The sequence below is a fragment of the Vibrio sp. CUB2 genome (assembly GCF_001557945.1).
GTDB classification, from domain to species: domain Bacteria; phylum Pseudomonadota; class Gammaproteobacteria; order Enterobacterales; family Vibrionaceae; genus Vibrio; species Vibrio owensii.
This window is the reverse complement of record NZ_LNRB01000003.1, coordinates 1-57,671: the sequence shown is the minus strand read 5'-3', so window position 1 is coordinate 57,671 and position 57,671 is coordinate 1. Positions and strand designations below refer to the sequence as shown.

55 protein-coding genes and 8 pseudogenes (1 of these 63 running past the window's edge) are annotated in these 57,671 nt (G+C 42.1%); 13 read left to right on the top strand and 50 right to left on the bottom strand.

Annotated features, from left to right (window positions below; genetic code table 11):
• The 3 genes and pseudogenes from ATB78_RS28230 to ATB78_RS05080 form a co-directional block, all read right to left on the bottom strand.
• Positions 1-47 (bottom strand): annotated as a pseudogene (locus ATB78_RS28230) (transposase); its annotated part reaches 190 nt to the left of the window's first position; the annotation flags it as partial.
• A gap of 1,111 nt (positions 48-1,158) precedes the next feature.
• Positions 1,159-1,281 (bottom strand): annotated as a pseudogene (locus ATB78_RS30060) (IS630 family transposase); the annotation flags it as partial.
• Between the two features lie 307 nt (positions 1,282-1,588).
• Positions 1,589-2,770, bottom strand: coding sequence for a hypothetical protein (locus tag ATB78_RS05080; RefSeq protein WP_061007979.1), 1,182 nt, complete (start codon positions 2,768-2,770; stop codon positions 1,589-1,591).
• A 705-nt stretch (positions 2,771-3,475) separates the two neighbouring features.
• Between ATB78_RS05080 and ATB78_RS05075 the strand changes: the two genes are divergently transcribed.
• Together ATB78_RS05075 and ATB78_RS05070 are read left to right on the top strand one after the other, a co-directional pair.
• A complete protein-coding gene (locus ATB78_RS05075; RefSeq protein ID WP_240537364.1) occupies positions 3,476-4,927 on the top strand; it encodes a hypothetical protein in 1,452 nt (483 codons plus the stop codon).
• An 878-nt stretch (positions 4,928-5,805) separates the two neighbouring features.
• Positions 5,806-7,102: pseudogene (locus ATB78_RS05070) on the top strand (IS1634 family transposase).
• A 175-nt stretch (positions 7,103-7,277) separates the two neighbouring features.
• Here the strand turns inward: ATB78_RS05070 and ATB78_RS05065 are convergent.
• Positions 7,278-8,483, bottom strand: coding sequence for an ADP-ribosyltransferase domain-containing protein (locus ATB78_RS05065; protein WP_061007978.1), 1,206 nt, complete (start codon positions 8,481-8,483; stop codon positions 7,278-7,280).
• A gap of 1,149 nt (positions 8,484-9,632) precedes the next feature.
• On the opposite strand from ATB78_RS05065, the gene ATB78_RS30260 reads away from it, so the two are divergent.
• Positions 9,633-9,833, top strand: coding sequence for a transposase (locus tag ATB78_RS30260; RefSeq protein ID WP_276277954.1), 201 nt, complete (start codon positions 9,633-9,635; stop codon positions 9,831-9,833).
• Positions 9,830-10,219, top strand: a complete 390-nt coding sequence (locus tag ATB78_RS30055; RefSeq protein ID WP_276277952.1) for a transposase — start codon at positions 9,830-9,832, stop codon at positions 10,217-10,219. The genes ATB78_RS30260 and ATB78_RS30055 overlap by 4 nt, the downstream gene beginning before the upstream one ends.
• A gap of 156 nt (positions 10,220-10,375) precedes the next feature.
• Here the strand turns inward: ATB78_RS30055 and ATB78_RS05055 are convergent, their stop codons facing one another.
• The 36 genes and pseudogenes from ATB78_RS05055 to ATB78_RS04875 all read right to left on the bottom strand — a co-directional run bounded on the left by ATB78_RS05055 (position 10,376) and on the right by ATB78_RS04875 (position 39,411).
• On the bottom strand, positions 10,376-10,855 hold the full coding sequence (locus ATB78_RS05055; RefSeq protein ID WP_061007977.1) for a tetratricopeptide repeat protein: 480 nt from the start codon (positions 10,853-10,855) through the stop codon (positions 10,376-10,378).
• The gene (locus ATB78_RS05050; RefSeq protein ID WP_061007976.1) at positions 10,852-11,805 is read right to left on the bottom strand and encodes a hypothetical protein; all 954 of its coding nucleotides are present in this window, start codon (positions 11,803-11,805) and stop codon (positions 10,852-10,854) included. The genes ATB78_RS05055 and ATB78_RS05050 overlap by 4 nt, the downstream gene beginning before the upstream one ends.
• Before the next feature lie 604 nt (positions 11,806-12,409).
• The gene (locus ATB78_RS05045) at positions 12,410-13,288 is read right to left on the bottom strand and encodes a dual specificity protein phosphatase family protein (protein ID WP_179946994.1); all 879 of its coding nucleotides are present in this window, start codon (positions 13,286-13,288) and stop codon (positions 12,410-12,412) included.
• A 429-nt stretch (positions 13,289-13,717) separates the two neighbouring features.
• A complete protein-coding gene (locus ATB78_RS05040) occupies positions 13,718-14,782 on the bottom strand; it encodes a hypothetical protein (protein WP_061007974.1) in 1,065 nt (354 codons plus the stop codon).
• 119 nt (positions 14,783-14,901) lie between these two features.
• Positions 14,902-15,282, bottom strand: coding sequence for a hypothetical protein (locus ATB78_RS05035; protein ID WP_050913643.1), 381 nt, complete (start codon positions 15,280-15,282; stop codon positions 14,902-14,904).
• 36 nt (positions 15,283-15,318) lie between these two features.
• Positions 15,319-15,552, bottom strand: coding sequence for a flagellar biosynthetic protein FliQ (locus ATB78_RS05030; RefSeq protein WP_024703355.1), 234 nt, complete (start codon positions 15,550-15,552; stop codon positions 15,319-15,321).
• On the bottom strand, positions 15,539-16,165 hold the full coding sequence (locus ATB78_RS05025; protein WP_061007973.1) for a hypothetical protein: 627 nt from the start codon (positions 16,163-16,165) through the stop codon (positions 15,539-15,541). Before ATB78_RS05025 ends, ATB78_RS05030 begins: the two co-directional genes overlap by 14 nt.
• Positions 16,165-16,566 (bottom strand): hypothetical protein, encoded by a 402-nt coding sequence (locus ATB78_RS05020; RefSeq protein WP_061007972.1) that lies wholly within the window; start codon positions 16,564-16,566, stop codon positions 16,165-16,167. The genes ATB78_RS05025 and ATB78_RS05020 overlap by 1 nt, the downstream gene beginning before the upstream one ends.
• The gene (gene vscN2, locus ATB78_RS05015; protein ID WP_061007971.1) at positions 16,520-17,782 is read right to left on the bottom strand and encodes a type III secretion system ATPase VscN2; all 1,263 of its coding nucleotides are present in this window, start codon (positions 17,780-17,782) and stop codon (positions 16,520-16,522) included. The genes ATB78_RS05020 and vscN2 overlap by 47 nt, the downstream gene beginning before the upstream one ends.
• Entirely contained in the window at positions 17,782-19,254 is a 1,473-nt protein-coding gene (locus tag ATB78_RS05010; protein ID WP_061007970.1) for a secretin N-terminal domain-containing protein, read from the bottom strand. Before ATB78_RS05010 ends, vscN2 begins: the two co-directional genes overlap by 1 nt.
• Complete coding sequence (locus ATB78_RS05005; RefSeq protein WP_061007969.1) at positions 19,244-19,498, bottom strand: hypothetical protein; 255 nt, start codon at positions 19,496-19,498, stop codon at positions 19,244-19,246. The genes ATB78_RS05010 and ATB78_RS05005 overlap by 11 nt, the downstream gene beginning before the upstream one ends.
• Entirely contained in the window at positions 19,491-20,174 is a 684-nt protein-coding gene (locus ATB78_RS05000; protein WP_061007968.1) for a hypothetical protein, read from the bottom strand. The genes ATB78_RS05005 and ATB78_RS05000 overlap by 8 nt, the downstream gene beginning before the upstream one ends.
• 1 nt (position 20,175) lies before the next feature.
• Positions 20,176-20,865, bottom strand: coding sequence for a flagellar type III secretion system pore protein FliP (locus ATB78_RS04995; RefSeq protein WP_061007967.1), 690 nt, complete (start codon positions 20,863-20,865; stop codon positions 20,176-20,178).
• A gap of 41 nt (positions 20,866-20,906) precedes the next feature.
• A pseudogene (locus ATB78_RS04990) lies at positions 20,907-21,182 on the bottom strand (hypothetical protein).
• Positions 21,183-21,207: 25 nt separating this feature from the next.
• On the bottom strand, positions 21,208-21,486 hold the full coding sequence (locus ATB78_RS04985; RefSeq protein ID WP_061007966.1) for a hypothetical protein: 279 nt from the start codon (positions 21,484-21,486) through the stop codon (positions 21,208-21,210).
• A 640-nt stretch (positions 21,487-22,126) separates the two neighbouring features.
• Positions 22,127-22,675: a winged helix-turn-helix domain-containing protein gene (locus ATB78_RS04980; protein WP_061007965.1), complete on the bottom strand. Its 549-nt coding sequence runs from the start codon at positions 22,673-22,675 to the stop codon at positions 22,127-22,129.
• A gap of 272 nt (positions 22,676-22,947) precedes the next feature.
• Positions 22,948-23,166, bottom strand: a complete 219-nt coding sequence (locus ATB78_RS04975; protein WP_045373078.1) for a FliM/FliN family flagellar motor C-terminal domain-containing protein — start codon at positions 23,164-23,166, stop codon at positions 22,948-22,950.
• Positions 23,167-23,169: 3 nt separating this feature from the next.
• Positions 23,170-23,829 (bottom strand): hypothetical protein, encoded by a 660-nt coding sequence (locus ATB78_RS04970; RefSeq protein ID WP_155647760.1) that lies wholly within the window; start codon positions 23,827-23,829, stop codon positions 23,170-23,172.
• 10 nt (positions 23,830-23,839) lie between these two features.
• Positions 23,840-24,847 (bottom strand): hypothetical protein, encoded by a 1,008-nt coding sequence (locus tag ATB78_RS04965; protein WP_061007964.1) that lies wholly within the window; start codon positions 24,845-24,847, stop codon positions 23,840-23,842.
• On the bottom strand, positions 24,838-25,164 hold the full coding sequence (locus ATB78_RS04960) for a hypothetical protein (RefSeq protein ID WP_155647759.1): 327 nt from the start codon (positions 25,162-25,164) through the stop codon (positions 24,838-24,840). Before ATB78_RS04960 ends, ATB78_RS04965 begins: the two co-directional genes overlap by 10 nt.
• Positions 25,165-25,223: 59 nt before the next feature.
• Positions 25,224-25,988 carry an OmpA family protein gene (locus ATB78_RS04955; protein ID WP_240537363.1) on the bottom strand — a complete coding sequence of 255 codons (765 nt, stop codon included), beginning with the start codon at positions 25,986-25,988 and terminating at the stop codon, positions 25,224-25,226.
• Positions 25,969-27,006: an EscU/YscU/HrcU family type III secretion system export apparatus switch protein gene (locus tag ATB78_RS04950; protein WP_061007961.1), complete on the bottom strand. Its 1,038-nt coding sequence runs from the start codon at positions 27,004-27,006 to the stop codon at positions 25,969-25,971. The genes ATB78_RS04955 and ATB78_RS04950 overlap by 20 nt, the downstream gene beginning before the upstream one ends.
• Positions 27,007-27,014: 8 nt before the next feature.
• On the bottom strand, positions 27,015-28,904 hold the full coding sequence (locus ATB78_RS04945) for an FHIPEP family type III secretion protein (RefSeq protein ID WP_061007960.1): 1,890 nt from the start codon (positions 28,902-28,904) through the stop codon (positions 27,015-27,017).
• Complete coding sequence (locus ATB78_RS04940) at positions 28,901-29,434, bottom strand: hypothetical protein (protein ID WP_155647758.1); 534 nt, start codon at positions 29,432-29,434, stop codon at positions 28,901-28,903. Before ATB78_RS04940 ends, ATB78_RS04945 begins: the two co-directional genes overlap by 4 nt.
• Positions 29,435-29,623: 189 nt before the next feature.
• A complete protein-coding gene (locus tag ATB78_RS04935) occupies positions 29,624-31,249 on the bottom strand; it encodes a hypothetical protein (protein WP_155647757.1) in 1,626 nt (541 codons plus the stop codon).
• Positions 31,250-31,787: 538 nt separating this feature from the next.
• Positions 31,788-32,357 carry a hypothetical protein gene (locus ATB78_RS04925; protein ID WP_061007956.1) on the bottom strand — a complete coding sequence of 190 codons (570 nt, stop codon included), beginning with the start codon at positions 32,355-32,357 and terminating at the stop codon, positions 31,788-31,790.
• A 6-nt stretch (positions 32,358-32,363) separates the two neighbouring features.
• The gene (locus ATB78_RS04920) at positions 32,364-32,771 is read right to left on the bottom strand and encodes a hypothetical protein (protein WP_061007955.1); all 408 of its coding nucleotides are present in this window, start codon (positions 32,769-32,771) and stop codon (positions 32,364-32,366) included.
• A complete protein-coding gene (locus ATB78_RS04915) occupies positions 32,764-33,273 on the bottom strand; it encodes a hypothetical protein (RefSeq protein ID WP_346393698.1) in 510 nt (169 codons plus the stop codon). The genes ATB78_RS04920 and ATB78_RS04915 overlap by 8 nt, the downstream gene beginning before the upstream one ends.
• A 78-nt stretch (positions 33,274-33,351) precedes the next feature.
• Positions 33,352-34,251 (bottom strand): type III secretion system protein, encoded by a 900-nt coding sequence (locus ATB78_RS04910; RefSeq protein WP_208990572.1) that lies wholly within the window; start codon positions 34,249-34,251, stop codon positions 33,352-33,354.
• Between the two features lie 16 nt (positions 34,252-34,267).
• Positions 34,268-35,365, bottom strand: a complete 1,098-nt coding sequence (sctE, locus tag ATB78_RS04905; protein ID WP_061007953.1) for a type III secretion system translocon subunit SctE — start codon at positions 35,363-35,365, stop codon at positions 34,268-34,270.
• A 130-nt stretch (positions 35,366-35,495) separates the two neighbouring features.
• Positions 35,496-36,677: a hypothetical protein gene (locus ATB78_RS04900; protein WP_155647756.1), complete on the bottom strand. Its 1,182-nt coding sequence runs from the start codon at positions 36,675-36,677 to the stop codon at positions 35,496-35,498.
• Between the two features lie 75 nt (positions 36,678-36,752).
• The gene (locus ATB78_RS04895; protein WP_061007951.1) at positions 36,753-37,241 is read right to left on the bottom strand and encodes a hypothetical protein; all 489 of its coding nucleotides are present in this window, start codon (positions 37,239-37,241) and stop codon (positions 36,753-36,755) included.
• A gap of 37 nt (positions 37,242-37,278) precedes the next feature.
• Positions 37,279-37,743 (bottom strand): hypothetical protein, encoded by a 465-nt coding sequence (locus tag ATB78_RS04890; RefSeq protein WP_061007950.1) that lies wholly within the window; start codon positions 37,741-37,743, stop codon positions 37,279-37,281.
• Positions 37,730-38,290 carry a type III secretion protein gene (locus tag ATB78_RS04885; protein ID WP_061007949.1) on the bottom strand — a complete coding sequence of 187 codons (561 nt, stop codon included), beginning with the start codon at positions 38,288-38,290 and terminating at the stop codon, positions 37,730-37,732. Before ATB78_RS04885 ends, ATB78_RS04890 begins: the two co-directional genes overlap by 14 nt.
• Complete coding sequence (locus ATB78_RS04880) at positions 38,290-38,535, bottom strand: hypothetical protein (RefSeq protein WP_061007948.1); 246 nt, start codon at positions 38,533-38,535, stop codon at positions 38,290-38,292. The genes ATB78_RS04885 and ATB78_RS04880 overlap by 1 nt, the downstream gene beginning before the upstream one ends.
• A gap of 177 nt (positions 38,536-38,712) precedes the next feature.
• Positions 38,713-39,411, bottom strand: coding sequence for an EAL domain-containing protein (locus ATB78_RS04875; protein WP_061007947.1), 699 nt, complete (start codon positions 39,409-39,411; stop codon positions 38,713-38,715).
• 1,283 nt (positions 39,412-40,694) lie between these two features.
• Between ATB78_RS04875 and ATB78_RS04870 the strand changes: the two genes are divergently transcribed.
• Positions 40,695-41,603: a hypothetical protein gene (locus tag ATB78_RS04870; protein WP_061007946.1), complete on the top strand. Its 909-nt coding sequence runs from the start codon at positions 40,695-40,697 to the stop codon at positions 41,601-41,603.
• A gap of 366 nt (positions 41,604-41,969) precedes the next feature.
• On the opposite strand, the gene ATB78_RS04865 is transcribed toward ATB78_RS04870, so the two are convergent.
• The 3 genes from ATB78_RS04865 to ATB78_RS04855 all read right to left on the bottom strand — a co-directional run bounded on the left by ATB78_RS04865 (position 41,970) and on the right by ATB78_RS04855 (position 44,360).
• Positions 41,970-42,158: a hypothetical protein gene (locus ATB78_RS04865; RefSeq protein ID WP_061007945.1), complete on the bottom strand. Its 189-nt coding sequence runs from the start codon at positions 42,156-42,158 to the stop codon at positions 41,970-41,972.
• Between the two features lie 14 nt (positions 42,159-42,172).
• Entirely contained in the window at positions 42,173-42,544 is a 372-nt protein-coding gene (locus ATB78_RS04860; protein ID WP_061007944.1) for a glycosyltransferase, read from the bottom strand.
• Between the two features lie 1,291 nt (positions 42,545-43,835).
• A complete protein-coding gene (locus tag ATB78_RS04855) occupies positions 43,836-44,360 on the bottom strand; it encodes a winged helix-turn-helix domain-containing protein (RefSeq protein ID WP_155647770.1) in 525 nt (174 codons plus the stop codon).
• 244 nt (positions 44,361-44,604) lie between these two features.
• Here ATB78_RS04855 and ATB78_RS04845 point away from each other — a divergent pair.
• Positions 44,605-45,722 (top strand): annotated as a pseudogene (locus ATB78_RS04845) (IS3 family transposase).
• 5 nt (positions 45,723-45,727) lie between these two features.
• Positions 45,728-46,181, top strand: a pseudogene (locus tag ATB78_RS28215) (DDE-type integrase/transposase/recombinase); the annotation flags it as partial.
• 257 nt (positions 46,182-46,438) lie between these two features.
• On the opposite strand, the gene ATB78_RS04835 reads toward ATB78_RS28215, so the two are convergent.
• Positions 46,439-47,623 carry an IS256 family transposase gene (locus tag ATB78_RS04835; protein ID WP_061007941.1) on the bottom strand — a complete coding sequence of 395 codons (1,185 nt, stop codon included), beginning with the start codon at positions 47,621-47,623 and terminating at the stop codon, positions 46,439-46,441.
• Positions 47,624-48,197: 574 nt separating this feature from the next.
• Here ATB78_RS04835 and ATB78_RS30255 point away from each other — a divergent pair.
• From ATB78_RS30255 to ATB78_RS04825, 3 genes are all read left to right on the top strand, one after another.
• Positions 48,198-48,329, top strand: a complete 132-nt coding sequence (locus ATB78_RS30255; RefSeq protein WP_266098663.1) for a hypothetical protein — start codon at positions 48,198-48,200, stop codon at positions 48,327-48,329.
• A gap of 243 nt (positions 48,330-48,572) precedes the next feature.
• Positions 48,573-49,838, top strand: a complete 1,266-nt coding sequence (locus ATB78_RS04830) for a site-specific integrase (protein ID WP_061007940.1) — start codon at positions 48,573-48,575, stop codon at positions 49,836-49,838.
• A gap of 42 nt (positions 49,839-49,880) precedes the next feature.
• The gene (locus tag ATB78_RS04825) at positions 49,881-50,261 is read left to right on the top strand and encodes an AlpA family phage regulatory protein (RefSeq protein ID WP_061007939.1); all 381 of its coding nucleotides are present in this window, start codon (positions 49,881-49,883) and stop codon (positions 50,259-50,261) included.
• 102 nt (positions 50,262-50,363) lie between these two features.
• Here ATB78_RS04825 and ATB78_RS04820 read toward each other — a convergent pair.
• Positions 50,364-50,549 (bottom strand): annotated as a pseudogene (locus ATB78_RS04820) (recombinase family protein); the annotation flags it as partial.
• 157 nt (positions 50,550-50,706) lie between these two features.
• On the opposite strand from ATB78_RS04820, the gene ATB78_RS30050 reads away from it, so the two are divergent.
• Positions 50,707-50,814: a DUF4158 domain-containing protein gene (locus tag ATB78_RS30050; RefSeq protein WP_240537362.1), complete on the top strand. Its 108-nt coding sequence runs from the start codon at positions 50,707-50,709 to the stop codon at positions 50,812-50,814.
• Positions 50,815-51,150: 336 nt separating this feature from the next.
• The gene (locus ATB78_RS29320; protein ID WP_155647754.1) at positions 51,151-51,996 is read left to right on the top strand and encodes a phosphodiester glycosidase family protein; all 846 of its coding nucleotides are present in this window, start codon (positions 51,151-51,153) and stop codon (positions 51,994-51,996) included.
• 14 nt (positions 51,997-52,010) lie between these two features.
• On the opposite strand, the pseudogene ribB reads toward ATB78_RS29320, so the two are convergent.
• From ribB to ATB78_RS04795, 5 genes and pseudogenes are all read right to left on the bottom strand, one after another.
• A pseudogene (ribB, locus tag ATB78_RS04815) lies at positions 52,011-52,658 on the bottom strand (3,4-dihydroxy-2-butanone-4-phosphate synthase); the annotation flags it as partial.
• Positions 52,655-53,089 carry a hypothetical protein gene (locus ATB78_RS04810; protein WP_276278259.1) on the bottom strand — a complete coding sequence of 145 codons (435 nt, stop codon included), beginning with the start codon at positions 53,087-53,089 and terminating at the stop codon, positions 52,655-52,657. The pseudogene ribB and the gene ATB78_RS04810, both read right to left, overlap by 4 nt.
• Positions 53,090-54,109: 1,020 nt before the next feature.
• A complete protein-coding gene (locus tag ATB78_RS04805; RefSeq protein ID WP_061007938.1) occupies positions 54,110-54,388 on the bottom strand; it encodes a hypothetical protein in 279 nt (92 codons plus the stop codon).
• 377 nt (positions 54,389-54,765) lie between these two features.
• Positions 54,766-55,665, bottom strand: a complete 900-nt coding sequence (locus tag ATB78_RS04800) for a hypothetical protein (RefSeq protein ID WP_061007937.1) — start codon at positions 55,663-55,665, stop codon at positions 54,766-54,768.
• A 552-nt stretch (positions 55,666-56,217) separates the two neighbouring features.
• On the bottom strand, positions 56,218-57,252 hold the full coding sequence (locus tag ATB78_RS04795) for an IS110 family transposase (RefSeq protein ID WP_061008210.1): 1,035 nt from the start codon (positions 57,250-57,252) through the stop codon (positions 56,218-56,220).
• Positions 57,253-57,364: 112 nt separating this feature from the next.
• Here ATB78_RS04795 and ATB78_RS04790 point away from each other — a divergent pair.
• Positions 57,365-57,671 (top strand): transposase (locus ATB78_RS04790; RefSeq protein WP_179946992.1); only part of this gene is annotated, 307 nt, incomplete at its 3' end.

The following is a 57,671-nucleotide window of genomic DNA, read 5'->3' as shown; positions in this document are numbered from 1 at the left end:
AGATTTGGACTGTAAGGCGGGGCGGTCGATTCATGGATACGAAGATTGAGCAAACATGATCTAACCCCAACCTTCAGAAACAAGCAAACTGCTTTAATACGAGCCCGTACTAGACGTCACGAGTCAAATCGTGCGTTTGTTCGAGTTGTATTTTCTATTGTGGAGTCAGTATAGTTTTTATGGTGCGTATCATGATCCTGATTCTTTTAGGTTATTCACTGCAAAAATTTTTTGAGCATGAGGTGTTTTTTGAACTATGCCGTATTGCATAAGCGATGGGGCTACTTTACCAGTTGTTATTTTCATTAATGAAATCCTCTAGATTAATTTAAAAAACAAACGATTATATATTAAATAACCGCTTATCAACGGTCTCATTCTGCTATTAATAATTTCGATCAATTCATATCTGTGATAAACCATAGCTAGAATAACAATGTAGCTTATTTTCAACCAATGAAAATTTGCGAATTATTAAGAACAAAACACCTAACCACCAACGTGCCATGACATTTCAGAATAACTCCACAAATGACCGCAGGGGGTAAGCAATAGAGCTGGTTCATGCTGTAATCATGAATCACCTAAACAACACACAAGAAATTTGATAGTCAGACCGATGACAAAAGTTCAACTAACCACCCCTAATATCCTGACTCGGTCAGAGGGTTGCACCAGTCCTATACCACATAAGATCCACCTACTATGGTTCACGGCTTCACCCGAAGCGATAGAACGCGACCGAATTGTCGCGTGGGCAAATAAAAAACCTACAGCCACGATCTATTTGTGGGTCGACTCTAAACACTTTGTTACTGAACACTAAAGTGAGAATCGGTCCAAGAAGAATGATAGTGCAATGAAGAAACATAAGCGTATTGTCAAAAGAGCGCCGAACCCAATGAATACGCTCATGGCATCAGAGAACCAACGAAAGCGAATGTACGTTGATACAGTTCTAGATCACTTTCCGCCCCAAATTGCAGTGCAAGGTTACTATCGCTCTGGAGGCGTCATCAGTGATTTAAAACGTTTCAATGAGTTGGCTAGCAATTTTTAATCATTGGGAAATGTAGAGGTGAAGGATGTGTCAAGTTGTCAAGATATACAGATGATAAATTTGGATGCTATCAATATCATGAGAGATGGGTACTGCTAGGTAATATAGCCAATCAAAACATTGCTAGAAATGGGAGAAAGCTTGCTTTGACTTCCGTCATTCTCGGGCTTGAGTTTTTCAGAAAAAACGTAGTCTCTAAGGTGACGTGCAACGGACACTTCACTTTAGCTCATTGCTACAGGCTAAAAAGTGGGCACCCAGGCAATATAGTGCCCACTTACCTATTCGTTTACAAATTAGAAGGTAAAAGCTAAATCTCAGCGTAGAAACTTTGAGTATAAAATCTATTCCATAACTAGAGCTAAACACACAAACAGAAACGAGATTAATCGACCTCAAACAGAACACTAACCGAGTAATGTAAACCCAAATACAGACCTATTTAGAATGATTGCGATCTTAATCTGGTTTATATTCTGTTTGTTGGGTTACTTTGTATAGATTAATAGATTTCGAACACAAAAGAGTTCAGACTGAAGCTTGTTTCTTGCCAGCCATAATTTGGTACTCCCTTGCATCGAGGATACGGCTAATTTCATTTAGTGATTGCCCACATTCAGTTATGAACGCTTTTTGTTGCTTGGGAGACGAGAACTCAAGAGCAGCGAGAACGATGTCGTCTCTTAGCTTTTTTTCAAAATTCGTATATGACCTAAAACGTGAAGGCAAGTTGTTTGCAATATAGCTACTCCCACTAGGATTTCGAGTCTCTCCCTTCTCCTTATTCTTGTAGCATAACTCTTTGCTTTCAATTCGGTTTGTTGCAGGGTTAAAAACGGAACACTCTTTTTTCTTCCAATCTGCCTCCTGTGGATACCAATACACATCTTTTTCTGCTAACGGGCTTCCCGCTATTAGCCTAAACTCCTTTTCAAGAGTGGATAAAGCTTCCTTGTCAAGAGCGGATAAGACACCCTTATCATCAGGCCATTTAAGCTTATTCATTGCATCCCAAATCCGTTCTGCAATCTTCGAAACTTCTACAAGTTGAGGGTCACATCCCTTCGATTTAAACAGGTCGAGTACCTGACCATTACACATATCATCAGAACGATACTTATTACTCGGCCCCATAACTATATTCCATTTAGGCCACAGCAATTTTCCAACGGCTGATTCGATTTGCTTCTGCTCCGCTGGCAAGTCTACTTGACTCAGCATGTCACTGAGTGCTTCTGGGTTAACAGTGTTTTTAGACAACATATCAGATTCAATAAGACGATCTCGTATGTGCTTCTCTGTTATACCAACAGCCTTCAAATAATCATCGGCGACTTGTTTACCTCGCTCACTTTGAACAGCTTTACTCAAAAACTGGGTTAACATTGATTTACCAATAATATGATGGCCCGACATTGGAATTTCCTTCAGCCCATGTTCACCTTTGTATTCTTTAAGCTTTGGGTACATCTTTTTGATGGTGTCGGAGTCTTTGTCTATCCAAGGACGCCTTGTTTTTTGGGGAGTTGCATAGACACTATCTACCACTTTTTTTAATTGCCCCAAGGCGTCGAGCGTCTTTTTATCATTGCCCGGTTCATTAGTAATTCGTTTTATACTGAGTATCATAGCGTTGCGTTGAGATTCCGCACCACCAAATTGGTATGTTGGATACTGGATGCATTTCATCGTGTCGTGAACGGATTTCATAGTGAAATTACCTTTTGTGTTAATAAACAAGACCAACAGGATAGGTAAAGCAAGCGAAAACAACAGTGAACATTATTGATAAGTTATTACATTGTTAAACCAATGGGAGAAAATGGCTGTCGATTTAGCTCTGATAGTTTAGCTTGTCTTTTTTCTTCTATGTCGTACTGATTTCGTCACTGACGACAAAACTTCATTTACGCACGAGACGATCTAGCTTCACGACTGTCTACTTGGTCTTTTGTTCTCTAGGCGAAAGCGCTAGGTGATAAAACCTGTGTACAGACAGGCCTTCGCATTGAAACTATTTGGATGTTTTAGAGATTAAATTGCAATCACACCAGATGTAAAATAACTCCAACTCTGACAGTTGCTGATGACACTCGGTTTAGTTTGATAATTTGGAGTTACCAGTATTTTTCCACTTACAGAGAAATGTCTTCTATGGCGATATTATCACAAGCTTAAAGTGTCGTCGTGTAAGGTCATTGTTAACCTTGGTATTGGGCCCTCCCACTCCATCAGGTTCACCGTGACTGTCAAATTGTTAATAAGTTTATCAAAGAGTAGGTTTTGCACGATAGTCCAGTATACATTTAGGTTGTAATTCCAATTTTCTCAAAACTAGTAATCTCTTATCGCTACAGATCTTAGAGTGCTTGCCTTGAGGTAGCTGCAAATAGAACTCTACTTGAAGACCTAACCATGACTATGCTAAGCGTTCAACGACCCCATACAAACATATCTGCATTTAAAGATACAGATACCAATCGCGTACTAAGCTCAGCTAAAGGGGTTTCCCTTTCAGATGCAAAGCAACAAGTTTTAACAAGTGCAAAAATGTTTGAGGCGGGAGTTAGTATGAATATACTTAATCAGCCATCTTCTATCGGAATACAAATTGATAACCATGCAAAGAGTTTGTCCGATGTTTTAAAAAAATATCTAGCGACGGAACTAACCATACTGTTGTGTTTAATAACAAAGAAATGCCCCTTACTGAGCTGTTTGAAAAGCAAATTTTCCCCTATGAGCAGCAACTCAGACCAAATTGGTCATCACCCCCAAAATTCTAAAGAGCTGCTTCAAAATTGGCTAATCCGCGAATTGAATATCCCATCAGGTGAAAAAAATCACGCTGGCATGCTTACCAAGATAAAAGCCATAAGTACGTTTGGCACCACTGTTTGGCAGTTACTGAATCCGCCGGAAGGCAATGATCATAAAGACTTTACCAAAAATCAGATAAAAAATTCCGAGGCTCTCAGTTCAATCCTAGGTAAAGATGTATTTCCTTTATTCAAAGAGTTTTCTCAAAAAACGAGAACAAAGGTATTTGATGACGCTTTAACCAGAGCCAGATCGGAACGAATGCCAATGATAAAAGATGAGAACGGCGTATTAAAAGCTGTGGATGGAAAGTACGAAGATGCCGCAAAATATTGCTTGGGATTCGGTCAAGTTATTCAAAAAGTAAACAATGAAAACTCATTAGAGCAAAAGAAGCTGTCAGACGCGCTCAACGGCAACAAGAATATAAATGGTATCCCACGTGAGAACGCTCCTATACAAGACTTAACCAGACCATACATGATGTCTGAAAGCGAGATGGCATCAATGCAACAAAGTTATAAAAACCTAGGGCTTAGTGATGGTATGACACGTCATAAGCTCCATCATGGTACGGGAATCAACCGCTGGCAGGCATATGGTATGCATGCACTTGAAAGCTCTTATAAAGGTAAACCTTATGCTGGTGCACAATCAGGTGGAACCTATGACATACTATTAGCAGCAACCGTATTGTCTGGCAAATCCATGCACGGAGAAAAAGATAAAGTGATGCCACTTACTCTCGGAGCTGCAGCATTCATGAATTATGGTGGGTATCATACATTCAATGAAGTAATACCAATTGGTGAGGCAATGAGCCACGGAAAACCCTTTGTACCTTCGAACAAAACCGCTCTCCAAAAGTCAGATTTATACGACCGCGTCCAAACCCATACAAAGAAATACCTTAAATCTATGACATTCAAAGAGATCTCATCTTACAAAGAGGTACATAACTACGTCGTCGATAAGCTTAAGCAAGAACACAAATCACTATCTTTAGATATCAATGACTTAAACGATACTATCTATTATACTAAATAGAGCAACACTTAATAACAATAACTTGTCCTAATAGTGGTCATGTTGTTATTACATATATCCAGAGCCTTTTCAGGTTTATATTTCTAACAGGCCCTTTAGATTGAGGTCATTTGGGCATACCTTCGTTCTCAGTGAGGTGCGTGTATTTCATGTTTTTTACTTCTTGGCGGGAACAAAGTTCATGATTATCGCATCTCACTGTTTTTATGTTCAGAGACGTAGCACTTCGTACTTGAATCCAAGAGTGACAACAATCCAGAAGGGGGGATTTATAATACGTCTAATGGAGTAAGGAGTGAGTAATACAGGTGAAAAGTTAATTTCAGCGATAGAGAACAATTCAAAACTTTAGCCATATGTAGTGAAAGTTACACGTACGGTTCTTTCGCAAAATGAGCCTTCTTAAGCAATAACAAAAGTTGGGGTGCATGGTGCTTCGTCAGCATTTAAAGGGAATGAGCCCTTTACTTTGAGCGTTTAACTAGTGAAAACAATTAATTAAGTAGTGATGTACTCCCCACCTCTTATTGCGATTAATAACACCATGAATAAGTCGATATTATTCACTTTATTTGTCGATAGAATCTACTAAGATGCGATATAAACCTTTACCCTTTAGTTCGGAGTCCAAACAAGAGACTACAGCAGAAAGGGCAGAGCACCAGCGCTGAAAGTACGGAGCCGAATTAACCTATACCGAGACAGATTACGCGCGTTGGGCTGAAAATAGAGATCGCGTTTTTGCAGTCGTCATTCCGCAGGCAATTTCAGAATTAAAACTATTTGTTCCAGTGATCGTTTACAGCTGTTAGTGCGACAGACCTCTTGACTGCACTCCCCAGTTTTGATCTATTACTACTATTTAACGGCCACTTATTATGTCTACTGCTCAACCTGCAATTAAACGCCTAGACCACTTAATGCTAATCGTTGCTTTCTGTCATGAAATCGATTTATCAGGCATTATTGAGCGCATCATTCCCAAGTACTCGGATCACAGCGTCTCACATCGTGATGCAGTCTTATGGCCTTGGCTTTCACAGTAGAACGCCGCATATGTTCTCTGACTTCTTCCAGGCGAAGCCTGTTGCCAAGTTGCTCGCTAAAGACATTGAAGCACACCATTTAACTGACGATGTAATCGGGCGTACGTTAGATGCTTTATATGAAGCAGATATGTCCGCACTTTATCAAGCGATTGCAGAGCATGTCATTGATAAGCTCGGACTTAAAACAGACTCTTTCAACCTTGATATCATTAACTTTCATGTCGATGGTGAATATGCCCAAGACAAAGATCTTAATGCTATCAAACAGGGAGTAGAGACCACCGTCCAGAGCTAAATCAAGTGGTCCTTGAGCTGATTTGTGAAAATCAAGCAAGCCTACCTGTTTACATGCAAGCTCTCAGTGGCAACACCAATGATGCTAAGGCATTTTCAGAGGTCACTAAACTGTATATTCATTACCTAAAGGCTGCTCAAAACAGTTGCTACATCATCGCCGATGCCGCTCTATACACCTAAGAAGGCATTCGTTCACTGGGTGAGAACAACAGAAGTTAATTATGCCCGTTAAAGCACCATTGAGCCTTGAGCCGTATCGGCAATGGCTACTCGGGTTGCTGGGTTGACGCTGACTATGGCTCGGCATCTCAGAAATGGTTCTTGATTCATAGTGAACAAGCAACCAAGCGAGAAGAAGAAACATTCTATAAGAACTTAGACAAAAATATCACCAAAGAACTGAAAGTGCTGGGACAACTAATGAAAAAGCAGTTTGCTTGCGTAGTGGATGCCGAGCAAGCAATGAGCGACTTCGCCGGCCAATGTCATTTACTTGGCTATACGCAACCAACCATCGTTAAAGAGCCAAGCTTAAAGTAGGTATGTTTATTGTCGCAACCAAGGATACTGACCACGCCGCTTAACCTATTCGTTTACGCAAGTTCAGAGCACAAAATCCGAGAGAGTCTGACTAAAACCGAGGAATTCTTTCCTAGTATGGGTAAAGCACAAGACGACAACCAAACCAACGGCACGCTGGGTATTCTTAAAATTAAAAGGTATGTACACACTCGAATTTGGCGGTCAAAACCTTATCATGGCTGTTCAAAATAATCAGACTCGTCGGCTAAAGCTTCTTGGCACGCTGTATGAAGCGGTTTATTCCTAAAATGGCTATGGAATCTCGGATAAACAGTTTGTCGTGTCACTGAAAATAATTCTGCAAGATCACTGATTGTATACTTCCCTACCCCATGCATTCTACATAATTCTTCTATTGAAGAATGAGGGCAGGGAAGTTTTAAGGTCAGTTAACTGACTCTGATCTTTTTGATACTACCCATTTAATGCGGAAAGACTTCTGCGTTGTCAGCTTTTTTGACTTCTTGCAAAACGAAACGATATTCATCCCCTGACTGTGAAGCATGTGTCACGACAAAGTGAGCAAGTGGAGAATAGAGCTTTTCGTGTTCATTATCACCAAATTTTAAGTAGTTCTTAACTATTACTGGGTTGCTACTGTTACCCTTAACTGTAAACAATACTTTGGCTTTATCATCACCTGAATTAGCTTCAGCAAACTGGTTAGCAATGTCTTTATTACTAGTAGTAGAGAAAAACTGGGGAAGTCTGTATATCGTTTTATTATCCTTTCCCTTGATTAAGTCAGCAATCCCTTTTTCTGTCATCCCACAACCTCGCATAGTGGTAATATCATTTTTTGATGGAGTGTAATAAGCTTCGGCACTACTTTTCACTAAATCAGGTATATTGCTACTTAAATGCTTAATCTTCTGTTTTATATCATCATTACTTTTTCCGAATATATTATCACCAAAAGCTTTTTTATATTCATCAAGGATTCCACTTGCTTTAGTAGAGTTTAAACCTGAAGAATTACCATATACTTTCCTAGCCTGATTATTAATCGCGGCACAACCGGCATTAGATTGATAGATTAGAGAAAAATCTCTTCGTGTTGTTACTTTATCCCCCCCCCCTTTTTCATTCTCTTTTGAGTTGGATGAGTATGATACTAAGGATGATTGTTCTGTAAGTTTGTCAAAGAGCATGCCCAATTTTTTAGATTCATTCTCCGCGTTTTCTTTTTTATCATTGAGATCTTTAAGACTCTGTTCTGCGTTTTCCAAGTTCATGGATAAGATTTGTTGTCCTTTACTTGCGGTTACATGACCAGAGCTAATACCAATATATTTAGCAGCTGAATTACGCTCTGCTTCATATCGACTACCATTAAGTAGTTTTTTCATCAAATTGTCAGGGTTCCCAGATTTAAACTTACCACCTTTTAAACGTATAATGCTGTCAGCACCGTGTTTTTCGGATATACTATTAATGTTGCCAATTAATTTAGTCTGGCTTGCTATTGTATTTTTAATATTATTTATTTTACTTTTAAATTCATTTATACTTGAAGATTCTGCTTCTTTTAGGTTATACGTTCTCACAATTCTTTTAGCATGAGTTTTTTCTTGATCTATGCCGTATTCTTTGAGCAAAGGGGCTACTTGAGCATCTGTTATTTTCATTTATGAAATCCTATATATTAATTTAAAAAAACCATCATTAACCTTGATCACAATAACAATATAACGCACCTTTAACCAATGAAAAATTGTGAATTATTAAAATTACCAACACTAATGTTATTTTAGATAAACGCCTCTATGAAAATTGAGACTGAAAAATCTGACTATCTAGCCGCAAAGATGTTGCGATATTTCAGAATAATTCCGCAAATAACCCTTGGAGTAAGCAAGAGAGCTAGGTCGTGCTGTAATGTGTAATTACCTAAACAGCACACTAGAAATTTGATAGTCAGACCGATGACAAAAGTTCAACTAACCTTCCCCAATACCCTGACTAAGTCAGAGAATTGCACTATTCCTATACCACATAAGATCCACCTACTATGGTTCGCGGCTTCACCCGAAGCGATAGAACGCAACCGAATTGTCGAGTGGGCAAATAAAAAGGTTCATCGCGGATAAGCGGGAACTAAAAACAAAAACGGTAGTATGTGATAGAGTTTTATTGCCAAACCTACACAAACTACCGTTTTCATGTCGAATCATACTTTCCTATATTCATTCTGGTAAGGCTTTCATATAGTAGAATCTCACCAGACTGCGTCATTAATAAAGCTCACTCTCAAACCTAATTCTATCGCTAAGTGTCCGTGCGGGCTAAAAGTTCAAGCCATACATGAGTATCAATGGCGTAACGTGAAGGAAGCTGCACTATTTGGAGCTCCCGTTGAACTGTCCATTCAAACCCGACACATCAAGTGCAGTCACTGCGGCATTAAAACAGAACGTCTATCTTGAAAAACGCCGCTTGGTTGGAACCTTATGCTCGTCTCACTAACCGTCTACGAAGCTATATAGAACAGTTGTTGCCTCTGCTACCAATTAAAAATATAAAGTGACAGGCATTCATTGGCACACAATTAAAGAGATAGATAAGCGTCTGCTTCAACAAGTAGTGTCGCAAGTTAAATGGGGTGAATTAAGGCAATTCGTCATGGACGAGTTCGCAATTTTTAAAGAGCACCGCTATGCGACGGTCATTGCTGATACAAAAAATCATCAGGTTACCTGGATAGGACTAGGTCGTAGCCACAAGGTATTCAACCGTTCTTTGAACAGCTAGGTGAGCATGGTAAAAGTATCGAAGCTATGGCGATAGACATGAATACGGCTTTTGACCTCGAAGTCCAAGAGCATTGCCCAAATGCTCGTATCGTTTACGACTTGTTCCACGTTGTTGCTAAGTTTGGTCGTGAAGTGATGGATAGAGTCAGAGTCGACCAAGCCAATAAGCTAAAGGAGGATAAAAAGCAAGGCGATGGGCCAAACGTTCGTGCTGGATGCTATTGAAAAATTTGGATAATTTAACTACACAACAGGAAAGCTATCTCACAAAAAAATTGAATATGAATCAGGACTTAATGACAGCCTACTTACTGGGTGCGCAATCTAAGGAACTGTGGCGTTGCAGCTCTGAACTTCAGGCTAAAAACTTATGGCAGGAATGGTGGGAGCAAATGAATGAGAGTGGAATTAAGCCGTTAAAAGAGTTTGCTCAAAAGCTCCGTCCATACCTTCATGGGATCACTGCTTCAGCAAGCCACCCGCTGAATACCTGTACGCTTGAAGGGATAAATAACAAGATAAAGTTAATCAGGCGGATGGGATACGGCTATCGAGACACTGATTACTTCTTCTTAAAGATAAAAGCGGCTTTCCCCGGAAAGCCGCGATGAAACTTAATTATATGGTTCACATGATTATACCAAACTCCTACAAATAAAGTCTTCGCTTAGAGTGAAGTGAACCATATACCACCTTAGATATCGACTAAGGTTTGTACCGCTTCCATACTATTGAAAATAATTATTTTTGTAGCAATATAGCTTAAACTATCCCAAGGAATGAGCTCGCTGCTGGAGTTTGATATGTACAAGCAGTTGCTGGGATAGCGCCAATATTTCTTTATGTTCACGATCAGTTTTTGAAAGTCTAATCGCCGTTTCTGTTGATTCAATAGCATCGTCATATTTATTTAATGTTAAGTAACATTGTCCTAAACGAAAGCAAGGTGCTGGATTTGTCGCTTCAAAGACCCATGCAAGATTATAGAAACTAATCGCTTCATTCTCATCATGTAATGCATGATAAGTCATTGCTAACGCGAATAAATAAGTTGCATTAAACGGCAACTGCATTACCGAAGCAGTAAAAAAATCTAATGCACCCTCATAATTCTTCAGAGTAAATGCTCGTACACCTTGTTGATAAGTTAAATTTGCAATATGTAGATCTTCATCCTGCTGCAACTCAGGCGAGGATTTCAAACCATGTTTAACTTTGACTAATGCTTCATGCAGGTTCACCATCATAGTTTCGTCGACTCCAATATCTCATTACTAAAACGCATATCCTCTGAGCACCCACTAACATTATGTTTTGACTCAGACTTATGAAGTTCAACTTTATTTATACATGCTTCCCCTATCACGCTTATCCCTTCAGCAGTATGCGTCCATTCGGGAGCTAGCGCTGCAGTAGAGCTAGCTACGGCTGCCGTGGAACTAACTGTAAAACATATAAGTGAACCTGCAAATAAACCTATACGAAAACCAGAAGAAATTCCATTTGCTATCTTTCTGTGCCTGTCACTACCGACTTTATTGATAAGATATCCTAGGCAGTCCTTAGAAAACGGTTCTTTGCGATGTCGAGTCTGATAGGCGCGTAAAGCATCACCTGCTGCGATAAAAGCTGATATACCTGCGATCACAGTCGCTGCGACAAAAGGGGCAGCCCCCCCGGTTGCAACACATGCAGCAGCTCCAGCAATGAACCCCGCGCTCGCGAGTGTAGAGCCTATGATGCTAGGCAAAACTCCGCTCGGTAAACGATTATATGCCTTCTTAATTGCTTCCCTAACGTTCCCTTTTAAAAGCTTATGCAAAAAGGTGGCACACACATGAGTTGACTTATCTGGTCGGACACTGCAATTTTCAGCTGCCTCAAAGTGATTTAAAGCCTGTTCGATACTGTGAACTGAGGCTGTTTTATCTTTGGAACGTAATGGGGTAATGTCTTTAGTAGATTCGAAACTACTCACATCTGTGATTTTGTTGTAGTTAGGACTGAAGAAATTCTTGCTTTTGGAAATTTTTTGATCGGTAACTCTTATAGCTTGAGGTGGGGATTGAAGGCTATTTCGCCCAGCTACATTTACTCTTGTAACAAGAGGCCTTATTGATGGCTGAGTTTCGGCCTCTGAACAGCCATCATTAAAATTTAACGTTTTATAACTTAATGGATAAATATCTGCGTTCATGATTGTTCAAACCTCTGGTTGAGCGGCGTTAATAATGAAAGCTAAGTGTAAACATACCTACCTTAGCTGGGCTTACTAGCGACATAACTGATGAAAGTTTCGAAGAGGCCTTTACTTACCCTATCCTTAACTTCATTGAGCAGGTAATACCCTTTGCCTCATTAACCAGGGCCTTGACAGCCGTTTTTCAAAACCCTGCTTAATTAAAAATGGGGACTGTGGGTATACCAATTATGGGAAAATAGTACCTTCGTTCAGCCATGCTGCGTTTATCACGTGACCACTTATTTTTTGAGCATTGTTCTAAATTGGTGGTTAAATATTAAATCATCAATTACTGAGGGTCATTAGAATTAAGATGAAAAGAAATGAAACTAACCACCTCGAATTTTATTCGTATAAAATTTAACAAGTAACTTGGAAAAATCAGTATAACGATCAGCTTAGATTCCTACCATTTAGGTAAACAAATTAGATTTCACTAAATTTAAAACAAATTAAAAACCAACTGAAAATACTCCATATTTATACCCCTTAGTAACAGCATAACTTAAAAGAAAAACCTTTTATTAATATTAAAAGATTAATAATGAAACAATTGGCCTCATAGGCGCCAGACATCAAGTCTTTCAATGCTTTTTGATATCGCTTGTTTTTTATCTATATCCATTAACATGACTAGTTGTTCTTCTTTTTCAACAGTAGATGTTCTTAAAGTTCCCTTGTTATTTAATATTTGCCAAGCAGACACTAACGTTCCTGTCCTTCCTGCACCATAACCGCAATATACATAAGTATTCTTCCCTTTCATGGACGCTACCGCTTGTAATAATTGCTCTCTATTTGGGGCTGAAAAATCATCTGTTTTTATGTGAATATATTCTATCCCTGACTTTGCCAAAGCACTCCTTTCTGCGTTACTGAGTTCAATCGAATTAAGACTTATAACTTGATTAAAACCTTGCCCCTTCAGAAAATTAATCGCGTCAGCTGACATTTTTTGGGAACTGTCGACTTTATTATAATGAGGAGCGGATCCTCTAGCTAAAACTCCAGGCTCTACTGACACGAAGTTTCTAAAGATCTTCTGTCTATTGAAATTGAAGTCACCCTTAAAACCTTTTACGGCGGTGAGTTTTGGAAGGTCAGCTAAGTTTGGTTGCTTTAACTTTATCGCCTCTTCAATTAATGGAAGATCTTCCATCCATTTTGCAACACGTCTCCCTGTAGACTTAGACAATACACCAACCTCCTCGACCGAAGTTAAATGAGCAATTTTATGATCAGGACATGTTGAAGGTAAAGTGCGCGGTGTAAGCAAGTCAATATTACTTTTTAGAAGAAAGGTAACTTTTTCTCTAGCTTGTTTGCCTTGTATCGTCTTGGCAACATCAAAAGCAGATTTTAGGGCTGCAAGTTTTTCTTGTGGGTCAGATACATTAGCTATTTTTTTAACCATTTTTTTTATGGTTTTTTCAGACACCGTTCTATTACTTAATTTGCATATCACAGCTTCATCTAATGAATGATGACTCGTAATTCTATTCGAGATACCCATTTAGTATTAATGCCCAACTTAGAGCATCCTCCGTTACAGTGAGTAAATTAAGGTTCAAATTTTTCGCTCATGAATAACAGGATAAAAAGCATATCAATATAGGTCTACAAAGCTTTTTACAGCACATAAACTTATATTTCTTTCACTCCCGCCAGATTAATAGTTATTAAAGTGTGGTGATACTCTCAGCATACTCGTTCAAGCTTGGCCTAAAAATTATCTACCAAGTGATTGAGAAACGGTTTCTCTTAACTGTTTCAAAAACATTCCCTCACAACTCGTTGTTGCTGTGCATATCGCCAAATTTACTATTCCCGACACAGGGTATTAAATTATAAAAATTGAGTGTCTCCCTTATTTATTTTTACTCTCGAATAGTTTTCTTAATTCATCATTAATGCTATCCATTTCTTTCGTTTTATGTTCGTCGATATATTTCTTTGCAGATACCACATGATTTTTTTTGTTTCCTGATGGCGTTTCTCCAACATCAACTGGTGCCCAAACATTTTTTGTCCACACTTTATTCGGGCCTGACAGAAGACCTAGCGGCGGCGGCGGCGGCGGCGGGATCACACCAGGTTTCAACGGCACTTGGAGTGTAGTTGGTGACGGCGCATCAGGTACACTCGTCTTAGGGGGCGATGTTTTCTTATTTCGTGTTTCCTTTTGTTGTTTAATCAACGCCTCTGCAGGAGTCTTTGGACCGTTCTTCAGTTTACGTTCTACAAGTTTTTGTTTTTCCTTAAAGGACAAAGATAAACCTTCAATATTGGCTTCTTTTGACACGACACTTGTTTCGATTAACGGTTGGCTTGAAGAAACCTGACTATTTTCTAGCGATGCGTTAGCCTTACATTTGGTCTCGTTAGTCTGAACCTCTGCGGGCTCATCTGGCGACACTTTGTGATGTACATTTTTCTCAACGTCAAATCCAAACTGACGCATCAAATTTGACGTTTTAGTAGCCGAATGGCTTATAGGTGATGGCATGGTGTTGTTCTCAACACGCCCAGAGCTCTCAGGTGATAAATGAGCTATTGTGTTTTTCTTGGATAAAACTTTCGAGGGCAAATGTTCTGCTATAGCTGACGCTGATGACCGCTGCAACTGTACAACACCAGAAGACTCTTTCATGCTTTCTTGACGCGGTTTGCTGTTACGCTCTGACGGCACTCGGACTATTTCACTGCTATTGCATTTATTTATTGAAGAGTAGTTTACGTTAGTAGCCACTGACACCTTATTAAGTTTACTGGAGGCCTTTTTTTCAGAACGCAGCCCAATAAAATTTAAGGTAGCTTTGACTTTCTGTTTCGCTTTGGTTGACCATCGTATCGTTTTAACGTCAAAACTTAGTTGGGTGCTGGGGCGATGGTCACGAATCGGTTTAGTGTCTATGGGGTGATTAATTCTCAAAATAGGTACCTTTGTTTAATCATTACGATGTGCGTGATCCATTATTGGCAAGCCCTCTCTGCCCTACGAATAACTGGGTTAAACCTTACTCGTATCAGCGGAAAGACTCACCAATAAATCTACATTCTCAACTGATGCGCTAACTTATTGAATGTATCTAGTTTCTCAGACAATCGACGCTCAAGGTGCATCATGTCTTCGCCTAATTCAGCAAAGACAACGACCTTATCTTGCTGAACATTCATAAATAGCTGCTCATCATTTGTCAGTGCTTCCATGAATTTTGAGGCCTTCAGAGGAAGGACCCTGCGGTCTTTCAAGGGCATCTCAATATAGGTCTGTAACGTTTTTTCCTGAAAATACACATAAATATCGTCTCCCCCTTCCAGTTCGATGACGATGGGATCATTGCCTTGAACCCGAGACAGTAACGCAGGCTCTACTCCTAAATTGTCTACCAGTGATTTAAAGACGATCTCTCTTAACTGTTTCAAAAACATTTCCTCTCTACTTCCAAACGCACATTGTTCCAACATTCACAACTGCCGGAACAACATATGAAATTGTTCATAGATGTTGCCTCCCATCTGAGTCAACAACACCATGAATACCACCAGTTTTGATGCCATCGGTAAACCGGGGTCCTGCACACTGAACACCGTTTGCAACATCCCGACCAGCACCCCTGTCACCACAAAACTGAGTGAAAAAATAATGATCGCGTCTTTCACAATATCTAAACAAGCAGCGGTTACATCAAGCACGGTCATGATCGACCTCACAATACTCTTTCATCTCTTCCCCTTCAAATTCAAACAGGTAATACTTACCTTGATGTAACACGCGATAACTTTTGAGCTTCTGGTCCTGATGAAACAGCCGAGCACTTAATGTAAAATGTGGCATCACTGGAAGATAGCTAGTGGCCTGCTGTACTTCAACTCGCCACGTCTGCATACGTTCCATTAAGGTCACAGTTGGCGGTTTCATTCCTGTGGTGGCTATTGGGCTAGTCTCCTTGGCGACCGCGTCGACATCGACCATCCCCGACATGAGTGTCTGTATGAAGGCAAGGTTGTAAACCGAGGACGGGTTGTGTCGCTCGCCCGCATCAGTTTGACATCGAAGAGGTTTCGTGGCTTCAAGCTTGCGTGGCGACTGCAGCGAGATGCGCTTCTTCTGCTGATGGCGGTCAAACGTTTGTGCTCTTGCAACTTCTTTGACTAGGCGCTGTCTTTCCACTAGTCGGTTGACCTTATCGTCATCGCGGCATGGCTCTTCGGTCTCGCCATCTGTGGAGTCAGTTATCTCATCTATTTCTGCTTCAAAGTCATCACGTTCGGCGAACGTGTTCAGCGGCAAATTTGCTTGTATAACTTCCATTATGGCTCCTCATCTCTGATCAGCTCACGCAGCTCTCCTAGTGCATCTTTTCGCTTCTCCAGCAGCTTTTTCTTCGCCTCGGTGGTTTCTATTTCCAGCGTTAATGTTTCGACTTTTTGTTGCTTTATCGAAACATCAAAAAAGAACGACTCAATGTGAGACTTACAATCTTCTCGACGTAAGAACAGGCGTTGCAATGCGTTATTTTCATCTCGTAAACCAAGGGTCTTCAGTACGATTTGCTCTTGCTCAATCTTATCCCACAGCGTTTGGATTTGAGCCACTAGCGCTTGTTTTTCTTTTTTTAGTTTGACGAGCTTGCGCTGCTGCTTGCCTATACGAATATCAATAATATCAATGAGCTGACCAAATTCGACCCATTGCTTCGAGGGTTTCTTCATATTCCACTCCGTCAAATCCCTGCTTCAGAAATTCAATGATGTGGGGATATCGTTCAATCGCCTCATCGGTTTCTAAATCATTTCCCTTTTCGTACTCCCCTACCCGAATCAAGAGCTCAACATTAAAATACCGATATACCATGTCTTTGATGGCTTCTGACATGCGAACATACTCATTGTCCTGGACTTTGTTTTGCAAACGACTTTTGCTTTTCAATACATCAATTGCCGGATAACGGCCTGTTGACGCTATGGTTGTTGAATAAACCAAGTGTCCATCAATCAATGACTTCACTTCATGGGCAATCGGATCATTATCAATTTCCTTTTCAATCAAAACGGTGAAAATACCGGTTACGGAGCCTCGCATGGAGTTACCACAGCTCTCAACTAAACGCGACAAGGCTAAAGACACCCCAATAGGAATACCGCCTTCAATCGGCGTTCCATCGAGCATTGCCTGCGCTCGAGCAAAACGTGTCAATGAGTCAAAGTACAGGACAACTTTTTTCCCTTGCTCCATGAAATGTCGCGCGATCGAGACCGCTACCAGTCCGGAGCGAACTTTTTCTAGCGGGTTTGCCTCAGATGTCGAGACAATAGTGATGGATTTTTGAATCACCTCTGGCCCTATTTCCCCTTCAAGAAACTCCACGACTTCACGAGCCCGTTCGCCAATCATTGCAAAGATAACCACATCAGCGTCCATATTGTTGGCCATGATGGACACTGTGGTTGTTTTCCCCGCACCTGCAGGGGCGAATAGTCCCAGGCGCTGGCCTTCACCGATAGTGAACAGGCCATCTATGATCTTCAGTTTTGTTGGGAATACATCCTCTATTGGTGCTCGCATCGCCAATGGGATAGGCTCAACGGCAATTGGTAAGTCCAGATAGTTTCCCGGTTGGTCTAGATAATCTTCACCATAAAGCGTTTGTCCATAACAGTTGATCACTTTGCCGACCAACGCTTGCTCGTTGAGTGGGAAACAAAATCGGTTTGGCGTGATCTCAATTTTGCCGCCCCGTTGTATAGCGCCCGGCTGTAGGAGCTTAATTTCCACTCGACTTCCGACTACCTTGACGACTTCCCCGCGAACACGTTGTCCGTCGACTGTATGTATGAAACATTCTTGACCGACAAAGGTATTGATCGCGGCTTGGCAGGTCACCGTATCTTGGCAAGACTCTTTGACTTTAAAGTAATACTGGAACATCACTCAATCACCTGAAAAGAAATGGAGATGTATCGCTTATACTTCCGCTTGGTTTCATGAGTGTTCTTGAACAGCAAGCCCAACAAAGGAATGCTAGATAAAACGGGGACACCCACTTCAGTAGACTGTGTCACTGTATTATCAAACCCGCCTAAAATTACCGTTTGATCGGGTTGAATGTAGACTTCCGACTCTAAGGATTGAGAGCTAACCTTTGGGGGCTCAACCGACTGACTAGATGCGTCATCATCATCATCATCAAGGCTTTCTTCTTTATATTCTACCTTTGCCTGAACTCGGCCAGAAGGAAGTAAACGCCCCGTAACATAGACACCATTGTCCGCTTCGATCTCTTGCGTTTCTACCTGTTTTTCCGAGATCAAGCTGATGGTAGCCGTTTCCTTACGACCGAAATGACCTTGTTGGTTTTCCAACACTAATAAGTTCGTCTCATACACACCACGAGCCATACCGTTGGAGGTTGTCGCTTGGAACCCTTTCAAGAACGTTTTGGTGTCACTGAACGGAAGAGAAAGCATATCGTAGATTCCTTGGGAGCCGTTAAGAAATGCACTGTCAGGGCCTAGCGTTTCATCTCTGTCTACCGCAACGTCATACACCTTGAGAGAAAAAAGCAGTTGCTGGCTCTTGATGTCTATAAGGGCTGCAATGCGTTTTGCCAGTTTCACTTCCGCGGGAGTCCCACGGATTAAGAGCGCGTTAATAGAAGGGAGCACCTGAACTTTCGAGGTTTTTTCCTCCTCCTCGAGAGCCTGCTTTTCTCCGTCACTGAGCTTGACCTTATAGGCTTTTTCTAACAGCTGTTGATCGCTAACGTTTTTAAACTGGCCAATGTTCGTGATGGCCGCAGCTATGAGCGACTGCGCACCCGGAAAGTTAACGGTCCCATTAAAGGTTTCAATGCTTCGGTCAACCACTGACAAGTAATCAAAATTGATCCGAGCCAGTTCAAGATTATTTTCATTTTCCAGAAATTGGTTTTTGTCTACCATAGCCGCATAACTGACCGCGTCATTGACAAATTCCCGGGGGCCGGAAAACAGCACCGAGTGCCCCCGTTCGACGCTGGCCATTTTGACTGTCGTACTAGTGACAAACGTGCTTTTTAACTCAACAAGCAAGGCGCTAGGTTGAATATTCTTTGGGCGATAAGAATAGTTAATGTACGCTTGGTCATACTGCACACGCAGTGTACTGCCATAGATGTACCAATCAAAATCATAGACTTGCGACAATTCTAACAGTAACTCTTTGCCTTCCCCCGACAGAGGGCGTGAAATCACCTGCTTTTCGGCCTCGCTTCCTAATTGGTCCACTAGCTTCAGGTTCATGTCTTTCGCGATGGCGGCCAACGCTTGGCCGACATTCATGTCTTGCTGCTTGATAAAAACGTTGGCGTGGACAGGGCCAGCAAGTATGCACAACGCACACAACCATATTTTAAGTTTCATCGAAAATCTCTTCTAATCGTTCCTCGTCTTGTTTCATTTGACGAATGGTTTGATTGATGATGGTCTGTTCCAGAATGATTTCTACGGCTTCCTCATCACCGAGAACCTCATCTGAATTATCTGTTTCATCACCCTCTGAGATGTCTGCAGTTTGAGCGACTTCATGTATCATCGCCTCAAAGTCAGAGGTTTCTTCCAACACGCTGCTTGCTTGACTAAGGCCATGCATTTGTACGTTATTCATACCCTACCTTTTGCATTAACTGTTTAAAAACGTAGAACTGGTCGTTTAAAAACCACAGGTTTAACAAAATCACCACCAGCACTGCTTTGACATTGGGCGTAACAAACTGGGACAAGGACGCCTTTTTAAAAAACAAATCGACATATCCGCAACACACGGTGGTCACGATCATGCACACAATGTATTTACCCGACACCACGACCAACATGCCTAAGCTATCTGTGATAAAAAAAAACAACTGAGCAAAATCAGTTTTCAACCCGATGGAGCTTGGCACATTCAACAGTTGCAGCAACGGCCGAAATAAAACCCCGTCATTTAAGGCGTAATACACCATCAACAAACTGCTAAGCTTTGCCAAAGATTCGGATTCATCCGTAAAACGTTTGTCTTGCACCGATTGTTCATTCAGGAGAAGCAACTGCTGGATGACACTGCCTACCATGCCCCCTAACAGGTATGGAACCGACATCAATAACGCAAACATCACCACTGCAACCACCCACCCCAAGTGAAGCTCATTCACCACCAATTGACGGTCCACAAACATCGCGCAGGTGATGGCAATAGCCAAACAACAGGTATTATCCAAGTAGAGTCGGGTCGGCTCGTACACTTTCAAAAACAGGAACAGTCCCGCAAACAACGTCCAATTGGGAAATAATAGGGCTTCCATACTAACCCAACGCCCTAAACAACATGGTCCAACTATCAGAAAAATAAAAAATAGCTAGTTTGATCGGAGTCGAAATAACAGTTGGAGACAGCATCGTCATCCCTACGCCGCTCAATACCACCGCGATTAAAAAGTCGATACTGACAAATACCATGTAGAGCTTGAGGCCCATTTCAAAACCTTGGTAAAGATCCAAAATCAAATTACCGAGAAAGTACTTAAACGTATCGGCACTACTGTCAAAGTTGAGAGGTAGCTCTATCATATCCATCAACGTCTCAGTGTTGTGCTTTGCTCGTTCTAGCAACTCAGGAAAGTACTCAAATAGGTGAGAGACCAAGTAGTACATAGTAATATTTTGAGGCTGGTCTTGGCTTTGTATTTCCTGAATATCCAAGGGGAAAGCTTGCTCCTCTTGTTGTTCAGAGAAATAAGGTTTAATTCTCTCTAAACCCGGAGTGATGTCAGGCCAAACGCTGTTCAAAGCCATCAATGCGGCCAGTAAATTGACAACCATGGAAGGCGGTATTTGTTGTGTCCCCACCGCATTTTTGATGATGTTCAGAACAATGTTGTATTTCACAAACCCTGAAAAACAAATAAACAATACAGCCGACACCAAAGCTAAAGCCAATAACACAATTAAATTTGCCCCAGAAAAGGCATTGTCTGGATTCAATAGATCTATCATCGTCACACCGAATGGGTCGCAGGGCGCTAGCCCTGCGACGATTAAATGTTGCGAGCCGCAGCCGTAATAGAGTCTTTTCCCCCTTTTAGAGTGGACGTCCCCGTTTGCGCTGCAATACTTTGGTCAGCCATCAGCTACTGAAGCTCCAACGATTGAGACGCTGACATTTCCAGTTCACCATCGGCTTTGCTATTGGCGGCAATGAAGTTCTCAACATCTTCGTCGGCCGCTGAAATAAACCCCTCGAAAGAATCAGCGACGTCGCTTGTGGTCAGTAGCCCTAGAATCAAAGGGACAGTTTCGATACCGTTCGGCATACGTACTTACCTCCCGATATTCTCATTAGATATTACGAGCCGCAGCCGTAATGGAGTCTTTCACCCCTTTAAGCGTTGACGTTGCCGTCTGCGCTGCGATGCTTTGGTCGGCCATGAGTTGTTGAAGCTCTAACGATTGAGATGCTGACATGTCCAATTGACCATCGGCGTTGGTATTGTCAGCAATAAAACTCTCAACAGCTCCGTCAGCCGCTGTAATAAAGCCTTCAAAAGAATCAGCGACATCCTTTGTGGTGAGATAATTGTCCGCTACGACTGATGCGTTTTCTCTTACGCTTGCCATGATGTTTCTCCGTTGTGTGTGGATCATTCAATGAAAAGTTACAGCGGTATGCTGCGTCGACAACAATGTACCCACCTCCGCCCCACAAGAGGAAGTGAACAAATGTGATAAACCCTGCCTATGCTAAATGACCGCAAATTGTCTCAAATTCTCACCTTTTTACATAACAGCTCTTCTCGGTGTAGACTATGTTACAATGGGGAATTCCTCTGGCTGACACGCTTAGCCATTCACCCAAGCATTGGCCTGCGTTTTCGACATGCCATACAAAGTCGACCATCTATCGAGCGAACGCCCACACGTTAAGGGACAGCCTTCCAAGCCTTTATCGTGCACGCGGCCGCCTTGGAAGGCATTGTTTATACTATTGATTTGACACATGTCTTTGATGGTATCTGCTTGTGAAGGAGTATAAGGTTGGAGAATAAAGGCGGTTCTCGTCTGTCAAGATAGTCCACATCAAAGTCTGAGGCACAATGAGAAAATAAAGGAAGTACGTCGAGGAAACTCAACCGGATTGGATAAAGATGAACTCCTTTCATCACTCAGACTGGCTTAGATGCTGGCACACAAATCAGCCATTGTAGTGGCTCCCATAATGCGACGTGATGTGAACATTAACCTCACTGACGCCGCTGTACTATTTGAGCAATAAAAGGATCCCCTCCGTCATGAGAGAGGCTAAGAGTGACGAAGCAAAGATGGTCATAATATATCGTCGAGTGACCACGGAATAATGGGCTGTGGGTAACGTAGGCTCAAGAGCGTTACTGTACTGACTGGACACCCGATTCGTGCGTTCAAGTGATGCTTCCTCATTGTTTATCTGTTTAATGTTAAACGCCGGCGCCTTTTCTCCAGAGGCTTCAAACACGCTGCCACTTTCACAGATCAGCATGTAGCCTTCTTTAGGGATAGTTTTGATCTCACACGATAAAAACTCTAATCGAGCCAACGACTTCCTCAGGTTAGAGATAGCTTTAGTAAGAGATGTTTCGCTGACTAACACTTTGCCCCACACCTTTCGGTGCATGTGCTCTTTACTTATCACCTCGTTGGTATGCATACAGAGCAATTTCAGGATTTCGGCTTCACGTCCTCCAAGCGTGATAGTCAGCGCAGGTGAGGCCACTTCTCGTTTAAGCGCGTCAAAAACTATCTGGTTTCCTAGTACATAATTTCTAACCATAAATTTTACCTCTTAATGACATTCTCGATATGCAGTCATGTGTTTGAGCCCAGCGTCCCATGTAGCCTTTGATGAGAGCGTCTGTTTTCACGACAAAACCACTTTGTTATCTGTCTACGACCAGATCACGATGTTTCGCTGTTTATATTGCTTGATTTGCCATAAAAAGAGATGAGAAAATTATGAGAAAGATTATGATATTTCATTCTAAAAGAATGTAAAAACCTCAAAAAAACAAAAAAGGTAGCACCTAAGTCCTACCTCTCTATCGATTATCCATGCACTAGTGGGTTAATTTCTTCTATCAACACACCATAACCTTCGTCGACTTTGATCAGGGTCCCAGTGGCTATAAGTTCATTCCCACTTTTCAGCATGACCGAAGACTGAACAAAATCTGTCAACGGCTTCACCTGACCTTTGTGCAACTGATTTAGTTGTTCGAGTGTTAACGAGGTGTGCCCGATCACCACATCGATAGCAATTTTCATTATTTACCCCTGTGTAATGGCGACAATCGCTCTACGAACATTCCGAATTTCGTCTTGGGTCGAAGATATTTGGGTCATAACATTCTTAAATTCTTGCTGCTTGGTGTCCAAGTCCACTTGGATACTGTTGCCGTATGCCGTCATGCTTGCCTCCATTTCGTTAAGCTCTACATAACTCACCGACATATTTTTTGTGTCCTCTAAGTTACTTCCCGTAATGACCGAAATCCCTCGAGAGTCACCCAAATCATCTTTAATATAACTGTCTATCTGTTCTAGGTAATCATCACCAAGAAGTGGTGTTTTATCATTACTGTTGAGGTCAGTGTTTGGCTGAGTTTCCTGCATTACCAGTCCCCATAGTCGATTGATTTCAGCAACCGCATTAGACATCACCTCAATCTGTTGTGCCATCGCATCCGCATGGGCAGTTTGCGTTTCGATGTACTGAGAAAAAATCTCGTCAATCAGATCTAAAGGGTCTTCAGCCCCCGGGGTGAATAGAGACACCGATTGTGAACCACTATTACTTCTCTGGATAGTGTCTAGCATTTTCTGCACCAATGGGTGCTCTAAGATCATGGTTTTCAGTGTTGCATTGAACGTTTTCTTAGAGGAAATCGACTCCATATCAGAAAAGTTTACGATCTGCTTCATTGACATATTTGTTCTCCTATTGTTTTGGGATGTCATAAATTCGGGTTTTAGAACCATCTTTAAAAATAACCTTTTCACGCGTGATGGCCTGTATGACACCAAGCTCAGGAACGAGGCTTCCTTCCCAGTACCGATTACTTGCATCATAGATGTAACGTACTGACTGAGTAGAAAAGAAAATGGCGTATGGGAAGGAATTAGAATCAATACGCTCGTGACTATCGTTACGCGCTGTCAGGTGTTTGGTGATACTATCTAGCCCATGCGCCTTGAGTACTCTCGCAGCTAACTCGGGGTCTGACACACGCCAAGTTTGTCCTTCTTTAACAAAACTCACTCCAGACTTCCCCAATAGCGACATGACTTGATTGTCAACCTCCCCGGTGTGCACACGAATTTGATCGCGCCCTTTTTTGGTTGTGATAGAACTGGAGAGGGGCCTACCAGTTTCAGCGGACACAACTTCCACTGACAACTGTGACGTTGGTAAGTACGTCGATGGTGCAATTACAGTCATATTCGCACTCAAGTATTGAGGCAAGCCGTCAAGAGCCGCTGGATCGAACACATATAGATGATCACCTTTGATGTAGCCGGAATCGATCTGTTTCCAATAATTCGCAATTAACGCAGTCTGATGAGACTGCCACCACATGACGCCCCCAGAAGTTAGGAAGGCATTAAGCACCAGAGCCATCACGATAAGAGGTTGGTATTGCTTGAGGCGATATCGACGCAGTCTTGGCGCGCGCTGCCCTTGGGGGTATAAAAAGAAAACGAGTCCTTGATGTTGATAAATACGGTTTGCGACGAGCTCCTTGCGTTTTCCTTTGCGATGAAAGCCTTGTGCGTACAGTTGCTCTCCTTCTACCTCAAGGGTCAACGATGTGTCTTTTGACCAATACTCCGGAAGCGCCAACACATCCTGCTGTTCAGACTCAGTGGCCCCAGTCAAACACAACGAACGATCGATAGGGAGCGTCACACCATTGAGGTGCCCTGTGATGAATTCGATCAACCACATAATCTTTGCAGTTCTTTTTTGAGTTGATGCACGACACTGATTGTTTTGCTCAGCATATCGAGTACTTGTTGTGGATGAGTCGGCATAGGCTTATGGCGCACATAGAATCGCTCGTTGTCTGTTAGCATCGCAATGTACCCGTCCAACGTCAGCCCGAAGTGACCATTAACCTCAAGCGCATGCTTTTCGTCGATAGCCAAGTCTAATTTGACTAATACAATGATCTGTCCTGTCAGTCCAACCGCCGAACCGCTCTCAATTCGACACGACCATTCACCATAAGTACAAACTAATGCTTCTCCGTCTCGAACGGGCATGGCCTCCCCTTGCACCAGTTGGGCCACTTCACTCATTAATAACGAAAATTGTTGATTCTTCATTGTGTGTCTAACTTTATATCAATCATAAAACGCCGCTGAGCAATACGCTCTTCGGCACTGGGTAATCCGTTCTCTACACTGCCGCGCAACGAAATAGGGATTTGATGCACGCCCTCTTCCCTTAAAAAATCTTTGACGACCTCAGCACGCGCCCTCGCTAAAAATTGGTTATGCACATAGTCTCCTGATGAGTCCGCGACACCGTAGATACGAATGTGCCTCACAGGCCATTGCCGGACCCACTCGACGACGTTTAGCAACGTGACTTTGCCTTGTTCGGTCAATTCATATTCGTTCACTGGAAACAAACTGGCGAAGGTGAATCGATACAACCCGCTGTCTAGTGACGTCTCACTCACCCCATCAACACCCAACCACGCATCCTTGTCAAAACGTCGATAATGGTTAGGCGACACCAAATTTGAAAATGCCGCATAGTCTCCTTTACAACTATAGACTTCCTGCACCCCGTAAGTGTTAAGGTTCGCCAAATAGAATCGATTATCCATTCCGGGCTGGCCAACCTCCACACACACCTTTTGGTGAGGAGCACCCTCCGCAAAGCTTGGAGGACGACGCACCCAAAGCCGAAGATTATCAACATCGCCCACAGTGGCATACATCATATTGTAGACGTCCGCTTCCCACTCAAAGTCTAATATCGAATGCGTATCTCGAATGGCTGGCGTGCTGCAGGCACAAAGATTTATTGCCATCAGGCTGGCTATCGTCGCTCTCAATTTACTTACCATGCTTTTCATACTTTCTTAACACTGAGATGATCATCGCGACATCTCGATAAAACTCTTTCGGTATATGGGCCTCGCCTATTTTCATCGTCTTATACAAGGCTCTGGCCAGCGGTTTGTTCTCGATCACAGGCACATTCAAGGCAGCCAATCGCTGACGTTCTTCTTTAGCAACAGTGTTGGTGCGAATAGTCAAAACCACTGGCACTTTATCAATATCAGGCTCATAGCAAATAGGGACTAAGATGTGCGTCGGATTGGCCAACGCAAACGTAGGTTTACGTCCTCTTGTCATTGGGCTGTCCATTACTTCGCGCATCCGCCGCCTGCGTTCAGACTTTATCTCCGGAGCACCTTCAGTTTCTTTCATCTCATTTTTCATTTCGGTAAATGTCATGCGGTTTTTTTTATGAAAATGGAAACGTTCGACCAAATAGTCAACACTGCCCACACACAAACCAAACACAACAAACACAGTAGAACACAATCCAATGAACATCATCAGCTGATAGATAAAATAGCTCTGATTGTTCATTTCCCGTAGTGACGTCAACTCTCCCCCAATCACGTCGAAGATGTATTTCAACAAAAAAAGCAGAAATAGCAGCTCCAGCACTTTGCGCAACGCCCGAGACATGGCTTCAAGGCCAAAAATATTTTTAAACCCATTAACCGGGTTGATTTTGTCTATTTTGAAGCCAAGTGCTTCTGTGTTCACCACGGTTTTATTGAGGATCACCCAATTCAATAGGGTAACCACCAGCTTCAACCCAACTAGCCCAGCAATCGCCCACCTAAGCAACGCCATCATGGACGACACGCTAATACTCACATCTGCATAAAGCATCATTTCAATCCATTGATCGATGTGCTCAAACGCCAGATAAAGGGCAGCGATAAAAACCAGCGTAAATACCACCAATTCCAGCGTAGGTTCCGCCAGCTCCGTTTTCGGGAACTGGCCTTTTTTCTTCAAGTCTCGGAGCTTTTTAGCCGTCGGAGGGTACTTTTTGGGTTCTGAGGATTCCATTTAGCCTCCTATGACGCGATCTGTATAACGTCCGACGTGGCCACGTAGCTAGAATCAGCAATGTCACCATGGCTGCAAACCGGTAAAGTCGATACGACTTGATAGAAGAATGACTTCACCATATTGACCTCCGAATCATTGACCACCAAGGTAGGTAGGCAACGGTGCAATGCCGTCAAGCGACGCAGTTCTTGTCGAAGCCCTTGCTGGACTGCAATCATCTGATTGGTGTCCTCAACTTCCCCGGAGACAAACCATTCGATTTGTTCGGTAATCTCTGGTGGCAGTAACACCACATGAATTTGATTGGTCGAGTTCATGAGTCGAGACGTGATCTCATATCTTGCCTGAGTGCGAATGCGGTTTAGCCAATTCTTGGGGTCGCTTTCTATTCTTGACCAATAAATCAGCGCCTCAAAAAAGCTAATTCGGTCTAAAAAGAACTCAGGGGCTCGCAGCATCTCCTTGATTACATCGTGAACGCGGTTCAGGCCAATGGCTGAATCGATCTCGCCTTTCATAACTTCGCTTTGTTGCGCTAACCCTTCAATCACATTGCTGGTGAACTGTAGATTGTATTTCTCTATCAAACGCCTTCTTAAGAAGTAAGACACTACTTGGGACAGGTTTTCAGCCACATTGTCATGCCGGGTGAATAAACCATCGTTCATGATCTCCACAACCTCATCCGCGGTCTCATGGCGAAATCGATACATACAAATGTCGGCTATATACACTTCAAGATCGTACTCAGACGCTTCGTTTACGATCATCGCAGGAGCCCCCAGATCCTCTCCCCACAACGCGTCTTCCAACGATTTCAATCGCTGGTAAATGACACCTTGATGATGATCTGTACGAACCATAAATTTCAATGATTCAAACAATCCACTGCCCTCAGCCTCAAAGCTGGTTAGGCCTTCAGGCACCAGTTGCTGTCGTCTCAATACATACGCCAGCAAACCACAGACCACCGCTAATGGGAGGCAAACATATAACAATTCTACATTCAGCATGCCTAGCATAAATACGACACATGCAATCAGCAGAAGGCTTTTCCAGAACGCGCCTATTTGTGTTATCAACTGCGAAATAAACGGTTTCGACTCTTCTTCTTCGCCTTTGATCCGGGTCAAATAAACGCCACAAGCCATGGACAACAATAAACTGGGTATTTGCGATACTAACCCATCACCAATAGTCAACACAGAGAATCGGCTAATACTTTCCGACAGTGATAATTCAAATTGGTTGATGCCCACGTAAATACCACCAAACAAGTTGACTAGGCTGATCAAGATACCGGCAATCGAGTCCCCTTTGACGAACTTCATAGCGCCATCTAGCGATCCAAACAATTTGTTTTCCGTACTTAAGTTGGCTCGCAGTGTTTGCGCCTGTTCTCCGGTGATCAAACCACTTTTCAAATCACTATCTATGGTCATTTGACGCCCTGGCAACGCATCCAGTGAAAAACGCGCGCCAACCTCCGCAACTCGTTCGCCGCCTTTGGTCACAACGAGGAATTGGACAATAGTAATGATGACAAAAATCAGTAGCCCCGATAATAAATTGCCCCCCATAACAATCTGACCGACAGTTTCGATCACATCACCGACATCTTCATTGGCGATGATGTTCCGTGTTGTCGCTATCGACAACAGCAATCGAAACGTTGTTAGCAACAGAACAACTGTGGGAAGAAACGTCACTTTTAACGGTTCATCGTTCTCTAACATAATGATCATTAGCAATGCTGAGCTGATAAAACTCAATAGAATAAACGCATCAATCACTTCACCTGGCAGCGTGAATAAAATAATGGTGGGCAAGAGCAGTACCAAAACAACACTACTTGGATTGAACAAGAAAGCCCGGAGCTTTAGGGACTTCATCATAACTTGTCTAAGCCCTCTCTAAGCTGCGCGATCAATTCAGACGTGTTAATACAAATGACTCGTTCGTCGTCTTCAACCGACAAAATCACGCCAGTATCTGAGAAAGTACTCTCCACCTTCAAACAACGGCTAGCGTCGTCTATGAGTGTGTGCAGAATATCCACCAAATACCTGATTAACGTTTCGTCCTGACTGACGCTAGCCAACTGCGCCTGAGTCAACTTCACCACGGTACGCTTCAATTCTTCTTTCACCCCCAGAAGGTCTTGTCTCTGCTCGATTAACAGTGCAGAGAGTTTGTCCTCCGCTTCAGCGAGCCATTGGTTTTGTTTGGCATTCCAACTCTCCACCGTGTCGCCAAATGCCTGTTCGATGTGGGCATTTAAAGTCTGCTCTTTCTCCTCGATCAGCCTCAACACCTCTTTTTCCAAGATGCACTGATACTCGTCAACACGCCCCTTCAAGCTGTTTAACAACGTTTGAGCATCCTCGTACAGACGTAATTCAGACTGCTTGATTACATTTGACACACGGTTTCGTTTAAAACTAATTTGAGGAATTGCACGCTGTGCTGATTCAATTTCAATATACACGGTTCACCTCATCTCTTGAGCGATCCTTACTCTAGCTGCCCCCTCCCATTGGGCTCAAAGGAAAAAAAAAGACTAAATCTGAAGAGCTAAGATTTAGTCTTACCAATTGTGAAGATGTGTTCCTATTTACGCCTCCGCCCTCGACTCAAAAACCAGTTTGGCCAAGTCTGGCTGAGGAAACGGTCTATGACCGAATAGTTTGAGCGGGCGGGCGCTCTGAGACACTTGATTATTATGGGAGCTTGCCCGTTCTTTCAGGGTAATCGGCGACATATTCTTAAACAAACCTGCCGTTCGGTTACTGTGCAAACTAGAAATGGCTTGTGCAGATCCTGGACTCAAAATGGCCTGCGCTTCGCTCTCAAATTGCCCCTTAGTGTCTCGTTTCCATTGGCTACCCTCACGAACCCAACGGTTGTAATGAAAGTCTGCCCTTGTAACATGATTATTCGACACCTGTCCTGTTGGCAAAATAGGTCGGCGGATCTCTACACTGTTTGTCCTCTTATCCGTTCTTTGCTCTTTACGTGTCGAATTTTCGAGGATGATTCTATTCCCCCCATCAACTCTATCATCGGGAACAGAGTAGTAGCCCGACGTTTTTTCATTGTCAGGTTTTGTCTCGCTGACATGAGCCAATTTGATACCTTGCGAGTGATTGTTCATAACAGGCATTATTTTCGTGATAGAAGCTTTAGTCTCAAGATTGGCCGAGAACTCGTCTGTTTTTTTGTCCAACTCACTAGACATTGCAACGTGAGAGGCCGTGGACTTCGCTCGCATCGAAGCTTCGCGGTCACGTTTTTTTACATCGCCCTTGTCTTGATTACTTAGAGGCTTGAGCGACCATTGCCCGTTATCACTGCACTGCCAAGAATGAGTGAAACCCACGTTAATGTCAGAATGTTTCGCTTTCTCTTTTGTATAGGAGGCCTGTGACTGAGTCACACTGGCTTCGTTAAATGCCGTGAACCCTATACCTCGATGATGACTAGGTGACGCAGGGGCTGGCAGGCCGGTTACGATTGCTTGGGCGCCATCACTGAAAGTGATTTGGTGTGCATTCAGTGCTCCCGACATCAAACTCTGTGAGATAGAGTCGGTTGTATCTACTGCTTTAAAGACTTGCTCAGGAGTCATCTTCGAAATACGCGTGACTCGAACTTCTTCACTTTGATAAGAAGTTGAGACATCACGTGATTTAGCGGGTTGTGTCAAATTCTCTTTCACTGAGGTTGCTTGCGACGGCATCGCCGTTTCACCGTCTTGCATGAAGTAGATATTGCCATTAATCGTTATGTTGGGCGCTTCATTAATCGTGATGTTCGGTGCATAGACTGGTGCAAAGGTAAAGTTTCCACCCCTGCTTTGGGGTGGAAAAGGGCCTGGGGGGGTATCGTTGTTATAGGGTTCGTCTTCTTCCTCATTCCCTGGGCCACCCGGCTGATCGGGGCTTAGGGCAGTGTGACTGGCAGAAGTGGGCTGGTCAGGTTCTGGATTTGCAGTCTCCGGCTCAGTCTGGAGAGCTGGAGCCTTCGGTTCAGTCTGGTGAGGTGGAGTCTCCCCAATCAAAAATTCATGGCCTCCATACATCGCCATGCAGATGGCGTTTAAATACGCAGGTGCAAAGACCAACCCTACAGGTCCAGCCAGAATACCAAAGGTCAGAGCCCCGATGGAACAGGCACCTAAGTGTACCTTGGCTTTCGTTTTATTGCTGTACTGATTCGACGTGGAACGAGTCGATTGCATACGCTCACTACCTGCAGACGTCGCTCTCTTTTCAGTCGCTTCCTCGGACATATTCAACAAAGATGGTTCAGTCGACACAGAATCAAGATGTACCGTTGATTCTGAACGAAGAGCCTGAGAATGAGGGGCCGTCAGTACAGTTGGGGCTGTCTTAAGCAACGTTATTCCACCATCACTCAATAAAGGCGGTGCCACGCTCTTTGTGCTCGTCGAAGGTGTTGTAACTAGGCTGTTTATACACATATTAATATCTCATGGATTCTATCAATTGGATTATCCAACGTCGCAGGTCGTCTTTTTGAAGGTTCGTTTCATCTGCCGCTAAGGTAACAAAGCCGTCGAGCCGGATCAGGAACAGCCCTTTTCTCTGTTCAAAAAGGCTAAGTTGTTTCAAAACGAGCTCAATGTCCTCGACATGGACCAATTGAAAAAATGGAATAATGGGCAGCAAAACATGGTCAGGATAATGAGTTAACACTTCATGTTCATTCTGCTCCAGTTTCAATAGAAACCGCTCTATTTTATTAAGTACTGACATTTACTTTGGAAACACAAGCACCAAATCCTGCGATGTAAGCGCAGTGATTTCTTCCGCGTTCAATGCCGTTTCAAATGGTGCCCAACTGACCGACAACTTTAGTTGGTCGGAAAGTATTTGTTGTTTGGGACGCAAGAAGGTGTCTTCAATAAACAGGGTTGGCACACTTAGAGCTCCAATCACGGTTGTCTCCCCTAAACGAAAAGAAGCGTTCATCAAAGGTTGTGGAGTGGATCCGGGGTGCTCTTCATAGCGAATACTACTGATCCCATACTTTGCGGCTTGCTGAGCCAAAAGATAAGACACGTACTCCGGTTCCAGATGCTGTACTTCCACCGCCAACAACCGCTGAACGGTTTCAGTCGTTATGATACCTTGGACCTCAATGCCTTGATGGCTCAGCTGAAACATAACACTGTTTTTTGTGGGCTGAAAATCGGCGTGTACGCCTTGAAACTCAATCTCAATGGCACCGTTGTCAAATACTTGGCCCGCAACACGGTTGATGCTCTCCATCGACGCACGGGAAAAGGTCACGTTAGCCTCTATTGTTGCGATCTGAATGTTCATTTTTGTTTACCTATTGCGAGACAGTAGCGCCAAGACATCTCTACTCATTAGAAAGTCTTTGTCGTCGATCCACTCTCGGATACCTGTCGGTGTTTGCGAAACAAACTCATAAAGCATCTGATACGCTTGTTTGGATGCGACGACTTTGAAATCGTCCTTCTGCACTAAGCTGAGAATGAAGGTGATGTTGTGAAATTCATTGTTTAATATTCCGTCGATCAGGATAGCTTGCACCGTTTGTTCCGAGTACGTTCTAAGCAACCCGAACCATTCCACGACTTCTTTTTTGTTCAGCAGTACTTCGGTGTCACCAGTTTGATTCCAGCTCAATCGCTGTGATTTGCTGGCTATCAACGCATAGGGGTTGAATGAGGTGTTGAGCAAATGGCAATGGGAAATACGCTGCTTAGTCATTGCAGCCCTCCTGATGGTTATCGTTGCAGCGTTGTGGCTTTTTGCTGGCTTGGTCATATCGTCGACACAGCACCAAAAGTGACAACAATCCCTCCAAGTAATGATCGTAGGCAACTAACTGCTGCAACGTTTCACTACTGGGCTCGTTGTCATCGTTTAACTTAGCTAATTGCTTACTGTATTTTCCAAGGCTCTTCTTCACCGAAGCCGGATACAAATGTTGACTATGTTGCACCGCCTGCAAGATGAAAACTTGGGCGTCATTGAGCGACTCCGCGTCTGGCAAGGACTCAAAAAAACCTTGCCAGTCGCGCAGTGCTCTAAGCTGATAGCTATTGAGCAATTTGATAAAATGTCGCTGGTTTTCTGGCGTCATTGCTTTACGTCGAACACGAAAAATGCGCGGATATTTCCGCTGGCGTTTTTCAATGTATTTGACATCGCGGACTCGCTTGAATTTGCCGTCATCCCGCTCTTTCTTAACTGGTGATATATCTGACACGCGTTCAGCGCGTTGGGGGATTGAAATTGAAATATTACGCATTATCTAAAATGAGCGGGCATGCCCGCTCATACCTTATTAGCGGTTGGTGGCTAGGCTTGCTTTCGCAATAGAGTCCAAGATCTCATTAAGTTTAGCCGTCTCTTGAGTCAGATTTTGAATGTATTCGGTTAACTGATCGTCAAACTTCGCTTTCATCTCTTTAGTGGCCTGCGTCTCTTCCTGATTTCGGATCTGAGCCGCATTTTGCATTTCATTGACGTTCCCTACGACGCCTTGCGCCAGTTCAGTCCCTTGCGACACCCCTCGGTACTTACCGGTACGTGCATCCTGAAGGCGTGCTGCATAATCATTACGAGTCTTGGCATCGAGCGATTTAACCGTCACAGTCTCATCACCAGACATGCTACGAATGTGTTTATCTTGCAGTGTTTTTGGCTGAGCCATACGCATCGTTGCAAACGTCGACACGCCCATCGTGATTAATGACGCCGCGAGGGTAATACCAAACTTCGTCTGCGCGTCATGGCACTTATCCGCCGCCAATGCCACCGCCAAGTCGTAAGTCGCGGACGCTTCACTGATCCGGTTTTGCATCACTTGTGAGCGAAGCTCATGCGAAGATTCGATGATTTCGGTCATCAGTGCCAGCAACTCAGCCATGGTGACGCTACTGTGGCTTCCTCCTGTCTGCTCTATCGCTGTGGATGTTTCGCCAGTCGACTTTGAAGGAGCGTTGAGTTGCTTTAGATTCTCAATGACGGTTGAGAAATTCCCTCTTGCCAAAGCCGTAGATACCTTGGCCAACTCGTCCGTCTGATGATCAGTCAAAACGAACAGGTCTGCGCCTTTGAACGTTTCGGAGACCACGTGCAATTGGTTTTGCAACTCCTGCGATGGGCCAGCTACTGGAGATGATTTGCTTATACTCTGCGCGTCAGTCAAGGCGGACGGCATATTTACGTTATTTGTAATCATATTATGACTCTATAGGTTACATATGGATGGAAACCATCGTTTCGTTGAAATCACGCTGGTCAGTGTTCGTTTTGATCATCGATTCAAATGCGTGTGAAATGGCGCGCATCGCTTGATTCAGCATATTAATGATTTGTTGAATCTTCGTTTCCAGTTCCTCTTGTTTCGCCTGATTAATCTCGAGATCTTTCATAATGTCTGCCGACTTAATTCCATAGCCAGCACTCACGCTTGAAGCCGTTGTTGAACCTACTTCTGTAACTTGACTCATTCGAGACGCTCGAAGAGAAGCCTTGTCACTATTAACCATGAAGTCCTTAAGCTTTTCTGCGATATCGTCAAGCATCTTGCTGGCTTTTTCCATCATGTTACATAGAGGGCGCATGGCCTTCATAGACATCACAACGTTCTTCAATTCGCCTACTTTTGACAGCATCGAAGCCACTGAACTCACTGGAGCTTTACTTACAATATTGGCAGCGGTACTGGCCACTTTAGATGCAATCTCTGAGGTTACTTGTCCGAGCTTGGTGACAATTTTGGCAGGGTTAAAGCTGAGCACCATACTAGCCAGACCAATCGCTAACTCAAGACCCATGGTAACCTTAGCACGCGTCTCTTCAGGCACGCCTGCCGCCTTCATGATTTCATCCGCAACTTTAGGGACCACAATACTAGCGACCATCGTCACTACCATGACCGCCGCCATAGCAGGATTAAATGGAGCGACTACGATTGCAGCAATAAACCCCAGAGCCATCGCAAACTTACCCCAGAACCCTTTCTTTTTCTGAGCTTTTTGTTGCTCATTGATGTCGTTTTCGCGCTCCTCAAGCTGACTGATTTGCGATTGTTTTTGCATTTCAATGAGTGACTTTTTGGCTTCCGAGTTTTCCTTCCCCGTACCAGACACTGCGTTTGCGACTTCTTTCATTTGATCTTCGACCAAGCGCCAAAGTCCACTTAGCGACACAGAGCTTCCCGGAAGGGGTTGCCCAGGTACAACCGTATTTGAAGACGCACTTTGAGTCGCCAGACTAGCGGCCTTCGACGGTTCTTCATCGACAGCTTTCACATACGAAGTGGCTGCGATGGTATTCATGAATGTACTCATTGTTTTCTCTTCATGTTATTGGCCAGGAATGAGCAGGTACTCGACCTGTCTGTAGACTCTGAGAGAGCGGCATGTCCCCGGCAATGTCATACCTTTTCAACCTAAAATGCCGTGTGTATCACATCAAATTTTAGATATTTTGTGCCATTGCTGTTTGCTCATCACGGCAGATTTTTAACCAATATAGAAGCGTTTGCTGGAGCATTTTCACTTGATCGCCAATACGGTTTACTTCCTCAATTTCTTCTGCGGTTAATTCTCTACGAGGAAAGCCGTCAAACATACGGTCGAAGTATTCTGGTTCGTAACCGACACCATAATCTGCCGGAGCATGGTAATCCCAATATCCAGTATCTTCATCGTACTCCCACCACCCTTCACCATTCTCTATGGGAGGCTGGTTAACGGCGATATAGTGTATAAGGTTGTCATAGTCATCATTTGGATCGACAATATCTTCAATAGTCTCCCGATCGCCACCCAAGATTAGCTCCCATTGGTCTGACGATGCTACTCCAGAGCTTGCTGCAAGTGCCAACACAGTTAAAGTCAACATTGGTGAAATATACTGATCGTCGTTTATATCTCCATTTTTGTCATAGACGTCATCATCCAAACCTTTGATGAGCATGTCGAGTCCTCCATTCTCTTCAATAACAACAAAGGCGTCAGCCATCAGTGAACCTTTAGGGGCTGCTTCATACAATTTGTCATATACTTCAATATAAGCATCTATGATAAGTTGTTGGTTTTGGTCGTCAAAGTAATGGTGATGATTTCCACTTCCTGTAAACTCGAGAATAACACCAACAGATTTCATAAATTCACTATCTTCTGATAGCTCTCCCATCCCATACTCTTCGTGATGTAACACAAAGTCGATAAGCGCAATCTGGAACATGTCTTCAAGGAACAGGTAGGGGTCTTTGTATTCTCTTTGAGGGATGCTCTCAAAGAGAATAATTAGTGAGGCATCAACTACTTTTGGCCCCCCCTCAGTCCAACCATTAATCTTTTCCAACTGTCCACCATACGCTTCGATACCGGCCGCTAAAGATAGGGCGACCGCATCTTCCGGGTTTGAGCTCATCATTTGCGCTACAATCTGCTTTTGCTGCAGCGAAGCAGCAATCAACGCTTCCGTCGCCCCTTTTGGAGTAGCAAATTCTGTTTGTAACTCCAATGTGCTTGCAACATTTTCAGATTCATTCACGAGGCCGTCTATGTTACCTTTTATTGAACCTGTCACTTGATTATCAGACTTATGGCTTCGAATACCATTATCCGAATACGGTAAATTAATATTAATCACTTCTAAAACCTCAGGTTAATTAAAGTAACCTTGATATAATCAATTAATTCGTCCATATCTATCTTTCATAGTTTTTCACGAAAAATAAGGGTTAAGCTGCTTTTTAAGATAGTTATAACGCTGACCATAATACTCGTTAAGGCTATCTAGCCGAACGATCAGCAACATCGATGCGGCTTCTGGCTTTTGATTCAACTTGTAATGACACAATGCGATATTTAGAATCGTCTCATCTAGATCATTGCTGGGAAACGTTTTGAGTATGTTCAACATATCCAGCGCTTTTTGAAACTGTTTTTTTTCCAGGTAAATTGCGGCTAAGCACCCGACACCACGATGATCGTAAGGGTTTAACGCACTATAGGCAGCGAATACGATTTCTGCTTCCTTAAACTGAAACTGGTTGTAAAAGTCCACCCCTATGTCAAAGATTTCTTTGAGTTTGGGGACCGACACTTTGCTCGACCGACGTATTGCTGTTATATCCTGCTCTATCATGCCCTTTTCAAGCAACGCATAAAACTCTTCGCCTGGTTCACCCAAGTGGATTGATTTTGACTTCATAGTTAAATCCTAATCATGCTTTTTGTGATTCTTTGGATCACATACCTCTATTTGCAACGCGCGACACCAAATTGCGGATTCGCCAGGGGCTTTTGACTGACAAAGAATCTTCGGGAAGTACCACATCCAGCCGAAGCGCCCATATGACAGCTTGACGCGGATCCTGCTGCTTAATGGTCAACAAGCCTAACTCAATTCTGTTCAGTGACTTACACGAGGATTCAAATCCCACCGTGTCAGACCATAGCGATAATTCCTGACCCAACGCTCGGCGTAATGAACACACCTTGGACACGCACGTTCCCCGTTTGGCGGCTTGATACTCGACGATCATGCCGAGTGTTTCTGCGATTGAACGTATCTCTCGCCGTTTATTCGTGAACCATTCGCTTACTTCCTGATCTGTAAGTTTGGTGATCAACAAAAACACCTCTTGAGAAACCTGCTTGCTTGATAAACAACGATGCAATAACACTTGATGCCGACGTTTAGTCTTGTCCATCTTTAGCACTTCTTTCACTGCCACCTTCCACAAAATAGCTCACGGTGAGTTTATCACTCTCGTCAACTACTCCTTTTAAAAAGCGCTCAATGTTGTGTTTGTTGGTGGTTCTGATTTCTTTGAGACTCATTACCAGCACGGAGATACGCTTATTTTTATCACCGGTGACTACTACGTTGGCTCTCAGTATCCCTGGGATCACACTGAGCTTGTTGTAAATTTCGCGACTCTCTAGTAAATTACCTTTGACCATTTCTAACTTACTCAAGCTCGCAAATTTAGACTCCAGCAGTTCATTCAAATCCTCTTTCTGGAAATAAGCGTTAAACTGTGTCAATATTTCACGTGCTTTGCCTTCCATATTATCGTCGACGCTAACTAGATAATTTTCCTTCTCCGAACTCAACACCGCTTTCACTTTGTAATGCGCAAGCAAAACAATGACTTTATTAGCCATATCAGAAGATTCAAACTTCCCGATTTGTGTTCTACCTTGTTCGCTACATCCAGCTAGCAAGACAAGTAATATGCAGACCCAATTTCTCATCACTGTGCCTTCATCACTTCATTGATAGCATTAGCCGACTTGGAAGTTACTTTAGTCACTATTTCTTGGAACATGGTGTAATGAAACATTGATTGCTGTAAGGCCAATGTATCCACAGTGGTAATCGTTTGTTTACTATTAATACGCTCCATTTGATCGAGGATTTCCTGAAACCCTTCACCTACATTATTGAATGTATCTTCCATAACTGATGGTGGGATTTGTTCAATGCCAAAACTCTGCATCTGAATACCTTTTAATACCTTGTGAATTGCTAGGCTTTGAAAGCTAAGTTAGTTACAGCCAAAAATCCAATGTTTAAAGTTGAAGATTTTTGAATTTCAATATTAAGGACCAAATCATGTCAATGCTCCATACCTGAATTATTGTGATATTCGGTTGTTAGAATCACTATCGAATAGTCAGGTAATGAGAAAAGGCTTCCCTAAGTGATACCCTTGGAAAAGGTCAGCCCCTGCTAATAAACATGACTCTAATTCAGCTTGAGATTCGATACCTTCGACTACCACTTTTACGTCATAGCAACGTAAGCTTTTCACTAACCCTTGGAGCGTTAGAATAGCTTGTTCCGAAGCATATATTTTGCGAAAAAAAAGCATATCGAGTTTGAGGTAGTTGACCTGTTCTAATGCGAGTAAATCAAAGTTAAAATGACCTGAACCAAAATCATCCAAAGCAACTTGGATACCACTTGCCTCCAAAGCTTCTAAAGCCTTGGTAGTGCTTTTGTCGATAAAGATTGGAGACTGCTCAACCAACTCTATAACGTCGCCAATTCGTAAGGTTTGGCATAGCTCTTCGACAAAACATAGGTCTTCCAATTGACAACCAAACAGATTTAGACTGATGGCCGTCTCTATCTTTTGAGTTGCAAGCTTAGCCAGTATGAGTGTATGCCGATTCTTCTCTCGTCTACTCATAGAAGAGAGTATTGAAGGTGGATGCAAAGGGTTTCCTGAAGAGTCAGAAAAATAGCTGAGCACTTCATAACACACGATCTCTCCACTGGAATTACTTATAGGTTGTGCCTTAACGCCTGAACTTAGTGCTATTTGATTTGAGTTAAGAGCTAGGGGAATATCACCGGGCGCTGATAACATATTTTGTTTCCTCTTCAATTTACCAATACGTTAACGGCAGCATGGCTAAGTTTAAAGTGGATAAATGCGTTATATTATGAATAAAAATCAGCATGGTAAATAAAGTAAAAAGCTAATAGTTATATTTTTTAGCCACACCTTCCCATCAAAAACCATCCATTTCTTTCTACTTTTATCATAGAAAATTGGTATTCCACTCAAAGCACTTGATAACCTTTAAACATGAACTAATCCGAATAGGATGGAATACCATCTAATAGTTTGATATTTCTTCAATAAGTCATGCTAAAAAGATACGTTCTTACCGCCTCTGGAGCCCTCCAAATCAAAGAAACGAAAGCTGCCCATAGAGTTCTCTCCAATATCACTCTCTTCTTAATACCATTTATCGCTTCAAAGTTATCGAACCGTGCGTTAGTTTTCAGAGTATGAGTTATTTTCTAATTGATAGTAAAGGGAGGAGTGTTGACCTGGAACTCGTTGGTCATCAGGTTGATAAAAAACCTCAGATAAGAACACACTGGATTCGGATAGCTTCTACTGATGCCCCTTAAGAAGGTACCAACCTCAAAAAAGAACTAAAGAAAATCTCACGAGAAGGGACAACGCAACTCATGCGTGAAAACAAAGGCTTAAGGGTATCAGTTCGCCAACGACAAAATCTTAATCAAAGAACGTCGTAGACTCCCACGTGTATGCACTGGCTACTTACTGTTACAACTCCATGCGGAGTTGACCAGATTCCTTTTCCCCCTAATGTCTAACGTAATTCGCTATAACCTGTTCATTCACACCTGCGCTACTGACAAAATAACCTGGCGATCAAACAATGTTCTCTTTCCAGTAAACCTTATTTAACCAACTGAACGTCTTTCGCATGTGGTGCGACGATTGGCTTTTTAGTTTACCCATGACGTCTGAACTGCACTTCGGTGGGATAAGCATCATTATATGCAGATGATCTTCATCAAAGCTTATCGTCTCGATCTCAACGCAAGGTAAACTTCGCAGTAACTTTGGCGCAATCTTTCGTAGATAGCTGCACATACCAGGATTCAGGATTTTCCGACGGTACTTAGTTACCCAAACTATATGATATTTAGTGTAATAAACACTATGGGACGAGATGTCATATTGCATTTAGCCATCGAACCGTCTCCAAAGGCATTCACCCAAAAAATAAATAAACGCAAAACAATTAAAGCATAGAACAAAATCCACGAAAGCATTGCCTATGCAGCACAAATTACCTAACATAAGCGAAAAATGTGGAATCATCTAAAATGAGTAACTTTGATAAGTTTTTACAAACTAGAATATTAATTAACACTCCCAAGAAAGAGTTGTTGATTAAGCTTCAATTGGAGCATGAGGAGTTTTATGGTTTGGACTCCACGAAACTAGCTAATTGGGCTAAAGGTCGCTCCACTCCAACTCTTTACAAGCAATTATTAATCGCTCAAACATGTCAAAGTCTCCCTGCTTATTTAGACAATTTTCAAAAAGTTAAAGTCAGTAGTTCCGATGAGCGTACATTTATGAAGTACATAAAGCGGATTGACTCCCCCTATCATCAGATTTTAGCTTCTGATAATGAAACTTACTTGTTCCACCAAAAAGGTAAATACAACGAACTTTACCCATATATAAAGCCATTTTCAGATAAGATAGTTAATTTAAAGGAAATTGCCGAACGAATTCGTTACAGAAACATCAATGCTGAGCTCTTAGCAATTGGAACGAAAGACAATAATAGATGCGAATCCTTCATCTGGATGCAGCATGGATTTGACGCATATTTAGATTGTATGGCCCTTCCAGGAGATAAGAATGAGTATTCTTCGCAAAACTGTTTAGCAGTGACGTTAGCATACTACCGCTCTTCTGAGGATTTTTATTTGTTATGTGGAATATTTGCGAATTTAGTGCTTGAACGCTATTCATACAAAAAAAAATTGGTCATTAGCTTTCGCGGCCTTGAAGGGCTTATGCTATCGGAAAAACTAGGGGGTCAACTAATTAAGTCTATTCCAGATTCAAAGTACGGCAATTGGTATATTCATGAATTTGACCTTATTAGGCTGTTTTCTAACCCATTATTGCTAAACATTACCAAGGACTACTGCGACATTTATCACAATAACTTTAATCGCCTAATCAGCTTCCCCATAAAAACAAGCGATCTATTATAGTTAATAGCTAGGAAATGGGCTGTGCTCCACTAAATGATTCCGACCATAAATCAAACTGATACGCTGGTCACAACATGAAAAAGCAAGACTTCATCCTTGTAGTTTTTTGTGAGAATTCCGCCACCGTAACCTTATGGCAGCGGAATTTTTAAATGACAAAAGGACAAACCTCGTAGGTCATTGAAAAATAAAATCGTAACAGGACGATACGATATATCCACAGATCATTTCCAGCGTAATGCAAAGAAAATCATCAGCTTATCTGATCTGGAAAGATCGAGCGACTATACTATTTTGGGCAACCTGATGATGCATTCGCCGATACTTCTTCCTCCAATAATGACTTTAATCAATCAGTATATAAACTTATGTTGGTTCAGACATCACCTTAGTGACGCTTTCAGTTTGCTCTGGGGTTTCAAATTCAATTAATGCTTCAGGAAAAATAAAGTGAGAGTCAATGGCTTGCCATATGTCATTATTGATTTGTTGAGCCTTATCCCAAATTCTCATTGACTTTGAGTTAATATCCGTTAGAGGACGAATAAGTGTCACAGGTACCTGCTCCCTTAGTTTATTTGGCCCCGTTCTTTCAATCGTTGCTTTATTGGGTCGAACAAAATATCCTGTTCCGGAAAGTCATTTCCTTTGATGTAATCGTATTCTTCTTTGGTTTCTCCGATAAGTTCACTAATCAATTTATTGCCTTGGTGTGATGCAATCAAAGCATTGGCAAAGTATGGAGTCACACTTCTAGTCTCAGCCGCCATACCAACCAGAACAAGATCGGGGTAGCTCTTGAGCATATCAAAGGCTAACGCTTGCTTACACTCTAGATCAACATCAGTATAGATACCATCATGTTGATTCAATATCTCATAACGAGCAATATCTGAAAGCCCCTCCACGACCAACCATTTCATGTTGATAAGCCTCTTCATTTTCAAACTTGATGTCTTCGGAGTTTGATAAATCTCTCACATATATCTTGCAAAGGCCTGAGCTTTCGAGGTCACTACGTACCTCTTCTAAGCGTTTAACATATCTATTTAACCCTCCTTTGTACCGCTCCCATGCTTGAACAGTATGGCTTGACATTTTAGCTTCAGCCTATAGAAACTTCTCTTTGTTGTTCTAGTAATTTGTTTAGTCGAAAGATTATTTCCTTATAATTTAATTTCGTTACCAGCTCATACCGTTCTAGGACTTGTCCTCTGAAAGCTTTACATTATCCCTTTAGTGCCTTGTTTAGCTCAAAAATAGATAGCGTAAGCCTCATCATTATTTTGAGACACCATCAATTTCTGTAAAAGACTTCTAAGTTGCAACTCTGCACCTAATGGTGCAATGGAACTTAGAGCTGCAGTATTCGCACTCCAATTTTTTTGAGGTACGGATGCCACTCAAATCATATGGATTTGTTTAGCAATAGGTTTGAGTTCACTTTCTGGATAACAAAATTTTGTCGCCTCGACTAAGATAAGGTCTGATGATTTAGCTTTGAAAAGTCAGGTATTCTACTGCGACACGCTGCTGCAGCCTGTGTTATTTTATTCTGTGGATACAAAAAACCACGGGGTTACCCGCGGATGAATGCCTTAAGAGACGGTACGATGGCTAAATACAATATTACATCTCGTCCAATAGCTTTTATTACACTAAATATAATATAGCTTGGATAACTAAGTACTATCGGAAAACCCTGAACCCTTGTATGTGCACCCACCTACGAAAGATTGCGCCAAAGTTACTGCAAGGTTTACCTGGCGCTGAGATCGAGTTATACGAATTGAGTATTTATGTTGTGTTTAGCGAAAAAGCATCTGTTTTCATCCTATATCCTGAATAGTTGATTGATGTTATATCGAAGGATGTTTCCCTTTGTTAATATTCAGTCTCACTCAGCAATATTGTCTCCTTCAAATGAAAGTTAGATACTTTTCGTCCATAAATGTAGTAAAACGCCCATCCAACGTTGTTGAGGATTTTGTGTGGCATAGCGATTAAATTTTATCTACTCAAAAAGCATTTCATCACAATTAATCAGAGTTTCAGCCCTTACAATTTCCTTGTTTATCAATTTAAAACACAACATTGATTAGATTTTATATTTAAAGAGACACCTAGATAGAAAATTTATTATTCACTTAAGGTCGATTTAGTAAGAAATTAGGTGATTAATCTTTAAAAAACGACTTTTCTTTGAAAGACGTTTTAATAGAACAAATAACGCTAAAATAAGTTTAACTTAAATGCAATTAGCTCTGTCGCTACTGTGATAATCGAAGTTACAAACGCTATCAATGTCATCTGCAAAAGATTTATGTACCAAAAAGAAAATGCATGATGTTTGCAGTTAGCACTTCTCAACTTTTGAGCAGAAGAGTTCTCCACTAGAGAATTGTTTTTTTTGAATTCTGATTCTTTAGTATGATCACTGACCTCTTCGAGATCACCTTCCACGACTAGCACATAACCCTGCTTTGAAAAAGTCTTTAACTCACAACTAATTTTTGAATATTTAGACAACGCTTTTCTAATATTAGAAATGGCTTTAGTAAGTGAAGTTTCGGCAACTAGCACATCCCCCCATACTCTTTCGTTAATAAAAGATTTAGACACAACTACATTAGAAAATTCTAACAATAACAAAAGTATATCAGCCTCTCGCCCCCCCAACTTAGTCACGCCAGAGTTTGTCTGTATCTCACGCCTTTGATAACAAAATCTCACATTCTCCCCAAGAGTATAATACATTTTCACAACATAATCCCATTAATAAGCATTGGTTATGAGAAAAATAAGTTAGCCGTAATAATGGAAAAACCTGTTGAAGGAGATATTATTTCACCAACACTATTGACAATCCCTCTTCCTACGGCCCACTCATAATGTAGTGGTTTAATGATCCCAGGCACCAAGTTAGGTGGTAAAGTTTCCACCATCAATGAGGTGTTCAATGACAAAACGAAAACGACGAACATTTTCGTCTGAATTTTAAATAGAAGCGGCAAGCTTAGTTCTTGACCAAGAATAATCGATACCTGAAGCTGCGCGCTCCATGGATGTTGGAGAGACGGCTTTGAGACGTTGGGTCGAGCAACTCAGACTCGAACGTGGTGGTACCACACCAATGAGTAAAGCATTGACTCCTGAACAACAGACAATCCGAGAGTTGGAAGCTCGAATTAGTCGCTTAGAAAGAGAAAAGTCCATACTAAAAAAGGCCACAGCTCTGTTAATGTCGGACGAACTCGAACGTTCTCGTTAATTGACCAATTGAGGGAGTATGAATCGGTCAAAATGCTCTGCGAACTGTTTAGTGTCGCTTCATCCTGTTACTACGCGTCTAAACAGCGTAAACTAGCTCCTCAACGGATCCGACTGATTAGCCGAATAAAAGAGCTCTTTAGCATGAGCCGGGGTTCAGCAGGAAGTCGAAGCCTTGTATTGATGCTGCGCTCCGAAAATATCAACGTAGGTCGATTTAAAGTGCAGAAAATCATGCATGAAGCTGGCTTAGTGAGCAAACAACCGGGCTCCCATAAAGATAAGTATGCAAAATCAGAGCGACCAGATATTCCAAACTTGTTGAAACGAGAGCTCTCAGTGGCAGTGCCCATTAGAGTTTGGTGTGGCGACATTACTTACATCTGGTCAGGTTCGAAGTGGTGTTATTTAGCCGTTGTTCTCGACCTATTCAGCCGACGCGTTGTGGGCAGGTCTTTATCAGGCAAACCTGACGCTGACTTGGCTTGCAGAGCCATAGAAATGGCTTGGTAGCAACGAGGGCGACCTAAGAATGTCATGTTTAATTCAGGCCAAGGCAGTCAATACAGCAGTCGCAAATATCGGCAGAGGCTTTGGCGCTATCGAATCACTCAGACTATGAGTCGACGCGGTAACTGCTTGGATAACGTAACAATGGAGCGGCTATTTAGGAGTTTAAAAACCGAATGGCTACCCACAACGGGATATCTTATTCGAACTCAAGCAAGAAGAGATATCAGCCATTACCTGATTTCTTATTGCAATCGGCAGCGGCCCCATCAAGTCAATGATGGGCTATCGCCAGTCGATGCAGAAAATCGACTTAAATCTGTGTCCGGTATTTGTTGACCACTACATATACACCAATAGCTAAAGGGTTCCTGTACTTAGTTGCCACTATAGACTGGTATAGCTGTAAAGTATTGTCTCGGCAGCTATTAATACTATGGATACGAGCTTTTGTATCGAAGCTCTTCAGGAAGCGCTTAAGCACTATGGACCGCCAGATACCTTCAATTCAGATCAATGCAATCAGTTTACTAGCTCTGAGTTCACACAGAAATTAACTGATCATGGTGTACGGATTAGCATGGATGGAAAAGGTCGCTGAGTCGACACAGTTTTTATCGAACGATTATGGTGTAGCCTGATGAGGAGGTTTAGTTAAAAGCTTACACGACACCGCGTGAAGCCGAGCTTGAAATCGGTAACTACATGGTGTTTTATAATGAAGAGCGTAACCATCAAGGACTCAATGACCTTACTCCTGATGAAGCCTACTTCGGCAGGCAAAGGTACGCTGCATAAGCTGGATCAACCACTTAAGAAATTAGCTTATGTGTCCAACCACTGGGGTTCACTTCTGAAGACTCGATCACAGTATTATATAGTTGGTGTACATATATAATTATTCAACAACTTATTAAAATAGAGGCAAACTAAGTAGTTTGCTCCCAAAGAAGGTGTAGTTTAATTATCCTAGACTAGCGGGGAATGAAGAGTGACTACAGCATCCTAATCTCCTGAACGAATCAGAGCTATTGTCAAATGTGTTGTATGGAGAATCATGCAGTAGCCTGTTGATGACTCTCCATTTCTTTCACTCCATCAATGAAGCGAACATCTTTTTTCACAGTATCTGCTAGGAGTGCAAAACCTCGTAGACGACGCCACTTCGTTTCTGCACTTCGCATTAACTTGTAGGCCATCATCAACGTAGTCTTTCTGTTTCCACAGTTCTTTGCCTCGTTCGTGCGTAAACGTACTGTGGCGAACATTGATTCTATTGGGTTGGTTGTCCTGATATGAACCCAGTGGTCTGCTGGGTAATAGTAGAACGCCAGCATTTCAGCTTTATCTTTCACTAAGCAGTCGGTTGCCTTTGGATGCTTGGCTTCAAAACGCTTTTGGAAGGTCGAGAAGGCGTGATAAGCATCATCTCTAGTTTCTGCCATCCAGATATCTTGCAGTGCTTCCTTTATTCGCGGTTGTACGCTTTTGGGCACCTTGTTAAGCACATCCGCTGCCTTATGTACCCAGCACCGTTGTTGGGCAGTTTGAGGCCAGCACTTAGCAACCGCTTTCCAGAAGCCAAGCGCGCCATCTCCGATGGCGAGCTTCGGTGCTAACTGTAATCCCTGTGCTCGTAGCTGCTCAATGAGTTCCGTCCAACTTGCTTCTGACTCTCGATGACCATCCAGAACGCCAAGGACTTCTTTGCGTCCAGTGTCATCGACAAGTAAACAGAGCTTATCGTCCATCCTAATGTGACAGTAAATACCGTCAGCCCAAACGTAAACATAGCGACGCCTACCGAGGTCACGCTTACGCCACAGTTCGTATTCAGCATACCAGCGCTCTTTGAGACGACAAATGCTATTGGCAGAAAGGCCTTTCGCATCCTTACCAAGCAAAGATTCAATAGCGGTTAGCATATCACCCGTAGATATTCCCTTGAGATACGGTGGTAACAAGTTGCTATTAAATTTGACGCCATTCCCTGAACGATCTCGTACCTTAGGAATTTGCACTTCGACATCACCGACACCTGTTTGCAAGGTTCGCTCAGGTAAGAAACCGTTGCGGACAATGGCTTGTTTGCCGTCAACCATTACATTCTGGTGCTGTACAAGTAACTGTTGAAGCTCAGTTTCAACAGCTTGTGCAATCAAATCTCTAGCCCCTTGACGTATCAGTTCTGTAAGTGAGTCTTGTGGTGTATTCAGTGAAAAAACAGTATTATCAGTCATGCGGTGTACCTTTCTGTTAATCGTTCTGGCGAGAACTACATCAACAGATTACACCGCACCTTCTTTTCTCTTCCATACACCAGAAATAAGCATACCTCACGAATCAGGATTATGGAGGGAGAGTGGTCGCGTCTAACCGCATCCATGTTTAGAACGCCACATTCTCTCCCTCACCAGAGCTCCTAACTAGGCATGCTTCCTAAACATCACCTAGGTATATAGTCAGCCCCCACTTCTCGTGTGATCTCCTTACCGGGCGTCGACCTTTTAACATTCTCCCCTTTACGGGGCATTCATATTTACGCGATTAGATTAATTTCCAAACTAACTTACGCTTTTTTTATGTCTTTTAGTGACTTGTGAGTCGTTACCTACATGTTATGTTTATGCTTGAAACTATAAACAGAAGAGGAATGTCGCAGTGCTTATTGAGCCTTTGACCTTAACCTCATAAAAAACACAAGAAACTGATAAAAAGAGTAAATGCAGACTTTTTTCTTCAGTTCCTTAAACGAAAAGAGACTCAACCAGTCTAAAAATAAGAATACAAACGCCAACAACTAAGGAAACAAACATGCAAAAGAAACCCAAAATACAGCTAGGCATTGAAGAATTCACCCCAGAGAATATCAACCCTAACTCAGATCTCTTGGGGATGATTGCTCTTGTAATCGCGTTTATGTTCTTTGTTTTGCTCCTGCCTTAAGCCCTAGCAAGCTGAATTAGAAATATACAAATCAGCCCAGCAACTCTCATACCGCGACCTTCTATCTATACAAATCAAAGTTGTGTAGGACTCCAGACGAAGCAGTCAAATATTCCCCCACAGTCAGCAACCCTGTAAGACTGCTATTTTCGCGAGCAATCACGCAAGAAAATCCCTAAATAGACCTCACTTATCCTTCTACCAGTATATCTATCACAAAAGAGCCAAAATGAAGGAACTCCAATGCCGTTACAGAACAAACTAAGCGTCAAACAAATAGAACACACGAAATGCCCGGCTGATAAAGAGAACCTGAGACTAAACGATGGGGGTGGTCTGGTCGTTGTTTTCTATCGTTCAGGTAGGTCGGTGTATCGCTTAAGAATACAAGGTTTGAATGGAAGAGAGAGCCTGTTAACGCTTGGCAAAACAACCTCTCTAAAACTAAAAGAAGCCAGAAACATGCGCGACGAATTACATAGAGCAAGGGGTAAAGGCGAAGAACCGAGACACGTATTAGAAAGAATCTGTGGCAAAGGTAAACTTACCGTCAATGGTTTAGTTTTTGAGTACCTAAAAACAAAAAAACGTACATGGAAGCAAAGTCATCATGATAAAGAATATCAACGAGCAAAAAAGTACATTACAAAATCTTCCTTGGGGTCAACTCCTGCTCATGCACTGGCACCGACGCACATCTATGATTTTGCAATGAGTATGGATAAAAAGGGCTATGTATCTCAACACAAAAGAGTCATTGATATACTACGAAGAGCTTACAACCTAGGCCATATTAAATATGGTCTAAAGACGCCTGATTTCAGCAAGATCAATCACTTCCTTGTTAAACATCGACCAAAACCGCATGCGTGTGTTGAACTAAGTGAAGTCCTTGAGCTATCTCGAATGGTAGTGTCATCAAAAAGTTCAGCTCAGGTTAAGCTCCTATTCGACTTCATGTTTTTGACCGCTCTTCGTGCTCAAGAGGCGACCCAAAACACATGGAGTAATGTGGATTTTGAAGAATCTACATTAACAATTCCGAAAGAACTTTCTAAAAATGGCTTAGAACATGTTTTGCCTTTGTCACCACAAGCAATTCATGTACTCAAACTAGCTAAACTCATATCAGGCGACAGTGAGTATATTTTCCCTTCACCACAAAAAGCTAAAGACAAGCCCATCAGTACCTCCGCATTAGGTAACTTATTCCGAAAACTTGGGTTAAAGGGCCAAATGACCGCTCACGGGATACGCGCTATCTTTAGCACAGAATTGCATGAAGAACTTGAATTGGAAGATTCAATGCTCATTGAGATGATCCTATCTCATACCGATAACAATAAAGTTCGCGCTGCATACAATCGAACTGAGTTTATTGACAAGCGGAAGCAAATTATGTGCATATGGGGAGAAAAATACTCCGAGGTAACCAAGAAACACAGCTGTGTTGAGTCCGTAGAAAAAGAGCTACGAGCACAAGGCATAGCCACACCTAATTACCCTTGATTTTTAAACCACACCTTACTTTTCTGATAAATAGGAGTATTCGTGTTCACAAAGCTTCAAATTGCAAAAAAGCTCTCAGTGAGCAAAGGCACGATTTCAAACCTGCCGAACTTTCCAAATAAAATTGAAAGTGATTTTATGGGGAACACAACCTTATATCGCAAACAAGAAGTGAACGCTTGGTTGCTTAGTATGATCAATAAACGGGGCTATCAATACTCTGGCGATATAGATAATGAACGTATAGTGAGAATGAACGAGCTCTCACTTCATCTAAAACGATCTAAATCCCACATATATGAACAAGTAAACAAAGGTGCATTACCTCCTTTAGTTACTATAGGTAACAGAGCTTCAGGTTTTCTCCTCAGCGAAGTCAACGCGGAGCTATGTAATTGTGGTTTGAATTCTATAAGTCTTTAAAGATTAAAATTCCGCGGTGACTATGAGACTGATAAGGCAATGCTCTCAGTTCCAATTAAGTAACCACCCTAAAATAACACCTATAGAGATAGGTGGTATTCACAAGAGAACATCACCTTCTTCCACTTTCACCTGAAGTAATTCAAATCCCTTTATCTCATTGTTGCTACCGGATGCCCTGTCGCTAAAAATCCGGTTCGGCTTCACGCCGGCACTTTTTAGTGCCTTGAGCTGAATATCAAGGGATTGTTGACTGGTCGATACACGAGCATACCCAAATAATCTCAAAATCGTCTTCTATATCGAATAGTAGACAATCCATGTCTACTATCTCATTTTGTCGATTAAATAGACACTCATAAGCATTTGTTTTATGGTGCCCAATAAATTATAACATTTCGGACGGTTGCGAAATTATTAAGTTTTCAGTTTGTAGGAGAATAGTATGCCAGTCGATTTTTTGACCGAGGAACAAAAGCAAAACTATGGGTGTTATGCCGCCGAACCAAATGATGTTCAATTAGCTCGTCACTTCCATCTTGAGCAAAAGTGAGCCGATTTGAACAGTCTGGAAAGACCTAAATATTTATATATAAATTAGAAAAGCCAACGATGAGTGAATGCAAATTCATCTTGATTAGTGATGTTTTTTACTCAGAAAAATGGGAGAAATATCATGATTAATCTCTACATTTCTTAATTAACTTCTGGTTCTATAGTAAACGTTACCATTTCCTATAACCCAATAAATTAAGGTACAAATATTAAGATTCAAGCTCCTAGCAGTGCTATCGATAGTCAAACAAACTCACAAAACAGAACCTTACCTCTCAACGTTAAGGCAATTTCGTATGTTCAGGCCGTTTCTCGAGGGAATCAAGTTCGAAAAATGGTATCTGTCAGATCTATAGCGCCGAACATTGTACATACCAAAATAAAAAATACAGGGTTACAGACAAAACCTTCAGTAAACACTCCTTTTACTTCCATCCTAAATAACTTAAAACCAGGAGCACAATATGACTCTTTACTTGTTAAGAAAGGAAAAGAGAGTGTTGATGTCGTCGCGATAAAAGACGGAGAGAGCCCTAAAAAGCCAAGTGACTTAATAGCGCAAGAAGGTAAACCTACTCGTGACACAGCTTATATAAATGGCGGTTTTTTTGTGCATAGATCTGGTCTAAAGGATAGTGACGGAAGTGCGGCTCCTATTGGCTACACAATCGGCACAATTAAAGGCAAAAACAATACGATTCCTGTTGCTCAGCCTTGGAAGGAAGATTTTGGTGAACTGCGTAACCGTAAAGGAGATACCATACTAACCTCTGGTCCTGTTTTACGTCGAGAAAGCCAGTTTACAGGAGAACGTTTCACTTATTTTTTACCATCGGGACAACCCAGTCAGCTAAATGAATATGCAGGTGCTTTAACTCATGCAGGAAATTCAAATGAGAGGGCAGCAGTTACAGTAGCAAAAGAGGATATTCGTTTACAAACCCTGACAAATGATGACGGGCTGAGAGAAAAGGGAGCAACAATGAGAGAATGGTGCCAAATTACTAATTCATTGGCCAAAGAAGAAGACCAAGTATTAAATTTAGATGGTGCTGCATCTATTCAAATGGGAGTCTCCTCAGGTGATGATCGTAAAGTTATCTCAAAAGGTGGAGGCGCAGGGAAAGAGAGAGAGTTGGCAAATATAATCTTGTCGTCCCCCTTAAAAAATGCACTATAGCGATCATATTCATTTCTTAATTCAATTACCGTCCGATATTCGACGATATCTTCAATAGTGAGCACTGGCATTTCATGGCGCCTTGCAAACTCAATGGTCTCTGGTAGTTTCGCCATGGTTCCATCAGGGTTAGTCAGTTCACAAAGGCCCCCTGATGGGACTAAGTTTGCTAGAGACATCAAATCGATCGTACCTTCGGTATGACCTCGACGGGCCAACACGCCATTTGTTTTCGCGACCAGCGGAAAAACATTGCCTGGTCTTGCTAAATCTTCTGGTTGAGCATCAAAATAAGTAGCCGTTTTAACCGTTGTAACGCAATCTTTCGCAGAGCCCCCCGTCGTCACTACTTTTTTTGCTTCAATCGAAATCGTAAAAGCAGTCTGGTTTTTACTGCGATTATCTTTCACCATCGGAGGAAGCTCTAATCAATTTGCGCGTTCCTCCGTTAAGCACAAACACACGATACCACTGCATTCACGGATCATGGGTGCCATTTGCGCTTCGGTAAGATGCTGTGCAGAGAAGATAAGGCCGCCTTCATTCTCGCGATCCTCATCATCCATTAATAGAACACCAAGGCCATTTTTCAGAGCCTCAATCGCTCTTTCTACCCTTTGTACTGGAGTGCCAAACTCATCTAGTAGTAACGTTGAGCTCAATAAGTGAACGCATCCGCGTAAAGTTGCTCTGGTTCTGCCCCTCTTTTATCACAGAACCAATCACGCGCGACTTCAACAATTTTGCAAGGACCACACAAGCAGATATAGAACTTAGATAAGTTACGGAAATCACTCATCACACACCTTTCCTTGCTTAGCGTATTGGGGACAGGTTGATATTTCAGTGGCTGGTACGTAACTGACGTTTTTGTTTTCAAGCGCAATATCCACAAGCTCGTCATGCACATACAGGTTTTCCATATCCTTGGCCCCCAATAGACGTAAATTGGCTGGTTAAACCGTGGATCCAAGCTGTTTTTCAAAATACTTAGGGTGCTAGACATTCCTGTCCCGCCTGCGACCAATACCAAGGGTTTGATACTATCATCACGCAGCCAAACCTCGCCTCGCGCTTCGCTAACTTCAACCATATTACCGCAGCCGCATGAATTGGTGAGTTCTTCCATCACAAGCGTATTTTTCTTGCTGATATCTGAGCCACCAATATGGAGTTCTAAAAACGCCCTATTAGAAGGACATGAGGCTATAGAAAACGGTAAACTACCAAAGCTTTAGCTGACGTTAATGTACTGCCCTGCACTAAATTCAAAAGACTCATCCGGCTTGAGCAATACTCGGGATATGAAGTTAGTTAACGGCTCAATTTTTTCTATCGAACATAAAAAAACACCCTTAACATAAAGTTAAAAATCCCTTTACCCACAAGGGCTGCGCACAATATATCTACGTTTTCTATCTAAAATCTAACTTCTTTCAATTTTCTTACTCTATAGAAGGAACAAATTAGATCGGTTTATTTTGTAATTCTGTTTAACAATTTATCTATATTTTCCATTGGGAAGTCATTCCTTGAGTATCAAGTTCTGTTGCTAGATACAACAGAATCGCTTGGTGATCACAAAAGTACGACTGGCTAACCAAGCTCATTATTGGACAAAAATTTTCCGGCGCTTTTTCTAAATTAGTAAAACACCAATAACTAGGGGTATGGCAAATCTGGTTGTGAAAAGCTAGTGCGATGAGTAGCATCGCACTAGCAAAAGTATTGGTTTGTGTGGGGACGTATTAAGTGTCGTTACGTTAAATCTGTCTCGAACGTGTGCGATCGTGTAACAACCAGATAGACGAAAGACCGCCAGTTGGCGGTCTTTCTAAAAATCGCAGTTCGTATATTATGTTTACTATGATGCATTTGGTGTAAATGGCTCAGGTTTTCCTAATGTACAATCTACAACGGCTAACGGTTTTACATTGGCATTAGGCTCCAAGATCCAACCAGATTCAGATCGGCTTCCCTGAGTTAATAAGCTTCGCTTAACCTCAACAACAACTAAATAGTGATCTCGTGCATATCCATTACCCACATCCTTACTTGCTGTATATTCAGGTAAGTTTCTTCCTCTCCCTATTTGATCATGAAAACGAGATTTTTACGTATACCTTGAAGGTGTCTTTTTTTGGGGTTTCAATTCAGGCATAGCGATTACGTCATTTTTACCAACTCCTGATGCTGTTTTATTTTGCAATATATTTTCAGCCTGCACACGATTAGTACCTCTCCACAAAACCACATATTCATCAGAACTCGCGTACCTTACTAAATCATCATCTGTAGGAAAAAAATCAAACGGAACCACATCTGATGCATCTTCTGATGTACCATCTTTTATAGGAAATAAGTCCAAGTGCAATAAGTTATTATCTTCCATACTTGTTAAAAAACGAGGACTGTTCCGTATACTTTTCACATTGGAGGCAAAATGGGAAGGATTTTGGCCTACTATCCCAGATACAAGGGATACAGGGGATACAGGGGATACAGGGGATACAGGGGATACAGGGGATACAGGGGATATAAGCATAAATATCTCAAGGTCGCTGAATTACATAACTCATCATTGTATCCCCCTCTTAGAGCAAACTCACAATATTGTTTCTGAATTATCCTGACAACCTCTACCGCCCAAAGAAATTCACATTTTAAGCAGGGTTGTTGTTTGATGCGATTGCGCCTACATTTGAGTTAAATCAAAAACTACCTACATACAGCGGATGTTATGGTAAATCAAAACATTGCTGATAAAGTCTAAAACTCTTTTCTTACAGTGCTAGCTTTTACCCATTGGGACACCTTGCCAGTAGTATTATCAAAGTTAGAATATAAACATCTAGCCTTCGAAATATAGTCGGCTCCACGACTAATACCTAATCCGTGATATCCAAACACTCGAGATTCAGGAAAGTGCTTACTAGCTTCTTTTTTTGCACTTTTTGCCAAAGGCTCGGTGCCTCTTTCTCTCTCTGAAAAATCATTTATCTTATCAAAAGAATGTAACGTCTCTCTATCGGCACTTTCACACGCAGTTATTTTTATTTTTACGTCTGATTTAACCTTTTTTATAACAAGACGACTTATTTCGCTGATGACATCCGATATCGGCTTACTACCACTGCCACATTTTGCAGTTTCGTACAAATGTGGTCTACCAGCTTCACCATGACCTATAACATAAATAGTCTCAATTGTTTTATCAGGTAGCGTTTTAGGATCAGTTACCCTCAGTTGATTAATTGCTTGATACTCTCCAAGCCTTTTTGTTTCTAATGGGAAAGCGTCGTGAACACTTGTAACACCAATTAATTTAATATACGGGCTCATTTTTTTCTCATAGGATTCACCGTATTTCAGTCTTACTTGTAATTCTTTATCTTTGAATTCACTTATTGAGGACTTCAAAGTACCTCGATTTAACATAGAGCAAATCATAGGTAAGGGCTCTTTTCCTTTAAGAACCCTTGCTGTATTAATTTCCAGGGCCTGAATTACCATATCTTCATTATAAAATGGGCTATAGATAATGCCATCAGGAACGCTACGAACACTTTTTACATTGGCTGAAAAACCACCTGAACCTTTTTCCGAGTCTTTTGGTATCAGGTTAGCTGGAAATGAAGAGGGAAGACGTGTGGTCGTTAGTAGTGGCATAAATATCTCAAAGTCGTTGAATTACATAACTCAACATTATCCCCCCTTCTTAGAGCAAACTCACAATACTGTTTCTGAAATATCCTGACAACCTCTACCGCCCAAAGAAATGCACATATTGAGCAGGATTGTTGTTTTGTCAAAATTAATCCGACAGATGGCGTGGACGTTTGGGCGAAAGCAATAATGGGGCATTTTTGATTCAGGTTAATTTGTGCAACAGGCTGTTGCACAATTGGGGGGCTTTGTTGCTTAAATCGATTGAACTAAATCTAGAAGCTACGATCTGATCGTGTATGGACACTCCCTCGATTGCAAGTAAATTTTAATGAAAATGAAGGTATAACTGCCCACGTGTATTCGGTTTCATTAGTAATGCCTTAATTGCGCATCTAACCATAATGGCGTTATCCGCACATTAACTCCCAAACGGCTACACGAGCTATTAGCTCTTTGATCAGGTTGGGGTTTAATAATGTTGGTTTGACCTATTTTCCATCATTTCTTTACTATGCAATTCTTCATATCTCTGTTTTCAAAAATCAATAGCATTTAAGCCGCAGCGCGAGATGCGTCATACTCAACGTTTTTGGCAACAATAGCCCATGAAATCCTTGCCAACTTGTTCGCAAGCGCGATGATCGTTACATTCGGATGCTTAGTGATACTTAGCTTTTTGATCCACAAACTTAAGGCGTCTGTTTTATCCTTAACATAACGAAATGCAGCTCTGGCACCATGAACCAATAACTTTCTCAGGTATCCATTGCCTCTTTTGCTTATACCTAATAACCTCTCTCGTCCCCCAGTACTGTGTTGTCGAGGAACCAACCCTAATGATGCCGAAAAATCTCGACCTCTTTTAAAACTCATGCCATTACCAAGGTCAATAAGTAGTGCGCTGCAAACGAGTGGGCCAATGCCGATGATTTTCATTAATCTTTGAGCAACCGGGTTGTCACTAAGGCTCAATTTTATCTTATTAGTTACCTTATCAATGCGTTCATCTAGTGTGATTAAATCTTCGTACAATACTTGTAGTAACTCCCTAAATTGGAATGATAACGAGTTTTCTACGTCTTCTAACCAACAGGGAATATGTTTTCTCAAATTACTGATACCAACAGGTGCAACGATTCCATATTCAGCGGTTAAGCCTCTAATCTGATTAGCCCTGGCAGTCCTCTGAGCAATTAGTTCTTCTCGGACACGGTGCATTGATTGAATATCTTGTTGCTCGCTCGTCTTTACAGACACAAAGCGCATATTCGGCCTGTTTATCGCTTCGCAAATGGCTTCAGCATCGACTTTGTCATTTTTATTAGTTTTGACATAAGGCTTTACAAATTGAGCTGCAACAAGCTTCACTGTATACCCCGCTTTGATAAGTTCTCTTGCCCAGTAATGAGAGGAACCACATGCTTCCATTCCAATGATTGCTGTAAAAGGCACTCGTTTCATGATCGCTTTTAACCATGTGTTTCTTGCATATTTTCCCTGCCAGGTCGTTTTTTCATTTTCATCAACAGCATGAATATGGAAAACATTTTTTGCCAAATCGACACCCACACGAATAATCGTTCCCATCTGAGCCTCCCATCCTACGAATAAACCATGTTTATATAATGTAGCTAATCCAGTGTGATAAGGGTGAGGGGTGTCCATACCATTGGCTACACCCATCAATCGTCGTAGCCTCATGCCTAAACCTCTTTATAAAACAACTAACTGGAAGCAGTACAACAAAGCCTTAATCAACCGTAGTTCTCTGACCTTTTGGATTGATGAGGAAACGATAGCTGAAAACAAACAAGGCAAGTGTGGTAGACCTCGCCGGTTCAGCGACTTAGCTATTACTACCGCACTGATGGTGAAACGGATTTTCTCTATGCCATTGAGAGCGCTACAAGGTTTTCTAGACTCTGTATTTAAGCTGGCTAACATCCCGCTTGTTTGCCCGCACTACACCTGTATAAGCCGCCGAGCTAAGGAAGTTGAGGTTTCAT

Coding starts and splice junctions, on each gene's coding strand:
- ATB78_RS04910 (WP_208990572.1), bottom strand. CDS start 34,251: ATGATTACAAATAACGTAAATATGCCGTCCGCCTTGACTGACGCGCAG.
- ATB78_RS04890 (WP_061007950.1), bottom strand. CDS start 37,743: ATGGACAAGACTAAACGTCGGCATCAAGTGTTATTGCATCGTTGTTTA.
- ATB78_RS05075 (WP_240537364.1), top strand. CDS start 3,476: ATGACTATGCTAAGCGTTCAACGACCCCATACAAACATATCTGCATTT.
- ATB78_RS05010 (WP_061007970.1), bottom strand. CDS start 19,254: ATGAAACTTAAAATATGGTTGTGTGCGTTGTGCATACTTGCTGGCCCT.
- ATB78_RS04985 (WP_061007966.1), bottom strand. CDS start 21,486: ATGGCAAGCGTAAGAGAAAACGCATCAGTCGTAGCGGACAATTATCTC.
- ATB78_RS05065 (WP_061007978.1), bottom strand. CDS start 8,483: ATGAAAATAACAGATGCTCAAGTAGCCCCTTTGCTCAAAGAATACGGC.
- ATB78_RS04945 (WP_061007960.1), bottom strand. CDS start 28,904: ATGATGAAGTCCCTAAAGCTCCGGGCTTTCTTGTTCAATCCAAGTAGT.
- ATB78_RS05025 (WP_061007973.1), bottom strand. CDS start 16,165: ATGGAAGTTATACAAGCAAATTTGCCGCTGAACACGTTCGCCGAACGT.
- ATB78_RS04965 (WP_061007964.1), bottom strand. CDS start 24,847: ATGTGGTTGATCGAATTCATCACAGGGCACCTCAATGGTGTGACGCTC.
- ATB78_RS04870 (WP_061007946.1), top strand. CDS start 40,695: ATGAGTAACTTTGATAAGTTTTTACAAACTAGAATATTAATTAACACT.
- ATB78_RS04800 (WP_061007937.1), bottom strand. CDS start 55,665: ATGCCACTACTAACGACCACACGTCTTCCCTCTTCATTTCCAGCTAAC.
- ATB78_RS04950 (WP_061007961.1), bottom strand. CDS start 27,006: ATGGAATCCTCAGAACCCAAAAAGTACCCTCCGACGGCTAAAAAGCTC.
- ATB78_RS04830 (WP_061007940.1), top strand. CDS start 48,573: ATGCCGTTACAGAACAAACTAAGCGTCAAACAAATAGAACACACGAAA.
- ATB78_RS04970 (WP_155647760.1), bottom strand. CDS start 23,829: ATGTCAATGAAGCAGATCGTAAACTTTTCTGATATGGAGTCGATTTCC.
- ATB78_RS04955 (WP_240537363.1), bottom strand. CDS start 25,988: ATGAAAAGCATGGTAAGTAAATTGAGAGCGACGATAGCCAGCCTGATG.
- ATB78_RS04895 (WP_061007951.1), bottom strand. CDS start 37,241: ATGAAGTCAAAATCAATCCACTTGGGTGAACCAGGCGAAGAGTTTTAT.
- ATB78_RS04975 (WP_045373078.1), bottom strand. CDS start 23,166: ATGAAAATTGCTATCGATGTGGTGATCGGGCACACCTCGTTAACACTC.
- ATB78_RS04860 (WP_061007944.1), bottom strand. CDS start 42,544: ATGAAGAGGCTTATCAACATGAAATGGTTGGTCGTGGAGGGGCTTTCA.
- ATB78_RS29320 (WP_155647754.1), top strand. CDS start 51,151: ATGGTATCTGTCAGATCTATAGCGCCGAACATTGTACATACCAAAATA.
- ATB78_RS04805 (WP_061007938.1), bottom strand. CDS start 54,388: ATGGAAGATAATAACTTATTGCACTTGGACTTATTTCCTATAAAAGAT.
- ATB78_RS30255 (WP_266098663.1), top strand. CDS start 48,198: ATGCAAAAGAAACCCAAAATACAGCTAGGCATTGAAGAATTCACCCCA.
- ATB78_RS05055 (WP_061007977.1), bottom strand. CDS start 10,855: ATGATGGTGAACCTGCATGAAGCATTAGTCAAAGTTAAACATGGTTTG.
- ATB78_RS04885 (WP_061007949.1), bottom strand. CDS start 38,290: ATGAGAAATTGGGTCTGCATATTACTTGTCTTGCTAGCTGGATGTAGC.
- ATB78_RS04980 (WP_061007965.1), bottom strand. CDS start 22,675: ATGGTTAGAAATTATGTACTAGGAAACCAGATAGTTTTTGACGCGCTT.
- ATB78_RS04925 (WP_061007956.1), bottom strand. CDS start 32,357: ATGAACATTCAGATCGCAACAATAGAGGCTAACGTGACCTTTTCCCGT.
- ATB78_RS05020 (WP_061007972.1), bottom strand. CDS start 16,566: ATGAAGAAACCCTCGAAGCAATGGGTCGAATTTGGTCAGCTCATTGAT.
- ATB78_RS05080 (WP_061007979.1), bottom strand. CDS start 2,770: ATGAAATCCGTTCACGACACGATGAAATGCATCCAGTATCCAACATAC.
- ATB78_RS04920 (WP_061007955.1), bottom strand. CDS start 32,771: ATGACTAAGCAGCGTATTTCCCATTGCCATTTGCTCAACACCTCATTC.
- sctE (WP_061007953.1), bottom strand. CDS start 35,365: ATGAGTACATTCATGAATACCATCGCAGCCACTTCGTATGTGAAAGCT.
- ATB78_RS04960 (WP_155647759.1), bottom strand. CDS start 25,164: ATGCCCGTTCGAGACGGAGAAGCATTAGTTTGTACTTATGGTGAATGG.
- ATB78_RS05000 (WP_061007968.1), bottom strand. CDS start 20,174: ATGGAAGCCCTATTATTTCCCAATTGGACGTTGTTTGCGGGACTGTTC.
- ATB78_RS04995 (WP_061007967.1), bottom strand. CDS start 20,865: ATGATAGATCTATTGAATCCAGACAATGCCTTTTCTGGGGCAAATTTA.
- ATB78_RS04835 (WP_061007941.1), bottom strand. CDS start 47,623: ATGACTGATAATACTGTTTTTTCACTGAATACACCACAAGACTCACTT.
- ATB78_RS30260 (WP_276277954.1), top strand. CDS start 9,633: ATGGCGATAGACATGAATACGGCTTTTGACCTCGAAGTCCAAGAGCAT.
- ATB78_RS05035 (WP_050913643.1), bottom strand. CDS start 15,282: ATGTTTTTGAAACAGTTAAGAGAGATCGTCTTTAAATCACTGGTAGAC.
- ATB78_RS04935 (WP_155647757.1), bottom strand. CDS start 31,249: ATGCAATCGACTCGTTCCACGTCGAATCAGTACAGCAATAAAACGAAA.
- ATB78_RS05005 (WP_061007969.1), bottom strand. CDS start 19,498: ATGAATAACGTACAAATGCATGGCCTTAGTCAAGCAAGCAGCGTGTTG.
- ATB78_RS04855 (WP_155647770.1), bottom strand. CDS start 44,360: ATGTATTATACTCTTGGGGAGAATGTGAGATTTTGTTATCAAAGGCGT.
- ATB78_RS05050 (WP_061007976.1), bottom strand. CDS start 11,805: ATGAACGCAGATATTTATCCATTAAGTTATAAAACGTTAAATTTTAAT.
- ATB78_RS04880 (WP_061007948.1), bottom strand. CDS start 38,535: ATGCAGAGTTTTGGCATTGAACAAATCCCACCATCAGTTATGGAAGAT.
- ATB78_RS30050 (WP_240537362.1), top strand. CDS start 50,707: ATGCCAGTCGATTTTTTGACCGAGGAACAAAAGCAAAACTATGGGTGT.
- ATB78_RS04810 (WP_276278259.1), bottom strand. CDS start 53,089: ATGGTTGAAGTTAGCGAAGCGCGAGGCGAGGTTTGGCTGCGTGATGAT.
- vscN2 (WP_061007971.1), bottom strand. CDS start 17,782: ATGTTCCAGTATTACTTTAAAGTCAAAGAGTCTTGCCAAGATACGGTG.
- ATB78_RS04875 (WP_061007947.1), bottom strand. CDS start 39,411: ATGTTATCAGCGCCCGGTGATATTCCCCTAGCTCTTAACTCAAATCAA.
- ATB78_RS05030 (WP_024703355.1), bottom strand. CDS start 15,552: ATGACCGTGCTTGATGTAACCGCTGCTTGTTTAGATATTGTGAAAGAC.
- ATB78_RS04795 (WP_061008210.1), bottom strand. CDS start 57,252: ATGGGAACGATTATTCGTGTGGGTGTCGATTTGGCAAAAAATGTTTTC.